We start from the raw sequence: 57,671 nt of genomic DNA on the forward strand, positions 1-57,671 counted from the left end.
ACACGAAGGCGTTGACCATGGTCGGCATGCTGGTCGGCTCCCCGGACTACATGGCCCCCGAGCGCATCTCGGGCCACCCGCAGGGCCCGCCCTCCGACGTGTGGTCCCTGGGCGCGACCCTCTGCGCCGCCCTGGCCGGCCACTCGCCCTTCTCCCGGCACACCACCCTGGCGACTTTGCACGCGGTCCTCTACGAGGAGCCCCGACTCCCTTCCAACGCCGGCCCGTTGTACGACATCCTCACCGCTCTCCTGGCAAAGGAACCCACCGCCCGCCCCACCCTCACCGACCTGGAATCCACCCTTGCGCGCATAGCCTTCCCGCCGCTCGCACCGACGCCGGCGGAGGACGTGGAGGTGGAGGCGGAGGTGGTAGTGGAGGAGGAGGCGGAGGTGGTAGTGGAGGAGGAGGGAGTAGAGGAGGGAGCGGAGACCGGCGATGCCGACAGCGGGGAGGAGGGCGCGGGGATCGCGGGGATCGCGGGGGCTGACGGGATCGAGGAGGCCAGGGGGGCGTCAGGGGGTCGAGGGCCGGAACCGCGCTCGGACGTGGGGGAGTTGCCACTGCGGGAATCGCCGACTCGCGCACTCCTGAACCCCATCAAGGCGCCCTACTCGCCCCATCCGCCCCGCTCGCCCGACGAACCCCCTGTGGCCGCCGGTGCTTCCGCCGGTGCTTCCGCAGGTGCCTCCATCGGTGCCTCCGCCGAGGCCTCCAGCGAAGCGGCCTCGGAGATGCGCTCGGAGTCGGGCTCCGAACCTCCGTCCCCCAGCCCGCCGGGAACCCCGCCCTCGCGCTCCGGCATCTCGCTCGCCCGCTCCCAAGCGGTGACGGAACGCAACCCGGCCCCGCACGCGGCCTCGCACCAGGCCTCGCACTCGTCGCCGACCCGTCGAGCGGGCCTGCCACCCGGTGGTGAGCTGCCCGGTCCGGCTGTCCCGGCCACTTCCGCCGAACGCCGTACGAGGGGCTGGGCGAGGGGCTGGACGGGGCGCCGGACCGGCGTGGTCGCCACCGTCGGTGTCGTCGTCGTGGCCACGGTCCTCGCGATCGTGCTGGCATCGGCCCCCGGCTCGCACGACGGCGACGACCAGGCAGACGGCTCCTCGCCCAATCCGTCCGCGGTCGCCGGTTCGAGCTCCGGTACTGGCACCGGCACCGGTTCTGGATCCGATTCCGGCTCCGGTCCTACTCCCTCGGTGTCGCCCACGGTCGAGGGGACGTTCAGGCCCCCGAGCCTGCCCCCGGGCACGCACCAGGAGGCCGGAGGCTTCGCGTGGGCGACGCCCAAGGGCTGGCGGCGGGACGTGAAGACGGGAGCGGAGGTGCACTACACGTCACCCGACGGCAGCCAGGAGCTCGTCGCCAAGTCCTCCCTGGCACGGGGCGACCTGATGGACACCTGGCGGACCTCCGAACGGAACGCCCACCAGGGCCGGGACTACAGCAAGATCCGCCTTGAGGAGACGACGTTCCGAGGCCGGCCTGCGGTCGTCTGGGAGTACACCTTCACACTCCAGGGCACCCCCTGGCACGCCCGGCTCCTGGGCTTCAACGAGAGCGGGAAGTCGTACCAGATCAACACCTGGTACCAGCCCGCGGCCGAGGCGGCGGCCCTGAAGACGTACGAGAAGGTCAAGGACAGCTTCACCGTGATGTGACGTGACGAAGGCGATGACGACGAGAAGGGGCCCGCCGAAGCGGACCCCTTCCATCGGCCTCCGAGCGGAGCTACTCGACTTCGCGCCCGGCCGTGCCGGCGCCGGCGCCGGCGCCAGTGACCGAGGCAGAGTCAGAGGCGGGGGCGGGGGCAGTAGCCCCGGCCCCGGCCTTGGCCTTGGCCATGGCCTTGACCCGGCCCTCCTTCAGGAAGGCGACGGCGACCACGAGGGCGGCGACGAGCAGCGACAGCAGCACGGTCGTCCGCCCGCTGCTCTCCCCCTCGGTGTCGGTCAGCATGTAACCGAGCACGAAGACGATCAGCGCGGCCGTCGCCCAGGTCAGATACGGGTACAGCCACATCTTCACGACCAGCTTCTCCGGCGACTCGGCCTGGATGATCTTCCGCATCCGCAGCTGCGAGAAGCAGATCACGAGCCAGACGAACAGGGCCACGGCGCCGCTGGAGTTCACGAGGAAGAGGAAGACGGAGTCCGGGAACTTGTAGTTGAAGAAGACGGCGACGAACCCGAACGTCACCGAGGCGACGATCGCGGCGAGAGGAACACCACGGCTCGTCGTCCGGGCGAAGATCTTCGGCGCGTCACCCCGCTCGCCGAGCGAGAAGGCCATGCGGGAGGCCGTGTAGAGGCCGGAGTTGAGACAGGACAGCACCGACGTCAGCACGATGAAGTTCATGATCTGACCGGCGTGCGCGATCCCGAGGGAGTCGAGGGCGGCCACGTAGGAGCCCTGCTCCTTGATGGCCGCGTCGTCCCAGGGCAGCAGCGTGACGACGACGAAGATCGAACCGAGGTAGAAGACGCCGATACGCCAGATGATGCTGTTCGTGGACTTCGTCACGGCACGCTGCGGGTTCTCGGACTCGCCGGCCGCGAGGGTGGCGATCTCACTGCCCATGAAGGAGAAGACGACGAGCAGCACACCGGTGAGGATGGCGCCGGGTCCGTTGGGCAGGAAGCCGCCGTGTTCGGTGAGGTTGCCGAGTCCCGCCTTGTCGCTGTCGACACCGGGCAGCACGCCGAAAACGGCGAGCCCGCCGACGACGATGAAGGCGCCGATCGCGACGACCTTGATCCCGGCGAACCAGAACTCGAACTCGCCGTAGGACCCGACGGAGACGAGGTTGGTGGCGGTCAGCACCACCATCACGATGAGCGCCCATCCCCACTGCGGTACGCCGGGCATCCATCCTTCGAGGATCTTGGCCCCCGCGGTGGCCTCCACCGCGAGCACGACGACCCAGAAGAACCAGTAGAGCCAGCCGATGGAGAAACCGGCCCAGCGGCCGAGCGCCCGGTCGGCGTGGGCGGAGAACGAACCGGAGGTCGGATTGGCCGCGGACATCTCGCCGAGCATCCGCATCACCAGCACCACGAGCGTGCCGACGAGAGCGTAGGACAGCAGAATGCCCGGCCCGGCGGTGGCGATACCGGTACTGGAACCGACGAACAATCCGGCTCCGATGACCCCGCCGATAGCGATCATCGACAGATGCCGGTTCTTGAGCCCTGCCTGAAGTCCGGATCCGGATCCGGTTCCGGGTTCTCCGGAACCTCCGGGGCCGCGGTCGGCCTTGGTGAGGGTCGGCTGCGAAGTCATGAGGATGGTTTTCCTTTGCGCCGCGTGAGGGGAATCAGGTGCGTCGTGCGTGGGGGGCGTACGAGCCGGTCCAGTGAATCCGAGGTGAATGAATTCGGGAACCTATGATTCCAGATCGTTACTTGAGGTTTTCCTGAGCTTCGATGGGGTTACTCGCAGTTTTCGGACGCGGCACCCGGCGCTGCTACCCCGCAACACTCGTGTCACACTCATCCCATGCGCGTGTATCTCGGCTCGGACCATGCCGGCTTCGAACTCAAGAACCACCTCGTCGAATGGCTCAAGGCGGCGGGTCACGACCCGGTCGACTGCGGGCCCCACATCTACGACGCCCAGGACGACTACCCGCCGTTCTGCCTCCGCGCCGCGGAGCGGACGGCCGCGGACCCCGAGTCCCTCGGCATCGTGATCGGCGGCTCCGGCAACGGCGAGCAGATCGCGGCGAACAAGGTGAAGGGCGTTCGTGCCGCCCTGGCCTGGAGCGAGGAGACCGCGTCCCTCGGCCGCCAGCACAACAACGCCAACGTCGTCGCGGTCGGCTCCCGCATGCACACCCAGGACGAGGCGACGAAGTTCGTCGAGACCTTCCTCGCCACCCCGTTCTCCGAGGACGAACGCCACATCCGCCGCATCGACATGCTGTCGTCGTACGAGACCACAGGCGACCTCCCGGCAATCCCGCCCCACCACCCCCAGCAGTAGACCGCGGACGAACCCTCACTCGGCGACGAAGCCTCGGCGAGGCTCACCGGGGTCGGGGAGGCGAGGCTCCGCCGGGGGGCGGAGAGCAAAGCCGCGCCGGGGTGGAGAGACGAAGCCCCACCGGGGGCGGAGAGGCAAAGCGCCGCCGGGGCGCAGGGGTAAAGCCCTGCCCGGGGTGCAGGGGTAAAGCCCTGCCCGGGGTGCAGGGGTAAAGCCCTGCCCGGGGTGCAGGGGGCGGAGCCCCCGCGGGGTCCGGGGCGGAGCCCCGGACCTCCACCTCTCACCCGACCGAGTCGGGTGGGTGGGTGGGCGAGGGGTCGGGGCGCAGCCCCGCGTGGGTGACCTGTCACCTGACCGAGTCGAGTGGGTGGGTGGGCGAGCGAGGGGTCGGGGCGCAGCCCCGGCGTGGGTGACCTGTCAACTGACCGAGTCGGGTGGGCGGGTGGGAAAGAGAAGGAGACCCCGGTGCCGGAAGGGCACACGATTCACCGACTGGCGCAGGACTACGCCCGCTTCACCCACCACCCCCTCCAAATAACCAGCCCCCAGGGCAAGTTCACCGACGCCGCCGCCCTCCTCACCGGCACCCCCCTCACCCACACCGAGGCCCACGGCAAACACCTCTTCCTCGGCTTCACCGGCGACCGGTGGATCCACATCCACCTGGGCCTCTTCGGCAAGGTCACCTTCGGCCCGGCCCCCGCGCCACCGCCCACGGACACTGTCCGTCTCCGCCTCGCCGACCCCACCTCCTATGTGGACCTCCGAGGCCCCACCACCTGCGCCCTGATCACGGGCGACGAGAAGCAGGCGATACACGCCCGCCTCGGCGCCGACCCCCTCCGCGCCGACGCCGACCCCCAGGCCGCGTACACCCGCGTCTCCCGCAGCCGTACGACGATCGCCGCCCTCCTCATGGACCAGAAGATCATCGCCGGCGTCGGCAACGTCTACCGGGCCGAGGTCCTCTTCCGGCACCGCATCGACCCGTACCGCGCGGGCAGGGACATCACCCCCACCGAGTGGGACGCGATCTGGGCCGACCTGGTCGTCCTGATGCGCGAGGGCGTCCGCAACAACCGCATCGACACGGTCCGCCCGCAGCACACCCCGGAAGCGATGGGCCGCCCGCCGCGCGTCGACGACCACGGCGGCGAGGTGTACGTCTACCGCCGTACCCACCAGCCCTGCCACCTCTGCGGCGACGCCGTCCGCACCGCCGACCTCGCCGCCCGCAACCTCTTCTGGTGCCCGACCTGCCAGAAGAACTGACCGCGCGGCCCCGTCAGAAGCGGACCGTCAGAAGCGGACCGTCAGAACCCGTGCGGCAGCCAAGGGGCGGCGGTCGCCCCGAACCCGACAGAGGCCTCCGTCAGCGCGCCCTGCCGCAGCTCCCGCACCCGCCCGGCCCCCGCCAGCGAGGCCAGGCTGACACCCCCGAGATACGCCGCCCCCAACTCCCTTACGGACAGCGCGAGATCGGCGGCGTCGGAGGTGCGCCCGCACACCGCGCCCTTGGCATCCCCCGACAGCCGCCAACGCCCGGAGTTCCAGGGGCAGAAGGCGTCCTCGACGTCCAACACCACGTCCACCGGCGCCTGATACGTCCGCGCTTCGAGCGCCGCGCCCACGTCCACCGGCCGCACGTACAACGAGTCCCGCACCCGCAGCTCGCACCGCCGGATGTCGGAGACGAGATGCTGCCACGCCTCGTCCATCGGCCGCCCCCGCACCTTCAGCGAGGTCGTGAGGTCGATCCCGAACAGGAACCGCCACAGCGCCGCCTCCGACACCGGATCGACCCCCACCAGGTCCTGGAGCCGTACCTGCCCGTTGTGCCCGCTGTCCCGCCACTCGGACCGCACCCGGTAGCGGACGTACCCGGTGACCTCCCCGTCCCGCGCGGCGAGCACGCACTGGAGCGGCGACGCCCCGCCCCGCTCGCTCTCCGGATCGAGCAGCCCCAGCCGCTCCCAGCCGGGCCGGCGCGCGAGCATCCCGGCCCGGGCGGGCACGGTCCGCGCGTACACCGCCTCGCACACCTCGAGCTCCGCGCCGGGGTCGACGTACCGCAGCCGTACGTCGTCCGTGCCGGCCGGGACGGACAGCCGTACCCGACTGGTGTCGATCTCGGCGTGCAGTCCGAAGGTCGCGGCGGCGTACCCGAACCGTCCGTAGATGTCCGGTTCGGAGGCGGTGAGGATCGCGAGCGGCTCGCCCCACGCCCGCACATCGTCCAGCTGTCGCCGCATCATCGACGTCAGCACCCCGCGCCGCCGGTGGGTCGCGCTCACGCCGACCATCGTCACGCCCGCCGCGGGCACCGAGGCCCCGCCCGGTACCGTCAGCCGGAAGTCGTACGCTCCCGCCGTGGCGACGCACCGGTCGCCGTCCCACACGCCCAGGGAGCGCTCGTACGAGGTGAGCGCCCTGAAAAGCTCCCGTTCCTCGGTCGATTCCCCGATCCCGCCGAAGGCACGCAGGAGGGTGTCGTACCACTCGTCCCATTCGTCCCGGCGCAGCACTCGTGGTTCCTGCGACTCCCGCATCTCCCGCACCTTCCGCTTTTCCCGGCGCTCGGCCGCGGAAGAGGTCGCACGGCCCGTCGCCTCACTCGTCATGGACTCATGCCTAGCAGTCCAATGCGGGACGAGCCAGCCAATTTCTCCCTCCTCGGGGCGCGAGCGCTTTCCGTGAAGTTCACTGTGAAGTTGAGCCTCGGAGGGGGGACAAGTGGGACCTCCCGTGCCAAGCGGCGGGTTCGATGGATAGGGTCCCGAACTAATGGCAGTAGGACGGCAGCGGCGCGCGGAAGCCGAGACGTTGACGGCCCGGTTGAAGCACTTGATGCACCGGGTCCGCACCGGCCTGCGCAGAAGCGCCGTGGACTACTTCCGCGGCGACGGTTCGGACTGGATCGCGCTGGCGTTCCTGCTGCTCACGGTTCCGCTGATCGCCGTCACCACACTCGCCAACTCGGTCTGGTGCTCACCGGCCGCCCTGGTCCTGCCGATCGTCGCCGGCGGACTGCTGCTGCGCCCGTCGAGCCTGCTCGGCCTGTACGCCGCGGCTGCCACGGCCCTCATCGTGGAGTCGGTGCAACTGGGCCCGTACACGGAGGGCCCGTCCAGAGTCACCCCCGGCGTGGTCCTGGTCGTCGCAGCATGCGGTTTCTTCGGACTGCTCATCGCCCAGTTCCGCAGCCGGGTCGGCGTGCCCTGGCGGCGCGGCGGCACCATGCTCTTCGACCTGCGCGAACGCATCCGGGTGCAGAGCAAGCTGCCGAGCCTGCCGCACGGCTGGCACCGCGAGATGGCGCTGCGGCCGGCGGGGGGCCAGTCGTTCTCCGGTGACTTCGTCGTCGCCGCGCGGACGAACGGCGGCCGCACCATGGAGGTCGTCCTCACGGACGTCTCCGGCAAGGGCATGGACGCCGGTTCGCGAGCGCTGCTGCTGTCGGGCGCCTTCGGCGGCCTGCTCGGCTCGCTGCCGCCGCACGCCTTCCTCCCGGCCGCCAACGGCTATCTGCTCCGCCAGGACTGGGACGAGGGCTTCGCGACCTCCATCCACCTGGTCCTCGACCTCGACTCCGGCGACTACGAGCTCTACTCGGCCGGCCATCCGCCGGGCCTCCAGCTCAGCGCGGGCAGTGGCCGCTGGGAGGAGAAGGCCGCCGAGGGCCCCCTCCTCGGGGTGTACGACGGCGCCCAGTTCGATCCCGTGAAGGGTTCGCTGCGCCCCGGCGATGTGCTGATGCTCTTCACCGACGGCCTGGTGGAGACCTCCGACCGGGACATCGTCGAGGGCATCGACCGTCTCACCGGCGAGGCCGACCGGTACGTGGCCGGCGGCTTCCAGGGCGCCGCCTGGCACCTGATCGAGGCGGTGGCGAAGGACGTCAACGACGACCGCGCCCTGCTGCTGGTCTGCCGCGAGGGCCCGACGTCCCAGTCGGCCCCCCTGTCCTGAGCTCTCCCGAACCCTCCTGAGCTCTACCGAACCGTCCTGAGCTCCGCCGGGGCTCCCGACACCCCCGAGGGGGCCATCCACGATGCTCACCCTGCCCGAGGTCGAGAGCCTCGCCCGCGCCGCCCACCAGGGACAGACCGACAAGGCGGGCCGGCCCTACGCCGAGCACCTCCAGGCGGTCGCCGAGGGCGTACGCGCGCGGGGCGGCGACGTCGATCAGATCGCGGCCGCCTGGCTGCACGACGCCGTCGAGGACGACGCCCTGTCCGAGACCTGGCTGGCCGAGGCGGCGCTGAGCGACCGTACGAAGGCCGTCGTCCTGGCGGTCACCAAACGGGCGGGGGAGACGCAGGAGGCGTACGCGGGGCGCATCCTGGCCACGCCGGGCGCGTTGCTGGTGAAGGAGGCGGACCTGGCGCACAACGCGGACCCGGCGCGGCTCGCGGTCCTGGACGCACCGACCCGGGCGCGGCTGACCGAGAAGTACGCACGGATGCGCGCGCTCCTCGGTCTCACGGCCCGGCGGGACGAGGGCGTCTAGCCCGCGACGTCCGCCGGCTGCTCCTGCTGTCCCCGGACGCCGGGCTTCTGCCGCTGCTCGGCCTTCTCGCTCTTGCCTTCGGCCTTCTCGCGCTCGCGGGCAAGTTCGGCGGGGTCCCGCTTGAAGGCCCAGTCCATCTTCGGTTCCATCACGCACCGCAGCACCCGCCGCACGGGCGCGGTGCACAACAGGGTGACGGCCGCGGCCGCGGCGACCGTGGCGGCGATCTCCCCGAGCGGGCGGTGCAGCGCGGGGTGATCGAACCAGCCGCGGTAGTCGGCGGTCTTGAGCAGCAGGCCGTGCGTCAGATAGCCGTAGAGCGTGCCCGCGCCGAGCGCCGTGAACCACATCGTGCGCCCCGGCACCCAGGAGAGGAAGCAGGCGGTCAGCAGCAGGGAGCAGCCGAACAGGGCGAGCTGCATGACGGGACCGACCCACCACGGGACGCCCAGCTCCTGTGCGGAGTTGCGGTGGTAGAGCCATCCGCTGTTCATCCGCGGCACCGCCCACCAGGCGAAGGCCAGTGCGAAGGCGAACACCGGCACCGCCGCGATCCGGAACGAGCGCCGGCGCACCAGTGCGAAGTGCTCCGGCTTCAGGATCAGTCCCAGCACGAAGAACGGCAGGAACTGAAGGACGCGCGGGAGGTCCAGGTCACCACCGATGTTCGGGGTGGCGGACGCCAGCATGGCGATGCCCAGCGCGAGGGGCAGCGGATACCGGACCAGCTTCCAGAGGGGCGTGGTCAGCCGCCAGATGAACAGTGCGCACAGGAACCAGGTCAGGTAGTAGGGGTCGAGCAGACTGATGTCCTGGGGGGAGCCGTCGACGTACGTCTTCAGGAGCGGGTAGGCGGTCTCGAAGACGATGTACGGCACGACGATGCCCGTCACCAGCCGCTTGAGCTTGCCGGGGCTGCCGTCGAAACTGCGGGAGAAGAAGCCGGAGATGACGATGAAGGCCGGCATGTGGAAGGTGTACACCAGCACATACGCCGCCGTGAGCACCCGGCTGTCGCCCTTCAGCGGCTCCCAGGTGTGTCCCATGGCCACCAGCACGATCGCCAGGTACTTCGCGTTGTCGAAGAACGCGTCGCGCTTCGCGGCGGGCCGCGGGGACGGCCGTCCGACGGATCTGTCCCTCGACTGGTCGTGCTGGTCGAGCTGGTCGTGCTGATCGTTCTGGTTCTGGGGCGAGCGGGGGCTCGGAACGAGAGACGAGGCGGCGTGGAACATTTGAGGCACCCTAGCGTCGCGCGCGCGTATTCGTAAAACGCCCCAGGTCATTCCTTGTTATTGCCCTGAGGATTGCCTGCCGCATTGGCCCCGGGGGGTGGTGGCCGGGTGGTGGCCACAGTGCGCATCCGGCCTTGATGTCACGATTCATCCCGACTAAAAGGTGCATAACGCCGGTTGTGCACCTGTAGTTGATCGGGCTGCGGCCATAATTCGAATTACCTGCGCAGGCGTTGTGTGGACACGGCAACGAACTGCCCCAATTCCCTGTGCGGGTACGCCCTCGAATTGCTGTGCGCCGCACCCCCGGCCGGACGCGTCCGCGCGATGATGTGTCACGGGCCGCATAGGGAGGCCCCGTTGGTGGCACGATGGTCTCGGGAGTGCGGACCGACCGAGGGTGTGTGATCAGTTGTGGCCATTTCACTGTCAGTGGTGCTGCTGTTGGCGATCATCCTGGTGGTGCTCATCCGGGGAGGGTCGATCAAGGCGGGGCCGGCGATAGTCGCGATCCTGTTCGGCTTCTTTCTCGCCTCGACCGGCATGGCCCCGTCGATCAACCGCTTCCTCGACTCCCTCGCGGACACCATCAACTCGATCAGCTTCTGAGGCCCGCCCCCGCGTGTCCGGGCGGGCGCCCGAACACGACGAGGGCCGGGTCGGAGAAGTGATCTCCGACCCGGCCCGGGCCGTACAGAGCGGGCGACGGGAATCGAACCCGCGTAGCTAGTTTGGAAGACTAGTGCTCTACCATTGAGCTACGCCCGCACATGACGCGCCGCAGGTCAGCGACCGCGGCACTGCAGGCATCGTAGCGGGTCGGCACCCTGCCGCGCACACCCCGTTTCCCGGGCCCGCCGCGGCGCGCCCCGAGGCTGGGTAAAAGCGGCGGTCAGGCGGCCTGCGGGCATGTACCCTACGTGTCGCACCAGACGGGGTGTGGCGCAGCTTGGTAGCGCGTCCGCTTTGGGAGCGGAAGGCCGTGGGTTCAAATCCCGCCACCCCGACCAACGACCGGCCGTGAGCGGCCACCGAACCGGCCGGTACGGCCATCACCGGCCACCGACCCGGCCATCGGCGGCCACCGAACGGCCATCACCGGCCATCACCGGCCGTCAGCGGCCATCTGCGCGGTCACCTCGCTTGATCGCCTTTGGGGCGTGTCGTCGCTGCCGTTACTATGCAAGCTGCACGCCCGTATGCCTCATCCTCTGGTAGGTCCTCCGGGCGGCGAATCCGCGGGAGCCGGTCTGGCTCCTGCAGAAACCAAGAAGTCAGCCCCCAAGGAGACCGAACCGTGAAGAGCGCCGTGGAGACCCTGAACCCGACTCGGGTTCGGCTCAGCATCGAGGTGCCCTTCGAGGAGCTCAAGGACAGCCTCGACGCGGCGTACAAGAAGATCAACCAGCAGGTCACGGTGAAGGGCTTCCGCAAGGGCAAGATCCCCGCCCGGGTGATCGACCAGCGCTTCGGCCGTGGCGCCGTGCTGGAGGAGGCCGTCAACGACGCGCTGCCGAAGTTCTACACGGAGGCGGTCAACGAGGCCGAGATCGACGTCCTCGGCCAGCCCGAGGTCGACATCACGGAGCTGAAGGACGGCGAGACGCTGAACTTCACCGCCGAGGTCGACATCCGTCCTTCCCTCGAGCTCCCCGAGGACTTCTCCTCCATCGAGGTCGAGGTCGACGCCGTCGAGGTGTCCGAGGAGGACATCGACAAGGCGGTCGAGCAGCTCCGTGAGCGCTTCGCCTCGACCTCCCCGGTCGAGCGTGCCGCCGAGGACGGCGATGTCGTGACCGTCGACCTGGAGGCCAAGGTCGACGGCGAGATCCTCGAGGACGGCGTCGCCAGCGGCGTCTCCTACACCATCGGCTCCGGCGAGCTGCTGGAAGGCATCGACGAGGCCGTGAAGGGCCTGGAGGCCGGTGGCGAGGCCACCTTCACCTCCGAGCTCAAGGGCGGCTCGGCGGCCGGCAAGGAGGCCGAGGTCACCGTCAAGGTCACCCAGGTCGCCGCCCGCGAGCTCCCCGAGCTGGACGACGAGTTCGCGCAGCTCGCCTCCGAGTTCGACACCCTCGAGGAGCTCAAGGCGGACAGCCGCAAGCGCCTCGAGAACACGAAGCAGTACGACCAGGCCACGCAGGCCCAGGAGCGCGTCCTGGAGAAGCTGCTGGAGCTCGTCGAGGTGCCCGTCCCTGAGAAGCTGCTCGAGGACGAGGTCAACACCCGCAAGCACAACCTGGAGCACCACCAGCTCGGCCAGATGGGCCTGGACCTCGACAAGTACCTGGAGATCCAGGGCAAGACCGCCGAGGAGTTCGAGACCGAGACCCGTGAGGCCGCGGTCAAGGGCATCAAGACCCAGTTCGTGCTCGACGAGCTCGTCAAGCGCGAGAAGCTGAACGTCAACCAGGAGGAGCTCACCGAGCACCTCATGCGCCGTGCCGCCTCCTCCGGCATGTCCCCCGACCAGTTCGCCCAGGCGGTCGTCGAGGGCGGCCAGGTTCCGCTCCTGGTCGGCGAGGTCGCCCGCGGCAAGGCTCTGGCCACGGTCGTCGAGTCCGCCACGGTGAAGGACACCAACGGCGAGGTCATCGACCTGGACGACGAGGAAGAGGCCGAGGAGGACGCCGCCGAGGCGACGACCTCCGAGGAGAACACCGAGGCCTGAGCGGCCTCGCGTCACCTCTGACGCAGACATGAGGGGCCCCGGAGCGGTATGCGCTCCGGGGCCCCTCTGTCATGGGACGGCCGCGCAGGGCCGGCCGTGCGGGCATGGGCGCCATGGGCGGTCACGGAGCCGCCGGGGCCGCCACAGGCCACGACCGGCCCCAGGGCGGCCCGCCCGAGGCGGCAGACAGCCGGGGGGCGCGGGCCGGTGTGCGGGCCGGGTGTCGGCGTGCGGCTCCGGTGGGCCGCCATGGGCGCGACCGGTCGCGGGGCTGCCTGCGAGCCGGGGTCGGGGTGCGGCGGCGGCCCGGGCAACCCCGGTACGGCCTTCGCGGCGGCGTCGACGGCGGCCTGCAGGGCGGTCCGCCCGGGGGTGCGGGCCGGTGTGCGGGCCGGGTGTCGGGGTGCCGTTCCGCGCGGCGGCCCGGGTGGCGCCGGTGCGGCCTGCGTGGCGGCGAAGGCGCGGCCCCGCTGCGGGGCGCGACCGTCCGCGGACGGCCCGTGGCCGCCCATGGACGCGGGCCCTGCGTCTACGCCCCCGGCGAACACTCTCCTCTCCGGGATTCCCCGAAGGGACCCGCGCGTTAGGGTCCATGAGTACGAGGGCAGGGGACTCTCCGTTGCCCCCGGCAGTACACGTGAGACGGCCCGGCGCCGTCGTAAGACGAGCAGGTGGATACGTGACGAATCTGATGCCCACAGCCGCCGGCGACCCCATCGGTGGTGGCCTCGGCGACCAGGTCTACAACCGGCTGCTCGGCGAGCGGATCATCTTCCTCGGCCAGGCGGTCGACGACGACATCGCCAACAAGATCACCGCACAGCTGCTGCTCCTTGCCGCCGATCCGGACAAGGACATCTACCTGTACATCAACAGCCCCGGCGGCTCGATCACGGCCGGCATGGCGATCTACGACACGATGCAGTTCATCAAGAACGACGTGGTGACCATCGCCATGGGTCTCGCGGCCTCCATGGGGCAGTTCCTGCTCAGCGCGGGCACGCCCGGCAAGCGCTTCGCGCTGCCGAACGCCGAGATCCTGATCCACCAGCCCTCCGCGGGCCTGGCGGGCTCGGCCTCCGACATCAAGATCCACGCCGAGCGGCTGCTGCACACCAAGAAGCGCATGGCCGAGCTGACCTCCCAGCACACCGGCCAGACGGTCGAGCAGGTCACCCGCGACTCGGACCGCGACCGCTGGTTCGACGCGTTCGAGGCCAAGGAGTACGGCCTCATCGACGACGTCATCCCGACGGCGGCCGGCATGCCGGGCGGCGGCGGTACCGGGGCGGCCTGAGGACCACTGACGGCAGCAGGGCCACGCAGGGCGCTCCCCGGAGCCCCCTGAGTCCCTGAGCCCCTTCCGGAGTCTCCGGGAGCCCCCGGACCCCTGCGGAGTTCCGAAAGCCCTCAAGGGCCCCGGAGTTCCGAAAGCTCCCGGGAGCGCCCAGAGGCCCCCGGAGCGGGAGCTCCTCGGAGGTCCCTCGGGACTCCCGGACTTCCGGGGAAGCCTCACGGAGGCCCCCGCGGCTCCAGGAGTTCCGAGGAGGCCCCTGGGTGGCCCTCGGAGCCCCTCAGGGTCCCGCGAGGCCTTCCCGGGTCACCGAGGACCTCGGAAGCCGTCAGTGCCCCATCCAGCCCCTCCAGCCCACCGCCCCAGTCCTCTTTCCAGGAGACACCGTGAACGACTTCCCCGGCAGCGGCATCTACGCCCGCACCGAGGCCGAATACACCGGCCCTCGCGCCGAATCCCGCTACGTCATCCCGCGCTTCGTCGAGCGCACCTCGCAGGGCGTCCGTGAGTACGACCCGTACGCGAAGCTCTTCGAGGAGCGCGTGATCTTCCTCGGCGTGCAGATCGACGACGCCTCCGCCAACGACGTCATGGCGCAGCTGCTGTGCCTGGAGTCGATGGACCCGGACCGGGACATCTCGGTCTACATCAACAGCCCGGGCGGCTCCTTCACGGCGCTGACCGCGATCTACGACACGATGCAGTTCGTGAAGCCCGACATCCAGACGGTCTGCATGGGTCAGGCGGCCTCCGCCGCCGCGATCCTGCTGGCCGCCGGTACGCCGGGCAAGCGCATGGCCCTGCCGAACGCGCGCGTGCTGATCCACCAGCCGTACAGCGAGACGGGCCGCGGTCAGGTCTCCGACCTGGAGATCGCCGCCAACGAGATCCTCCGGATGCGCGCGCAGCTGGAGGACATGCTGGCCAAGCACTCGACCACGCCGATCGAGAAGATCCGCGAGGACATCGAGCGCGACAAGATCCTCACGGCCGAGGACGCGCTGGCGTACGGCCTGATCGACCAGATCATCTCCACCCGCAAGCTGAACAACAACTCGCTCGTTTGACGCACGGGGTCGTCCCGTTCGGGCCCCCCTCGGGGCGGTGTGACACGGTCCACGTCACAGTGAACCGTGCCAAGGGGGGCCCGAACGGGGGGCCAGGCAAGGTACCGTCGGAATAAGGCAGCACCAGGAGCCGCTGGATTCGTAAGCGTCCAGTCGTCTCCCAGGCGAAGGGGAAGCACACCGTGGCACGCATCGGTGACGGCGGCGATCTGCTCAAGTGCTCGTTCTGCGGCAAGAGCCAGAAGCAGGTCAAGAAGCTCATCGCAGGGCCCGGTGTGTACATCTGCGACGAGTGCATCGATCTCTGCAACGAGATCATCGAGGAAGAGCTCGCGGAGACGAGCGAGGTCCGCTGGGAGGAACTCCCGAAGCCGCGCGAGATCTACGAGTTCCTCGAGGGCTACGTGGTGGGCCAGGAGCCCGCCAAGAAGGCCCTGTCGGTAGCGGTGTACAACCACTACAAGCGCGTCCAGGCAGGTGAGAACGGCGGCGGCCAAAGCCGCGAGGACGCCATCGAGTTGGCGAAGTCCAACATCCTCCTGCTCGGCCCCACCGGCTCGGGCAAGACGCTCCTGGCACAGACCCTGGCGCGCATGCTGAACGTCCCGTTCGCGATCGCCGACGCCACGGCGCTGACCGAGGCGGGCTACGTCGGCGAGGACGTCGAGAACATCCTGCTGAAGCTGATCCAGGCCGCGGACTACGACGTCAAGAAGGCCGAGACCGGGATCATCTACATCGATGAGATCGACAAGGTCGCGCGGAAGAGCGAGAACCCCTCCATCACCCGTGACGTGTCGGGCGAGGGCGTGCAGCAGGCCCTGCTGAAGATCCTGGAGGGCACCACCGCCTCGGTCCCGCCGCAGGGCGGCCGCAAGCACCCGCACCAGGAGTTCATCCAGATCGACACGACGAACGTGCTGTTCATCGTGGGCGGTGCCTTCTCGGGCCTGGAGAAGATCATCGAGACCCGGGCCGGCGCCAAGGGCATCGGGTTCGGCGCGACGATCCGCTCCAAGCGCGAGCTGGAGTCCAAGGACCAGTTCGAGGCCGTCATGCCGGAGGACCTGGTCAAGTTCGGCATGATCCCGGAGTTCATCGGCCGTCTCCCGGTCATCACCTCGGTCCACAACCTGGACCGCGAGGCGCTCCTCCAGATCCTGATCGAGCCGCGCAACGCGCTGGTGAAGCAGTACCAGCGGCTCTTCGAACTCGACGGTGTGGAGCTGGACTTCGAGCGGGAGGCCCTGGAGGCCATCGCCGACCAGGCCATCCTCCGCCAGACCGGCGCCCGCGGCCTGCGCGCGATCATGGAGGAAGTCCTCCAGGCGGTCATGTACGAGGTCCCCTCCCGCAAGGACGTGGCCCGCGTGGTCATCACGGCGGACGTGGTCCTCTCCAACGTCAACCCGACCCTGATCCCGCGCGACGCACGCGGCGGCCGCGGCCCGGGCGAGCAGAAGACCGCCTGATCCGCACCCGTACGACGAAGGGGCCCCGGTCGACCGACCGGGGCCCCTTCGTCGTTGCGTCAGCGGTCCAGGGCGTCAGGCCTTGACGCGCACCTCGTCACGCACCTTCGTGGTGATGTCGATCGCCGCGTCCTTGGTGATGCTCTTCGTGTTGTCGCCCGGGGACACCATGGCGATCGTGCTGTAGTCGGACCAGACGCAGAACCAGTCGGTCGACTCCTTCTTGGTCAGCGAGTTGGTGCTCTTCGCCGACTGGCACTTCATGAGCGCGCCGTCGATGTCGGCCTCCTCGGGCTGGCCGATCAGCTCGGTCTTGCCCTCGGTGCTGCTCGACGAACTGGAGGAGTTGCTGTCCTCGAGTTCCTTCTGGATGGCGACGAAGTACTTGTCCAGGGCCGCCTCGGGGTCCGCGATCTCGCCGTATCCGCCCACCAGCGTGATGCCCTTGGCGGTGAGCAGTTCCGCCTCGCTGGGCAGGTCGGAGGAGTCGGGGTTCTGCGGGTCGTAGTCGCCGAAGTCCGCCGTCGACCACTGCCCGACGACGGCCTTGCCGCCCTTGACGCCGCTGGCCGTCAGATACTTGGTGGTGTCCGAGTCGCTGCTCTCGCCGCCCTTGCCGACCTGCTTGTACTCGGTGATCACGGTCGCCGGGGTGTTCAGCGTGTGTGCGCCGTCGTCCTCGAGGCCGCCACCGCCTCCGCCGATCACGAAGTACGCGCCCACGCCGATCGCGGCGACGACCGCGATCGCGCCGATGATGATGCCCGCCTTCTTGCCGCCGCCGCTCGGGGCCGGGGGCTGCGGGAAGCCGTACTGCGGCTGCTGGCCGTAGGGGGGCTGGCCATAGGGCGGAGGCTGCTGGCCGTAGGGCGGGTTCTGCGGGGGGACGCCCTGCGGGGGCTGCTGCGGGTAGCCGTAGCCGGGCTGCGGGGCGGGGGGCTGCTGGGGGTAGCCGTAGCCGGGCTGGGGCGCCTGCGGCGGCTGGCCGTACGGGCCTTGCTGGCCGTACGGTCCGGGCTGCTGGGGCGGCCCGCCGTACGGGCCCGGCTGGTTGTGACTCATTTCTGGGTTCCCCTCCAGATGCTTATGTGATTTTCACATCCTGGCTCAAAGCCAACACCTGCACGGCAGCGGGGCCCCTACCGTTACAGAGCAAACACGTTTCGGGACGGCGCCGTGACACCCCTAAACTGGCCCCGTGACCGAGAACGCTCAGCAGCAGCCATCAGCGCCCCACACCGAACTGCCGACCCAGTACGCGCCGGCCGACGTAGAGGGGCCGCTGTACGAGCGCTGGGTGGAGCGGGGCTACTTCGAGGCCGACGCGAAGAGCGAGAAGCCTCCGTACACCGTCGTCATCCCCCCGCCGAACGTCACGGGCAGCCTGCACCTCGGGCACGCCTTCGAGCACACGCTCATCGACGCCCTCACCCGCCGCAAGCGCATGCAGGGCTTCGAGACGCTGTGGCAGCCCGGCATGGACCACGCCGGCATCGCCACGCAGAACGTCGTCGAGCGGGAGCTGGGCAAGGAGGGCAAGTCCCGGCACGACCTCGGCCGGGAGGCGTTCGTCGAGCGCGTCTGGCAGTGGAAGGGCGAGTCCGGCGGCCAGATCAGCGGCCAGATGCGCCGCCTGGGAGACGGCGTCGCGTGGTCGCGCGAGCGCTTCACCATGGACGAGGGTCTCTCGCAGGCCGTCCAGACCATCTTCAAGCGGCTCTACGACGACGAGCTCATCTACCGCGCCGAGCGCATCATCAACTGGTGTCCGCGCTGCCTCACCGCGATCTCCGACATCGAGGTCGAGTACCAGGACGACGACGGCGAGCTCGTCTCCATGAAGTACGGCGAGGGGGACGACACCATCGTCGTCGCCACGACCCGCGCCGAGACGATGCTCGGCGACACGGCCGTCGCCGTCCACCCCGACGACGAGCGCTACCGGCACCTGGTCGGCAAGCAGATCCGCCTGCCGCTGACCGACCGGTCCATCCCGGTCGTCGCCGACACGCACGTCGACCCGGCGTTCGGCACGGGCGCGGTCAAGGTGACCCCGGCCCACGACCCGAACGACTTCGAGATCGGCCAGCGCCACGACCTGCCGTCCCTGACCATCATGGACGAGCACGCCGTCATCACGGCCCACGGCCCCTTCCAGGGTCTGGACCGGCTCGAGGCCCGCTCCGCCATCGTCGCCGCCCTGCGCGCCGAGGGCCGGATCGTCGCCGAGAAGCGGCCGTACGCCCACTCCGTCGGCCACTGCTCGCGCTGCAAGACCACCATCGAGCCGCGCCTGTCCATGCAGTGGTGGGTCAAGGTCGGCCCGCTGGCGAAGGCCGCCGGTGACGCCGTCCGTGACGGCCGCGTCAAGATCCACCCCCAGGAGATGGAGAAGCGCTACTTCGACTGGGTCGACAACCTCCACGACTGGTGCATCTCGCGGCAGTTGTGGTGGGGTCACCGCATCCCGGTCTGGTACGGGCCGAACGGCGAGGTCGTCTGCGTCGGACCCGACGACGAGGCGCCGACCGGCGAGGGCTGGCGTCAGGACACCGACGTCCTCGACACCTGGTTCTCCTCCGGCCTGTGGCCGTTCTCCACGCTCGGCTGGCCCGAACAGACCGAGTCGCTCGCGAAGTTCTACCCGAACTCCGTCCTGGTCACCGGCTACGACATCCTCTTCTTCTGGGTCGCCCGGATGATGATGTTCGGCCTGTACGCGATGGACGGCACCCCGCCGTTCCACACCATCGCCCTGCACGGCATGGTCCGCGACCAGTTCGGCAAGAAGATGTCGAAGTCCTTCGGGAACGCGGTCAACCCGCTGGACTGGATGGACAAGTACGGCAGCGACGCGCTCCGGTTCACGCTCGCCCGTGGCGCCAACCCCGGCGTCGACGTCCCGATCGGCGAGGACTGGGTCCAGGGATCGCGCAACTTCGCCAACAAGATCTGGAACGCGACGCGCTTCGCGCTGATGAACGGCGCCACGGTCGACGGCCCGCTGCCGGACGCCTCGCAGATGTCGGCGACCGACCGCTGGATCCTCTCGCGCCTCAACTCGGTCGTCGCCGAAGTCGACGCGCTCTACGAGGACTTCCAGTTCGCGAAGCTCTCCGACGCGCTGTTCCACTTCGCCTGGGACGAGGTCTTCGACTGGTACGTCGAGCTGTCCAAGACGACGTTCATGGCCGGGGGTGAGCCCGCGAAGGTCTCCGGCCGCGTCCTCGGCGAGGTCCTCGACGTCACCCTCAAGCTGCTGCACCCGGTGGTCCCGTTCGTCACCGAGACGCTGTGGACCACGCTCACCGGTGGCGAGTCCGTCGTCATCGCCGAGTGGCCCGAGGACAGTGGCTTCCGGGACGCGGCCGCCGAGCAGGAGATCCGGAGCCTCCAGTCCGTGATCACCGAGGTCCGCCGCTTCCGCGCCGACCAGGGCCTCCAGCCCGGCCAGCGGGTCCCGGCCCGGCTGACGCTCGACGGCACGGCGCTGGCGCCCCACGAGACCGCCATCCGCCAGCTCCTCCGCCTCCAGCCGGAGGGCGACGCCTTCTCGGCGACGGCGACTCTGCCGGTCGCGGGCGCCACGGTCGCGCTGGACCTGTCCGGCACGATCGACGTGGTCGCGGAGCGCAAGCGCCTGGCCAAGGACCTGGCGGCCGCCGAGAAGGAGAAGGCCCAGGCCAACGCCAAGCTCGGCAACGAGGCGTTCCTGGCGAAGGCCCCGGACAACGTGGTCGAGAAGATCCGCGCCCGCCTCGCCAAGGCGGACGAGGACATCGCCCGCATCCAGACCCAGCTGGAGCGCCTGCCGCAGGCGTAGGCACCGTGGGGCGCCCTGACGACGCCCGACGACGAAGGCCCCCGGGACCATTACGGTTCCGGGGGCCTTCGCCTACGTCTGTCACCGGCCGTCCGTAGACTGGCCCCGTGAGCGAGCTCCCCCCGAACGGCAACCAAGACGACCTGCCCGACCCCCTCGATCCCTTCGACGAGATCATCGCGGAGGAGACCGACCGCGACCCCGATCTCGCGGTCATCGAAGCCGGCAGCCGCACCCTGCGCACCCAGGGCGGCGCGCCGCAGGCCGATGTGCCCACGCGCCCCGAGGACCCCGAGGTCGACAAGGCCCTGCGCGAGGTCGAGGCGGAGCTGGCCACCCGCTGGGGCGAGACCAAGCTGGAGCCCTCGGTCGACCGCATCGCCGCGCTGATGGACGTGCTGGGGGACCCGCAGCGGTCGTACCCCTCGATCCACATCACCGGGACCAACGGCAAGACCTCCACCGCCCGCATGGTCGAGGCCCTGCTGGGCGCCTTCGACCTGCGCACGGGCCGGTACACCTCCCCGCACGTCCAGTCGATCACCGAGCGGATCAGCCTGGACGGCGCGCCGATCTCCGCCGAGCGGTTCATCGAGACGTACGACGACATCAAGGCGTACGTCGAGATGGTCGACGGCATGCAGGAGTACCGGCTGTCCTTCTTCGAGGTGCTCACCGGCATGGCGTACGCCGCCTTCTCGGACGCGCCGGTCGACGTCGCCGTCGTGGAGGTGGGGATGGGCGGCTCGTGGGACGCGACCAACGTGATCGACGGTGACGTCGCCGTCGTGACGCCCATCGACCTGGACCACACCGACCGGCTCGGGGAGACGACCGGCGAGATCGCCGCCGAGAAGGGCGGGATCATCAAGCAGGACGCCACCGTCATCCTGGCCCAGCAGCCGGTCGACGCGGCCCAGGTGCTGCTGAAGAAGGCCGTCGAGGTCGACGCGACCGTGGCCCGGGAAGGGCTGGAGTTCGGGGTCGTCGCCCGCCAGGTCGCCGTCGGCGGACAGATGGTGACGCTGCGCGGCCTGGGCGGTGAGTACCCCGAGGTGTACCTGCCCCTGCACGGCCCCTACCAGGCGCACAACGCGGCCGTCGCGCTCGCCGCCGTCGAGGCGTTCTTCGGCGTCGGCTCCCAGCGTCCCGAGCCGCTCGACATCGACACGGTCCGCAAGGCCTTCGCGGCCGTCTCCTCGCCGGGCCGCCTCGAGGTCGTACGGCGCTCCCCGACCGTGGTCCTCGACGCCGCCCACAATCCGGCCGGCGCGCGGGCCACCGCCGAGGCCGTCGGCGAGGCCTTCGACTTCAGCCGGCTGATCGGTGTGGTCGGGGCCAGCGGCGACAAGAACGTGCGGGGGCTCCTGGAGGCCTTCGAGCCGATCTTCGCGGAGGTCGTCGTCACGCAGAACTCCAGCCATCGCGCGATGGACGCCGACGAACTGGCCGCGATCGCCGTCGAGGTGTTCGGCGACGACCGCGTCCAGGTCGAGCCGAGGCTGCCCGACGCTCTGGAGGCGGCGGTCACGCTCGCCGAGGAGGAGGGCGAGTTCGCGGGCGGCGCGGTGCTGGTCACCGGTTCCGTCATCACGGTCGGCGAGGCCCGGCTGCTTCTCGGAAAGGGCTGAGATCCCACCATGCGTACGCTCTGCTCCTCGACCCTGATCGGCGAGTTCTTCGTCATCGGCTTCGCCGGTCTGGTCGCCATGAAGGACGCCGACCTGTCCACCGGCACGGTGTGGACGGTTTGCGGCATCGCCATGTTCTTCAGCGTGCTGCTGTGCGGCATGGTCACCCGGCCCGGGGGCGTCGCCCTCGGCTGGGCGCTCCAGATCGCCCTCGTCGCGTCCGGCTTCTTCGTCCCGATCATGTTCTTCCTGGGGGTGCTGTTCGGGGCCCTGTGGTGGGCGTCCGTGCACTTCGGGCGGAAGGTCGACGAGGCGAAGGCACGATTCGCCGCGCAGGCCGCCGCGGCCTCTGCGGATACCGCTGACGCTGCGTAACAGGTGCCAGGACACGCCCTGTAACCTCATCCCACCGCACACACCGGCATGAGAAACACACCGGCCGTAGAAGGAGTCACCTCGTGAGCCAGCGCACCCTCGTCCTGCTCAAGCCCGACGCCGTCCGTCGTGGCCTGACCGGCGAGATCATCAGCCGTATCGAGCGCAAGGCCGGCTGGCAGATCACCGCGCTGGAACTGCGGACCCTGGACCAGGACACGCTGGAGCAGCACTACGGCGAGCACAAGGGCAAGCCCTTCTACGAGCCGCTGGTGGAGTTCATGGCCTCCGGTCCGGTCGTCGCGCTGATCGTCGAGGGCGACCGGGTCATCGAGGGCGTGCGCGCGCTCGCGGGTCCGACCGACCCGATCGCCGCGGCCCCCGGCTCCATCCGCGGCGACTACGGTGTGATCGTCCGCGAGAACCTGATCCACGCCTCCGACTCCGAGGAGTCCGCCGAGCGCGAGGTGAAGATCTTCTTCCCCGGCCGAGCCTGATCCGACGGCGTCCGGAGCGGCTGAAGCGGGCGATCGAGGGAACGTGAGCCCCCGAACGCCCGTCTCCAGAAGCGAACCCTCACAGCATCTGCAAACAATGGCGGAGACCGCTCCGCAGTGTTCGTGCAGGCGCGTTTACGATGGAAGCCTTCACGTCACAGCACCCACCTCGCCGACCTGATAAGCCCTCAAAGCTCATGGAAGGCCAGTCGAATCCTGATGGGGAACTCAATGTCGTTCATCGGCCGTGACATGGCTGTCGACCTCGGGACCGCCAACACGCTGGTGTACGTCAGGGGTCGCGGGATCGTACTCAACGAGCCGTCCGTCGTCGCGATCAACACCAACACCGGTGGCATCCTCGCGGTCGGCGCCGAAGCGAAGAAGATGATCGGGCGCACGCCCGGCAACATCGTTGCCGTGCGTCCGCTGAAGGACGGCGTGATCGCCGACTTCGAGATCACCGAGCGGATGCTCCGCTACTTCATCCTGAAGATCCACAAGCGGCGGTATCTGGCTCGTCCGCGGGTCGTCGTCTGTGTGCCCTCGGGCATCACGGGCGTCGAGCGCCGCGCCGTCATCGAGGCGTCGACCCAGGCCGGCGCCCGTCAGGTGCACATCATCGAGGAGCCCATGGCCGCGGCCATCGGCTCCGGCCTGCCGGTCCACGAGGCCACGGGCAACATGGTGGTGGACATCGGCGGCGGCACCACGGAGGTCGCGGTCATCTCGCTCGGCGGCATCGTCACCGCCCAGTCCATCCGCGTCGCGGGCGATGAACTGGACAACGCGATCATCCAGCACATCAAGAAGGAGTACAGCCTCCTCCTCGGTGAGCGGACGGCCGAACAGATCAAGATCACGATCGGTTCCGCCTACGACCTCGACGACGACCAGCACACCGAAATCCGCGGCCGGGACCTCGTGTCCGGGCTGCCCAAGACCGTAGTCATCTCGGCCGCCGAGGTGCGCAAGGCGATCGAGGAACCCGTCAACGCGATCGTCGACGCCGTGAAGACCACCCTCGACAAGTGCCCGCCGGAGCTGTCCGGCGACATCATGGACCGAGGAATCGTTCTGACCGGCGGCGGAGCCCTGCTGCGCGGTCTGGACGAGCGGCTGCGCCGGGAGACCGGCATGCCCATCCACATCGCCGAGGACCCGCTGGACAGCGTGGCGCTCGGCTCCGGGAAGTGCGTCGAGGAGTTCGAGGCGCTCCAGCAGGTCCTGGACGCCGCGCCCCGCAGATGACGTAACGCTTCGATTCCGCCGTACGGGATGATCTCCTCTCGTGCGGCGGATCGTTGATATTGAGGCATAAGCTCCCACAAAGCGCCCTTGGCCATCTTGGCCCGGGGCTACCCCAATTCCAGATCCTGCTTCCTGATTCCTGTACTTGGTTTTTTCTCGAGGAAGGGCACGGCCGCCGCACGTGAGGGACACACGAGAGAGCCGGCTGCTCCTGGTGCTGCTGATCGCCGTAGCGTTCGCGCTGATCACGGTGGACATCCGGGGTGGGGAGGATTCCCCGGTCGACGGTGCCCGGCAGGCCGCGGCCGCGGCCTTCGGTCCGATCGAGAACGGCGTGTCGTCGGCGGTGGATCCCGTCGGCAACGCCGTCTCCGCCGTCCGGGATTCCGGTGAACGCCATGACCGGCTCACCGACCTGGAGAAGGAGAACGCGGCTCTCAAGGCGAAGCTCGGCAGCGACGACCGCAACCGCAGCCGGCTGGCGCAGCTCGACAAGATGCTGAAGATCGCCGGCACGGGCCAGTACGGCATCAAGGGTGCCGAGGTCATCGCGATAGGAGCGGCCCAGGGCTTCTCCTGGACCATCACCATCGACGTCGGCGCGAACGACGGCGTCAAGCGCGACATGACGGTCCTCAACGGGGACGGCCTGGTCGGGCGGGTCACCACCGTCGGGCCCAACACCGCGACCGTCCTCCTGGCCAGCGACCCCGACTTCACCGTCGGCACCCGGATGGAGGCGTCCGACGAGCTCGGCTTCGCCTCCGGACAGGGCGACCGGCCGCTGCGCGTCGAACTCCTCAACGGCAAGGCCGAGGTGAAGAAGGGCGACCGGCTGGTCACCTTCGGCTCGCAGGCCGACAAGCCCTTCGTGCCCGGCGTCCCCGTCGGCGTCGTCTCCCGCGTCGACCCCTCCGGCGGCGACCTCACCCGCACCCTCTACGTCACGCCGTACGTCAGCTTCACCAAGCTCGACATCGTGGGCGTGGTCGTCGAGGCCCCGAAGAAGGATCCGCGCGACACCGTGCTCCCCTCGAAGCCCAAACCGGTCCCCACGCCGACGGTGACCGTGACGGTCACTCCGAACGCGAACGCACCCGTAGACGGCCAGCAGCAGTAGGAGCTGACAACCCCATGCGCGTCAACCGGATCCTGCTCTCCGTCCCGCTGGTCGTCGTCGCCCTGGTGATCCAGGTGAGCGTCCTCGCCCGCCTCCACCTCCCCGGCGCCGTCCCCGACCTCCTCCTGCTCACCGTGCTGGGCCTCGCCATGGTCTACGGCCATGTCGGCGGCGCCCTCATCGGCTTCGGCGCCGGTCTGCTCGCCGACCTCGCGCCGCCCGCCGACCACGCCGCCGGGCGCTACGCCCTCGTGCTGTGCGTGATCGGCTACCTCGCCGGGCTCATCAAGCCCGAGAGCGGGCAGATCAAGTCGGCCACCGGCCCGATGGTCGTGGTCGTCGGCGCCGCGATCGGCTCCACCCTGCTGTACGCCGGGGTGGGCGCCCTCGTCGGCGACACGGCCGCCCGCCATGTCGGCCTCACCGGGCTGCTGTTCACGGCCGGCCTGTACGACCTGCTGCTGGCCCCGTTCGTCGTCCCCGCGGTCATGTTCCTGGCGCGGCGCGCCGACAACGATCCCCTCGCGGAGACCAACTCCGCCGCCAAGAGCCCGGACATCTCGTCCGGCTGGCTCTCCTCCGGGACGGGTCTCAGGATCGGCGGGCAGCGCAACGGACTGAAGCTGAAGGCGGCCCGCTCACGCGGGGCGCGCGCCGGCCGGATCAAGGGGGTCAAGCGGCTGTGAGCGCGGGCGCCGGCGCGCGGAGCGCGCCAGGGGATGGATCACCCGAACGGGGAGGTTCTGCCGGAACGAGGCCTCACAGGCCGGTCGTTCATCATTCGTCCGCGCACACACGATCGCGTACCGAATCCGCGTACGGAGAGGGGGAGGCACCGCAGTGACCAACATTCCCGAGACCGGTCGGACCCCACGGGTCCAGATCAGGCTCGTCGTGATCCAGATCCTCGTCCTCTCCCTGCTCGGCACCCTCGGCGGCCGTCTGTGGTACCTCCAGATCCGGGAGGGCGCGGAGTACGCCAAGGAGGCCTCCGGCAACCACGTCCAGCAGGTCGTCGAGCCCGCCGTGCGCGGCTCGATCCTGGACGCGCGCGGAGTGGCCCTCGCCGACAACGAGACGCGGCTCGTGGTCTCCGCCTCCCGCACCGACCTGCTGAAGCAGAAGGACGACGGCAAGGCGGTCCTGGCCAAGCTCGCGGGTGTCCTCGGCATGAGCGCCGAGGAGGTCGAGCAGAAGGTCCGGCTCTGCGACGCGAAGACGCCCCAGCCCTGCTGGAACGGCTCGCCCTACCAGCCGATCCCGATCACCGACGAGGCCACCGCCAAGCAGGCCCTCCAGATCCGCGAGCGCGCCGAGGACTTCCCCGGCATCACCGCCGAGCCCGAGGCCGTACGCCGTTACGCGGCCCCCGGGAACGCCAACACCGCCCAGGTCCTCGGTTACCTCTCCCCGGTGACGGACGACGAGATCACCAAGGCCCAGGACACCGACTCGCCGTATCTGCGCTCCGACCAGGTCGGCCGCAGCGGCCTGGAGCGCCAGTACGACAAGGAACTGCGCGGCAAGGCCGGCGTCACCCGCTACGAGGTGGACAACCTCGGCCGTGTCATCGGCCAGGCCGAGGCGGATGCGGCCCAGCCCGGCTCCAACCTCGTCACCAGCATCGACGCCCGCGTCCAGCGGGTCGCCGAGTACGAGCTGAACAACGCGATGAAGATCGCCCGCACCCAGTTCGACAAGATCACCGGCGAGAACTACAAGGCCGACTCCGGAGCGGTCGTGGTGATGGAGGCCAAGACCGGCCGTGTCGTCGCCATGGCGTCCGCGCCTGCCTACGACCCCAACGTCTGGGTCGGCGGCATCTCCGCCAAGGACTACAAGAAGCTCACCGGGAAGAACTCCGACTACCCGCTGCTGAACCGGGCCATACAGGGTCAGTCCGCGCCCGGTTCGACCTTCAAGGTGGTCTCCACGGCCGCCGCGGTCGAGGCGGGCTACGAGTGGGACGGCGGCTACCCGTGCACCAGCTCGTACTCGGTGGGCGGCCAGGTCTTCAAGAACTTCGAGGGCGAGAGCTTCGGCCCCATCTCGCTCGGCCGGGCCCTGGAGGTCTCCTGCGACACCGTCTTCTACGGTCTCGCGGACCGGGAGTGGAAGAAGGACGGCGGCATCAACCCGGCCAAGGGTGAGCCCAAGGACTACTTCTACAAGGCCGCCCACCAGTTCGGTCTCGGCAAGGAGACCGGCATCGACCTGCCCAACGAGGTCACCGGCCGGGTCCCGGACCGTCAGTGGAAGGAGTCCTACTGGAAGGCCAACAAGGACTCCTGGTGCAAGTACGGCAAGAAGGACGGCAGTTACGTCGAGAAGATCGCGTACGAGAACTGCCTCGAGGGCAACAAGATGCGCGAGGGCGACTCGATCAACTACTCCATCGGTCAGGGCGACACCCTCGTCACCCCGATCCAGGAGGCCGTGATCTACGGGGCGCTCGCCAACGGCGGCACGATGTACACCCCGACCATCGGCAAGGCGATCGTCAGCGCCGACGGCAAGACCGTCCAGGAGATCAAGCCCAAGGTCCAGGGCAAGCTGCCGGTCGACAAGGCGACGATCAAGGGCATGGACGCCGCGCTGGAGGGCGTGGTCACGCGCGGTACCGCCGCCTGGAAGTTCGGCGGCTGGCCGCAGGAGGAGATCCCGCTGCACGCCAAGACCGGTACCGCGGAGGTCTACGGCAAGCAGACGACGTCCTGGCTCGCCACGTACAGCAAGGACTACACGGTCGTGATGACGATCGCGCAGGCCGGTACCGGTTCGGGCGCCTCCGGTGAGGCCGTGCGGCACATCTACAACGCGATGTACGGCGTCGCCGACGACGGCAAGGTCGACAAGAAGAACGCCCTGCTGCCCACCCCGCAGACCAGCCTGCCGAAGGTCCAGGCGGACGGCACGATCAAGGCCCCGAAGGTCTCCAAGGACCCGGCGAAGGAGCAGCGCGTCAGCCAGGAGGGCGCGCCGGAGCCGGACGAGACGCAGCCGGGGGCCACCGTGCAGCAGAACACGAGCACCAACCGCGACACCCGCAGGCGACGGCGGAAGAGGGGAAGCCGGAGGATGTGCACATGACCGGCGCGAACGGTTTCTCCGTCTCCGGATACGGGCCCGAGCGGGCCGGCTGGACCCGGGTCTTCGCCCGTGACTCGCTGGCCCGGCGGCTGGACTGGCCGATACTGATGTCGGCGATCGCCCTGTCGCTGATCGGCTCGCTCCTGGTCTACTCGGCGACCCGCAACCGCACCGAGATCAACCAGGGCGACCCGTACTACTTCCTCGTCCGGCACCTGATGAACACCGGCATCGGCATGTGCCTGATGATCGGCACGATCTGGCTCGGCCACCGCACCCTGCGCAACGCGGTGCCGGTCCTCTACGGCCTCTCGCTCATGGGGATCCTGGCGGTGCTGACGCCGCTGGGCTCGACGGTCAACGGCGCGCACTCCTGGATCGTGGTCGGCGGCGGTTTCTCGCTCCAGCCCTCGGAGTTCGTGAAGATCACGATCATCCTGGGCATGGCGATGCTGCTCGCGGCCCGGGTCGACGCCGGCGACAAGCTCTACCCCGACCACCGCACGGTGCTCCAGGCCCTCGGGCTCGCGGCCGTCCCCATGCTGATCGTGATGCTGATGCCCGACCTCGGGTCGGTCATGGTCATGGTGATGATCGTGCTGGGCGTGCTGCTGGCCTCCGGCGCCTCCAACCGCTGGGTCTTCGGACTGCTCGGCGCGGGCGCGGCCGGCGCGATCGCCGTCTGGCAGCTGCACATCCTGGACGACTACCAGATCGCCCGCTTCGCCGCCTTCGCCAACCCCAGCCTCGATCCCGCGGGCGTCGGCTACAACACCAACCAGGCCCGGATCGCGATCGGCTCCGGCGGCCTCACCGGCGCCGGGCTGTTCCACGGCTCACAGACGACAGGCCAGTTCGTCCCGGAACAGCAGACGGACTTCGTCTTCACCGTCGCGGGCGAGGAACTGGGCTTCATGGGCGCGGGGCTGATCATCGTCCTGCTCGGGGTGATCCTCTGGCGTGCCAGCCGCATAGCGCGTGAGACCACGGAGCTGTACGGCACGATCGTCGCCGCGGGCATCGTGGCCTGGTTCGCCTTCCAGTCCTTCGAGAACATCGGGATGACCCTGGGGATCATGCCGGTGACGGGTCTGCCGCTGCCGTTCGTCTCCTATGGCGGCACGTCGATGTTCGCGGTCTGGGTGGCGTTGGGGTTGCTCCAGTCCATCCGGGTGCAGCGGCCCATGTCGGCGTGAGAGGCACGAGACAGCGTCAGACCTTCTGTTTTCCCCTGGTCGGGTCGTGATTCGGGTCCGGTGCACACTGCCGTTCGGGCCCGACTCCGACTAGGTTCGATTCATGACGGAGACGAAACGCGAGATCGAGCGCAAGTACGAATCCGATGAGAGCGGGCTGCCCGACCTGACCGGTGTCGCCGGGGTCGCGTCCGTCCTCGACAAGGGCGTCACCGAGCTGGACGCGACCTATTACGACACCTCCGACCTGCGCCTGGCCTCGGCCTCGATCACCCTGCGCCGCCGCACCGGGGGTTCCGACGCCGGCTGGCATCTGAAACTGCCGGTGGGACCCGGCGTCCGGGACGAGATCCGGGCCCCGCTCTCCGACGCCGTACCCGACGAGCTCGCCGGGCTGGTCCGCTCCCGCATCCGTGAGGGACAGCTCGTGCCCGTGGTGCGGCTGCGCTCCAGCCGGGACATCCGTGAACTCGTCGACGCGCAGGGCCGGCTGCTCGCCGAGGCGAGCGTGGACGCCGTACGCGCGGACCGGCAGTTCGGCGGCGAGGGCAGCGCCCAGTGGACCGAGATCGAGGTGGAGCTCGCCGACGGCGGCGATCCGGTCCTGCTCGACAAGGTGGAGAAGCGGCTGCGCAAGGCGGGCGTACGGCCGTCGAAGTCGGCGTCGAAGCTGGCGCGGGCGCTGGCGGAGACGAAGGGCGGGCATCCGCGGCCGAAGGCCAAGGGTCCCGCCGAGCCCGTCACCGCCGGCGACCACGTCCTGGCGTACATCCGTGCCCAGCGGGACGCGATCGTCGAGCTGGACCCGGCCGTGCGCCGGGACGCCGAGGAGTCGATCCACGACATGCGGGTCGCCACCCGCCGGCTGCGCAGCACGTTCCGCTCCTTCCGCAAGGTCCTCGACCGGGAGGTCACCGACCCGATCGCCGCCGAACTGAAATGGCTGGCCGGGGAGCTGGGCGTGGGCCGCGACCACGAGGTGCTGGCCGAACGGCTGGACGCGGCCCTCGACGAACTGCCGTCCACCCTGGTCTCCGGCCCGATCCACGAACGGCTGCGCACCTGGGCCAAGGCCGGGGAGCACGGGTCCCGCCGCCGGCTGCTCGGCGTGCTCGACTCCCAGCGCTATCTGACGCTCCTCGACAGCCTGGACGCCGTGGTCACCGACCCGCCGACGCTCAAGGCGGCCGGCAGCAAGCCGGACAAGGTGCTCGCCAAGGCCGTACGCAAGGACTTCGGGAAGGTGTCCGCGCTGGTCGAGGAGGCCATGGAGCAGGAACCGGGTACCGACCGCGACCTCGCGCTGCACGAGGCCCGCAAGAAGGCCAAGCGGACGCGGTACGCGGCCGAGACGGCCGGCCCGGCCCTCGGCGGCCCGGCCAAGACGCTGGTCAAGTCCATGAAGTCGCTGCAGAGTCTGCTCGGCGACCACCAGGACAGCGTCATGGCCCGCACCACCCTGCGGGAGCTGTCCGCCGTGGCGCACGCGGCGGGGGAGAGCGCCTTCACGTACGGCGTGCTGTACGCCCGTGAGGAGCGGCGCGCGGAGCGGGTCGAGGAGGCCATGCCGGCGGAGTGGAAGAAGACCAGCGGCTCGATGGAGGTCTAGCGCCGTGGGCTTCGCGGACGGGGGAGTCCGCCGAGCGGGTTACGCTTGATGGTCACCCCTGTCCCCGTCAGCTCACGAAGGTAATGCCGCGATGTCTGTCGAGTCGGTCTTCCCGCAGCTAGAAGCCTTGCTCCCGCATGTGCAGAAGCCGATCCAGTACGTGGGCGGCGAGCTCAACTCCACCGTCAAGCCCTGGGAGTCCTGCGACGTCCGCTGGGCGCTCATGTACCCAGACGCCTACGAGGTCGGGCTGCCCAACCAGGGCGTCATGATCCTCTACGAGGTGCTGAACGAGCAGGAGGGGGTCCTGGCCGAGCGCACGTACAGCGTGTGGCCGGACCTGGAGGCGCTGATGCGGGAGCACGCGGTCCCGCAGTTCACCGTGGACGGCCACCGTCCGGTGAAGGCCTTCGACGTGTTCGGACTGTCCTTCTCCACGGAGCTGGGCTACACGAACATGCTCACGGCGCTGGACCTCGCGGGTATCCCGCTGGAGTCCAAGGACCGCGGCCTCGACGACCCGATCGTGCTGGCGGGCGGTCACGCGGCCTTCAACCCCGAGCCGATCGCCGACTTCATCGACGCGGCGGTCATCGGCGACGGCGAGCAGGCCGTGCTGGACATGACGAAGATCATCCGCGAGTGGAAGGCGGAGGGCCGGCCGGGCGGCCGCGAAGAGGTCCTCTTCCGTCTCGCGAAGACGGGCGCGGTGTACATCCCGCGGTTCTACGACGTGGAGTACCTGTCCGACGGCCGGATCGCCCGTGTGGTGCCGAACAAGTCGGGCGTTCCGTGGCGCGTGTCGAAGCACACGGTCATGGACCTGGACGAGTGGCCCTACCCCAAGCAGCCGCTGGTCCCGCTCGCCGAGACGGTGCACGAGCGCATGTCGGTGGAGATCTTCCGCGGCTGCACCCGCGGCTGCCGCTTCTGCCAGGCCGGCATGATCACGCGCCCGGTGCGCGAGCGGTCGATCACCGGTATCGGCGACATGGTCGAGAAGGGCCTGAAGGCGACCGGCTTCGAGGAGGTCGGCCTGCTCTCGCTGTCGAGCGCCGACCACAGCGAGATCGGCGAGGTCGCGAAGGGCCTCGCGGACCGCTACGAAGAGGACAAGATCGGCCTGTCCCTCCCCTCCACCCGCGTGGACGCCTTCAACGTCGACCTGGCGAACGAGCTGACCCGCAACGGCCGCCGGTCCGGCCTGACCTTCGCCCCCGAGGGCGGCTCGGAGCGCATGCGCAAGGTCATCAACAAGATGGTCTCCGAAGAGGACCTGATCCGGACGGTCTCCACCGCGTACGGCAACGGCTGGCGTCAGGTGAAGCTGTACTTCATGTGCGGTCTGCCGACGGAGACGGACGAGGACGTCCTCCAGATCGCCGACATGGCGATGAAGGTGATCGCCGAGGGCCGCAAGGTCTCCGGCCAGAACGACATCCGCTGCACGGTCTCGATCGGCGGGTTCGTGCCGAAGCCGCACACCCCGTTCCAGTGGGCGCCGCAGCTCTCCGCCGAGGAGACCGACGCGCGACTGCAGAAGCTCCGGGACAAGATCCGGGGCGACAAGAAGTACGGCCGCTCGATCGGCTTCCGCTACCACGACGGCAAGCCGGGCATCGTCGAGGGTCTCCTCTCGCGCGGCGACCGCCGTATCGGCGCCGTCATCCGCGCCGTCTACGAGGACGGCGGCCGCTTCGACGGCTGGCGCGAGCACTTCTCCTACGACCGCTGGATGGCCTGCGCGGACAAGACGCTGCCCGCCTTCGGCGTGGACGTCGACTGGTACACGACACGGGAGAAGTCCTACGAGGAGGTCCTGCCCTGGGACCACCTGGACTCGGGCCTCGACAAGGACTGGCTCTGGGAGGACTGGCAGGACGCCCTCGACGAGACGGAGGTCGAGGACTGCCGCTGGACGCCCTGCTTCGACTGCGGGGTGTGCCCGGCGATGGACACCCACATCCAGATCGGCCCGACCGGCAAGAAGCTGCTGCCGTTGACGGTGAAGCAGCCGGCGGGGAGCACGGCGCACAGCCACTGAGGCTGCGCGGCGGCCCTGCGGGGTATCGCGACCATGCCCGGAGGTCGGTCGGCGGACCTCCGGGCATCGCTTCTAGCGTGGTGCCGCGTCCGTCACGAGCCGCCGTTGACGGCGCCCACCAGCGGCTGGAGGGTCACCTTGGTCCAGGGGTTGGGCAGACCGTTGGCGTCGTTGCAGTTCAGAGAGGCCGGGTTGGTGATGCCGACCGCGACGCAGGTGGTCTCCCAGACCTGGCCGGTGGTGGTCATGACATCGAACTTGACGGGGTTCCCGGCGTTGGCGTTGTGCCCGTTGACGGCGGCGCCGCAGACGAAGCCCACATCGCGTCCGTCGGGGTCCAGGCCGCCCGCGGGGTAGTTCGGGTGGGTGCTGAGGTCCGTCCACAGGAACGGGCGGGGCGTGACGCCGCGGAGGTCGTGGATGCCCGCGTACGTCACTCCGCCGGTCAGCGCGACCCTCAGCTCGAAGGCGTTGGCGTCCTGCGAGGCGTCGATGTCGGAACAGGGGCCGGTCGCCCCGGTGGCTCCGGTCGCACCTGTCGGACCGGTGGCGCCGTCGACGCCGTTCGTACCCGTGGCGCCGGTCGCTCCCGTGGCTCCGGTGACGCCGTTCGTACCCGTGGCGCCGGTCGCTCCCGTGGCTCCGGTGACGCCGTCGATGCCGTCCGTACCGGTCGCGCCCGTGGCGCCCGTCGCGCCGTCGATGCCGTCGGAGCCGGTGGCTCCCGTGGCTCCGGTGACGCCGTCGATGCCGTCCGTACCGGTCGCGCCCGTGGCTCCGGTCGCGCCGTCGATCCCGTCGATCCCGTCCGCACCGTCCGCACCGGTCGCGCCCGTGGCGCCCGTCGGTCCTGTGGGGCCGGTCGCGCCGGTGACTCCGTGGTCGCCCTTGGGGCCCTTCGGCCCCTTGGGGCCGGTCGGACCCGTCGGGCCCTTGCACTTGTCCTTGCCGCCGGCCTCGACCGCCCGCGGCTTGTGGTGATCCGGCTTGTGGTGCCCCGGCTTGCACTTGCCACCAGGCGAGGGGAGCTCCGCCTGTACTCGGTCGGTGACGCTGCGGGCCGCCGCCGCGGCCGGGCTGATCACGCCGGCCGCCAGGATCACGGCGAGCGAGGCCACCATGCCGGCCCGCTTGCATCGGTGTCGGGCCACCGGCCCGAGGAGTGAGTACGGTCCGAACTCTGGGCGCATTCAAGTGCTCCTTGCGTCGAGCGGCCGGGGCGCTCCCCGAACCTGAGGGTGAGCTTGACCTGAGCGAACCGGTTCCCGCGAGGCACGAGGTCCAAAAGATATTTTTTATCGACGTATCGGACTAATACGTGCGTACTGATGGGGTACTCCCCGCGTGGAGCGGGCGGCCGGGAGGCGGGCCTGTGTCACCTTGACGCCCGTGACGAACCAGACCCTGTGCCTGTGCATGATCGTCAAGGACGAGTCGCGCGTGATCGAACGCTGCCTGGAGTCCGTACGGCCCCTCATCGACTACTGGGTGATCTCCGACACCGGTTCGACCGACGGCACTCAGGACCTGATCCGCAAGGTGCTCGACGGCATTCCGGGCGAGCTCCACGAGGAGCCCTGGGTCGACTTCGGGCACAACCGGACGCTGAACATCCAGCACGCCCGCGGCAAGGCCGACTACCTGCTCACTCTCGACGCCGACCACGTCATGCGCCAGGACGCCCCGCTGCCCCGGCTGACGGCGGGCTCGTACATGCTGCGGTACGACACCCCGGGCACCCAGCACCGCTTCAAGCACCTCATGCGGGGCGACCTGGCCTGGCGCTACGAGGGCGTCACCCACGAGTACCCGTGCACCGACGGCCCCGACCGCCAGGAGAACCTGGAGGCGCTCGTCATCGAGGACCACGCGGACGGCGGCTGCCGCAGCGACAAGTTCGAGCGCGACGCGCGCCTGCTGCGGGGCGAGTTGGAGCGCGACCCCACCAACGCGCGCACGGTCTTCTACCTCGCCAACACCGAACGCGACCTGGGCCACGTGGACGAGGCGATCGCCCTGTACGAGCGGCGTGCCGAGCTCGGCGGCTGGGGCGAGGAGGTCTACTGCTCGCTGCTGGAGGCCGGGGTCCTGCGGGCGGACAAGGCGGACGACTGGCCCGGGGCCATGAACGCGTTCTCCCGCGCCTGGGAGTCCCGCCCGGCCCGCCTCGAAGCCGTCTACGAACTGGCCTCACGGCTGCGGCTCCAGAGCCGCTACCACACCGCGTACGCCCTGCTCGGCGCGGTCGTCGGCCGGAGTGAGCCCGACGACCTGCTGTTCACCAGGTCCTGGGTGTACCGGTGGGGTCTGCTCTTCGAGTTCTCCATCTGCGCCTACTGGGTCGGCGACCACCAGACCGCCGTCCGGGCGTGCGACACCCTGCTGGCGATGCCGGACCTGCCCGACGCCGTCCGCCAACAGACGCAGACCAACCGCGAGTTCTCCGCGCCCCACGTCCAGGCCGTCCCCAGGCCGGCCGGCCCGGAACGCCGTCCGAAGGCGTCCCGGGCGGGGAAGGCGGCGCGGCCCCGGAAGAAGTGACCCGCGATGCCTGACGCACCCTCAACAGCGCATCCACCGGGGTGGTTGTAGCGTCTACGTCGTTATGGACCTGGAGAAACCGCGCGCCGGACAGCCCGCCGGACAGCCCGCCGGACAGCCCGCGCAGCCGCCCGTGCGGGCGCCCGAGGGGTGCCTCGTGGTGGCGATCCGGCTGCCCGTGCGGATCGTCGTGCTCGTGCTGGTCGTGCCGGTGCGCATGGTGTGGGACGCGCTCGTCGTGGTGGGGCGGCTCCTGCGGGACGCGGTCCTCCGGCCGCTGGGACGGGCCCTGCTGTGGCTCGGGAAGGCGCTGTTCGTCTGGCCGTTGATCGGGCTGTGGCGCTATGCCGTCGTCCCGGTGGGCAGGGCGCTCGGGTGGCTCGTCAAGGTGCTGCTCGTGGTGCCGGTGGTGTGGTCCTACCGGTACGTCCTGACTCCGGTCGGGCACGGCATCGCGTGGCTGGCGCGCGGGATCGGGGCCGGGCTGGCGTGGGTGTACGCGCGCGTGCTGACGCCGCTCGGGCTTGCGGGCCGGTGGCTGCTGCGGGGGATCGGGGCCGTTCTCGCGGCTGTCGGCGTCGGCGCGTACACCGTCGTGGCATGGCTGGTGCGCCACCTCGTCGTCGTTCCGGCCGGCTGGGTCCACCGGTGGATCCTCGCGCCGGTCGGGCGGGCGATCGCCTGGTGCGCACGAGGGGTGTGGCGGCTCGCGGCGCTGCTCGTCACCGGGATCGGCCTGGTCCTGTACTGGACCGCCCGGATCCTGGTCGTGCTGCCGGTCCTCGCCCTGTGGCGCTGGGTGCTCGCCCCCGTCGGCCGCTTCCTGGCGGTCGTCGCGCGGGAGGTGGGGGAGGCCCTAGGGCACGCCTGGCGGATCGCCGGACGGATCTCGCGGGCCGTCGGACGGTTCCTCGGGACCCTCTTCCGGTGGATCTTCGTGGAGCCCGTGCGCTGGGCGTACCGGACCGTCCTCACGCCGGTCGGGCATGTCGTCCGGGACGCCGTGCTGCGTCCCGCCGCCCGCGCCGCGCGCAGCGTGGGCCGGGCCACCCGGCAGACCCTGGCCGCCGCCCGGGAGACCGCCCGGCAGGCCCGCGCGGACGTGCGCCGGATGCTCTTCGGGGCGTCGCGGGAGCGGGAGGCGGTCGGCCGGCGGGAACCATCGGGGGCCGAGACACGTACTCTTGGTAGGAGTACGACCGCTCTCACGAAGGACTGAACGACACTGGGCAAGCGACAGCCCGAAGGCCCGCCGCCCGCACCCGCGGTGCAGCGCATCCGACTGCGCTACACCAAGCGCGGCCGCCTCCGGTTCACCAGCCACCGTGACTTCCAGCGCGCCTTCGAGCGTGCGTTGCGCCGTGCCGAGGTGCCGATGGCGTACTCGGCGGGGTTCACGCCGCATCCGAAGGTGTCGTACGCCAATGCCGCACCCACCGGCACGGGCAGTGAGGCGGAGTATCTGGAGATCGCGCTCACCGCGGCGCGTGATCCGGAGAAGCTGAGAATCCTCCTCGACGAGTCGCTGCCCACCGGGCTCGACGTCGTCGACGCGGTCGAGGCCCGGACCTCGGGTCTTGCCGACCGGCTGACGGCCTCCGTATGGGAGCTGCGGCTGGACGGGGTGGACCCGGCCGACGCCGATCGCGCGGTGGAGGCCTTCAACCGGGCCGACGCCGTCGAGGTCCAGCGGATGGCCAAGAACGGCGTCCGAACCTTCGACGCCCGCGCCGCCGTCGTACAACTTGAGACGTACAGTGAACCTGCTGATAGGCCGACGGACCAGCCCTGTGCGATACTGCGGCTGGTTGTTCGGCACGTGACGCCTGCCGTACGACCCGACGACGTCCTGTCCGGTCTTCGCGCCGTGGCCGACCTGGCGCCGCCGGTCCCCGCTGCGGTGACCAGGCTGGCGCAGGGGCTGCTCGATGAAGAGACCGGCACGGTGACCGACCCGCTCGCGCCCGACCGCGAGGCAGCTCAGGCCCCCACAACGGCCGAACCCGCTGCCGCCGCGAAGGCGCCCGCGTAGGGAAGGTTCCGCGAAGGAACGTACGTCGTAGCGCCGCCCTGGTACTCGGGAGCCACCTGGGTCGGGCGGCGAACCGACCAGAAGACTTTCGCCAGGCCGTACGCATTCGGCATACGGAACCGGCGAGACAGGACACAGAGAGCTCCCGTGCGGCGCCCGCGCCCCGGACGGCGGCACCGCGCATCGCGCGAGCCGCGGACGTCAACGGCGATCGATCCCTCGTGATCGACGCCGGACCAGGCGCGGCGCCCGGGAGCCTGACGGGAGAAACGCCCGCATGCTCGAGCCAACCGAATCCGCAGAGTCCGCCACGGACTCCGACAACACCCCCAGCGACACCCTGCCGCCGCGTCGTCGGCGCCGTGCCGCTTCCCGGCCGGCGGGTCCGCCGGTCGCCGCCGCCGACACCTCGGCCGAGATCACCACGCCGGCCATACCGGCCGTGGAGTCCGCCGAGCAGTTGGCGGAGGAGGACCTCGAAGACGAGGTCACCGAGGCCGCTCAGGCCGACGGCACCGCCGACACCAAGGCCGAAGCCGCCGAGGCCGCGCCGCGTACCCGGCGCCGGGCCACCCGCCGTGCCTCCGCGCCCGCCGGGGCTCCGGCCGCCGCCGAGGCCGCCGAGACCGTTCTGCCCGTGGCCGCCGAGGTGAGCGCGCCCGCCGTGGAGGACGCCCCCGCCGAGGAGGCCGCCGCCGAGGACGCCGCTCCCCGCCGCAGCCGTCGCCGCGCCACGCGTCGCGTCGCGACGCCCTCCGAAGCCGCGGCCGAGGTCGTCGAGCCCGCCGTCGAGCCCGAGCCTGTCGCGCAGGTGGCGGACGAGGCGCCCGCCGAGGCCGCCCCCGTACGCGGCGCCGTGCCACCCGCCGGGCGACCGCGCCCGCCGGTGCGCCGGAGGCCGAGACGCCCGCCGTCGCCGCCGAGGCAGAGGCTCCGGCCGTCGCCGCCGAGCCCGAGGCGCCTGCCGTGACCGACGAGGCGCCCGCCGAGCCCGCTCCCCGGACCCGCCGTCGCGCCACCCGTCGGGTGACCGCGCCCGCCGAGGCCGAGGTTGCCGAGCCGGTCGTCGCCGCCGTCGCCCCCGTCGAAGAGGCGAAGGCTCCCGAGGCGCCTGCCGCCCCGGCCGAGGCCACGCCCGCCGCCGAGACCGCTCAGGCCGCCCAGTCCGCTCAGGCCGACGAGGACGCCGGTTCCCGTCGTGGGCGCCGTCGTGTGGTCCGCCGGGCCGCCGGAGGCTTCTCCGCGCCCTCGCAGGAGAGCGCGGAGGCCGACGCGCCGCGTCGTCCGGCGCGGCCCGCGGTCGCCGTGTTCCAGGCGCCCGTGTTCGCCGAGCCGCAGTTCCAGACACCGCAGCGGGCCGCGGCCGAGGCCGCCGCCGCCGAGACCGAGGTGCCGGAGGCCGAGGAGCCCGAAGAGGCCGAGGTCACTCAGGAGGCTCCGGAGGAGCCGACCGGGTCGCGTCGTCGCCGTCGTCGCCGCGCCGCCGGTTTCGGCGACGAGGCCGAGACCGGCCGGACCGCCGCGGCCGCCGCGCCCGTCGCGGCTCCCGCCGCGGACGAGTCGGAGACCGAGCCGGACGAGGCCGACGAGGCCGAGGACGTCGTCGACAGTGACGACGACACCGAGGAGACCGGGTCGCGCCGCCGTCGCCGTCGTGGTGGCCGTCGCCGCCGTCGTGGCGATGCCGCCGACGGCGAGGGCGACTCCGGCGAGGCCGAGTCCGACGACTTCGCCGCCGAGCAGGCCGCGCAGGACGCCGAGGACACCGCCGAGCAGGAGGACGAGGACGCGGAGGACGCCGAGGAGGACGCCGGTGGCTCCACCGCCGGCAGCCGTCGTCGCCGTCGCCGGCGTCGTCGTGCCGGTGACTCCTCTTCCGACGCCGAGCAGAGCGACGGGGACCCGGAGCGCACGGTCGTCAAGGTCCGTGAGCCGCGCAAGCCCTCCGAGCCGTCCGACGAGGTGCAGTCCATCAAGGGCTCGACCCGTCTCGAGGCCAAGAAGCAGCGCCGCCGGGAAGGCCGTGAGCAGGGCCGCCGACGGGTGCCGATCATCACCGAGGCCGAGTTCCTGGCCCGCCGCGAGGCCGTCGAGCGGGTGATGGTCGTCCGCCAGAGCGGCGAGCGCACCCAGATCGGCGTCCTGGAAGACAACGTGCTCGTCGAGCACTACGTCAACAAGGAGCAGGCCACCTCCTACGTCGGCAACGTGTACCTGGGCAAGGTCCAGAACGTGCTGCCGTCGATGGAGGCCGCCTTCATCGACATCGGCAAGGGGCGCAACGCCGTCCTGTACGCCGGTGAGGTCAACTTCGAGGCGCTCGGCATGGCCAACGGGCCGCGTCGCATCGAGGCCGCCCTCAAGTCGGGTCAGTCGGTCCTCGTCCAGGTGACGAAGGACCCGATCGGTCACAAGGGCGCCCGGCTGACCAGCCAGGTCTCGCTCCCGGGCCGCTACCTCGTGTACGTGCCCGAGGGCTCGATGACCGGCATCAGCCGCAAGCTGCCCGACACCGAGCGGGCCCGGCTGAAGACGATCCTCAAGAAGATCGTCCCCGAGGACGCGGGCGTCATCGTGCGCACCGCCGCCGAGGGCGCGAGCGAGGACGAGCTGCGCCGTGATGTCGAGCGGCTGCAGGGGCAGTGGGAGGACATCCAGAAGAAGGCGAAGAACGGCGGCAACGCGCCGACGCTGCTGTACGGCGAGCCGGACATGACCGTCCGGGTCGTGCGCGACATCTTCAACGAGGACTTCTCCAAGGTCATCGTCAGCGGTGACGAGGCCTGGTCGACCATCCACGGGTACGTCTCGCACGTCGCGCCCGACCTGGCCGACCGCCTGAACAGGTGGACCTCCGAGGTCGACGTCTTCGCCACGTACCGGATCGACGAGCAGCTCGCCAAGGCGCTGGACCGCAAGGTCTGGCTGCCCAGCGGCGGTTCGCTGGTGATCGACCGGACCGAGGCGATGGTCGTCGTCGACGTCAACACCGGCAAGTTCACCGGTCAGGGCGGCAACCTCGAGGAGACGGTCACCAGGAACAACCTGGAGGCGGCCGAGGAGATCGTGCGCCAGCTGCGGCTGCGCGACCTCGGCGGCATCATCGTGATCGACTTCATCGACATGGTGCTGGAGTCCAACCGGGACCTGGTGCTGCGGCGCCTGCTGGAGTGCCTGGGCCGCGACCGTACGAAGCACCAGGTCGCGGAAGTGACCTCGCTGGGGCTCGTGCAGATGACCCGTAAGCGGGTCGGCCAGGGACTGCTGGAGTCGTTCTCCGAGACCTGTGTGCACTGCAACGGGCGCGGGGTCATCGTCCACATGGAGCAGCCGACCGCGGTCGGTGGCGGCGGCAAGCGCAAGAAGCGCGGCCGCGGTGGCGACGGGCAGGGTCACGACCACGAGCACGACACGGTGACGGTCGACGTCGCCGAGTCGCTCGCGGGCGCCGGCCAGGAGACGGAGAGCGAGGCCGAGGTCGCCGCGGAGGTGGCAGAGCCGGTCGCGCTCGCGGCCCCCGAGTTCGCGCCGGACGAGGAGCTGTACAGCAGCATCGCCGAGGCGGAAGCCTCTGCCACGCGTGGCCGGGGTCGCCGTCGGGCGAGCCGCCGGGCGTCCGCTCCGGCGGGTGCGCCGAGGGGCGGCGCGTCGCGCAGGGCGGGCGGCTTCGAGGAGAGCGCCACGGAGGAGCCCGTCGAGGCTGCCGTCGAGGCGCCCACCGCGCAGGAGGTCACCGCCGAGGCGGAGGCCGAGCGTCCGGTGCAGCCGGCCGAGGCCGTCACCGCGCAGGCCGAGCCGGTCGCGGTCGAGGACCCGGTCGTCGTGGCCGCGGCCGCCGAGGCCCCCGTCGACGAGGCCGCGCCCAAGGGCCGTACCCGTCGTCGCGCCACCCGCAAGGTGTCCGCGCCGGCCGGTTCGCCCGCCGGGGCGGAGGCCGCCGTGCTGACGGTCGCCGAGCCGGCGGTCGCGCCGGCCCCGGCCGCCGAGGCCGCTGCGGTGGAGCAGGCCGAGGCGGAGCAGGTCGCCGAGCCCGTCGTCGAGAGCGCGGCTCCGGCCCGCCCGCGGCGCCGTGCCGTGCGCAAGGCCACCGCGCCGACCGCGTCCGAGGAGACGGCCGTCGTGGTCGTGCCTTCGGTCGCGGAGACCCCGGTCGAGGAGACCGAGGTGCCCGCCGAGGAGGCGGAGGCCGCTCCGGCTAAGAAGGCGGCCGCGCGCAAGACGGCGAAGAAGGCCACGGCGAAGAAGGCCGCCACCAAGAAGACGGCGGCGGTGAAGAAGACGGCCGCGAAGAAGACCGTCGCGAAGAAGACGACGGCGAAGAAGGCCGCGAAGGCGGTGTCGAAGACCACGGCGGCGGCCCAGCAGGGCCAGCCGACGGTCTCGGCCTCGACGGAGGAGTGACTCCGGTCCTTCCGGTTCCTTTCGGTTCCTTCTGGTTCCTTACGACTCCGTCCGACTCCGTCCGACTCCTCGTGATTCTGACTGAGTTCGGCTGAGCGTCACGCGGGCACCCGGTATCCTCCGGGTGCCCGCGTCGCATTGCGTTCAGCAGCGAGTTACCCTATGTCTCGCTTGTGACGGAGCGCACGCTCTCCGTGAGTTTCACTGTGGTAACCCTGGGGAAAATCGCTGTCCGCGTGCTGGTAACGTGCACTGTGGTCCCGGTGGCCAAAGATATGCACACCGTGACCCCGGCCGATGAGCACATCCGGTCTTCCAACCGGACACGGCTGACTTCCCGCAAGGAGCCCTCAGGGGGGCGGGGTCCTGTGTACAACCCGTCCGCCCCGCTCACCGGCATCGGCGGACAACACCAGGGATGCGGCCGTGCTGAGCATCGACACGGTCTCTTCCCGACCATGCAAGACGTGGTGCGGCTTAGAGGTCGCCGTAGAGGAGGGGATGTCGATGACCGACGCCCATGAGTTCGTACCGGCCGCCAAGCCCGTGATCGGCGAGGAGGAGATCGAGGCCGCGGTGCGCGTACTGCGCAGCGGCATGGTCGTCCAGGGGCCCGAAGTGGCCGCCTTCGAGGAGGAGTTCTCGGAGCTCGTCGACGGGCGTCACTGCGTCGCGGTCAACTCCGGCACCTCCGCGCTGCACCTGTCGCTCCTCGCCCTCGGCCTCGGCCCGGGCGACGAGGTCATCGTGCCGTCGTTCTCCTTCGCCGCCTCCGCCAACGCGGTACGGCTGGTCGGCGCCGACGTGGTCTTCGCCGACATCGACCCGGAGACGTACTGCCTCGACCCGGCCGCCGTCGAGGCCGCCCTGTCGCCGCGCACCGCCGCGATCATGCCGGTGCACCTGTACGGTCACCCGGCCGCCATGGACAAGATCATGGCGATCGCCGAGCAGCACGGACTCGCCGTGATCGAGGACGCCTGCCAGGCCCACGCGGCCGCGCTGAACGGCACCCCGGTCGGCGCCTTCGGTGCCGCGGGCACCTTCAGCTTCTACCCGACGAAGAACATGCACAGCCTCGAGGGCGGCATGATCTCCACCGGTGACGCGGAGACCGCCCGCACCCTGCGCCTGCTGCGCAACCAGGGCATGGAGAAGCGCTACGCCAACGAGATCGTCGGCGCCAACGTGCGCATGACGGACGTCTCCGCCGCCATCGGCCGCGTCCAGCGCGGCAAGCTGAACGGCTGGACCGAGCAGCGCATCGCCAACGCCGCGTACCTCACCGAGCACATCACCGCACCGAACGTGATCACGCCGAAGGTCGCCGAGGGCGCCCGGCACATCTACCACCAGTACACGGTGCGCGTCCTGGGCGACCGCGACGCCGCCATGGCCAAGCTGACCGAGGCCGGCATCGGCAACGCCGTGTACTACCCGACTCCCATCCACCGGCTGAAGCCGTACTGGGAGCCGGACCAGAAGGCGGGCCGTGACTGGGACCTGCCCGAAACGGACCGCGCGGCCGCCCAGGTAGTGTCCCTGCCCGTGCACCCGGCCCTGTCCGCCCAGGACCTGGAGCGCATCGCCACCGCCGTCAATGCTCTGGGGGAGCAACTGTGAGTACCGGGAAGTCGCTGCGAGCGGGACTCGTCGGCCTCGGTTCCATGGGGCGTCACCACGCCCGCGTCCTGTCGGGTCTGGAGGGCGTCGACCTCGTCGGCGTCGTCGACCCGATGGGCGACAAGTTCGGTGCCGCCCAGGGCGCGCCGATCCTGAACACCGTCGAGGAGCTCATCGCGCTCGGCGTGGACTACGCCGTCGTGGCCTGCCCCACCGCCCTGCACGAGCCGGTCGGTCTGGCGCTCGCCGAGGCCGGTGTGTGCGCGCTGGTCGAGAAGCCGGTCGCCGACACCGTCGAGGGCGCCCGTCGTCTCGTCGAGGCCTTCGAGTCGCGCGGCCTGGTGGCCGGCGTGGGTCACATCGAGCGCTGCAACCCGGCGCTGATGTCGCTGCGCGCCCGCCTGGAGGCCGGTGAGCTCGGTGACGTCTACCAGGTCGTCACCCGCCGCCAGGGCCCCTTCCCGCACCGCATCGCGGACGTCGGCGTCGTCAAGGACCTCGCCACCCACGACATCGACCTCACCGGCTGGGTGACCGGACGCCAGTACGTGTCCATCGCCGCGCACACCGTCTCCAAGAGCGGCCGTGAGCACGAGGACATGGTCTCCGCGGTGGGGCGTCTCGACGACGGCACCATGGTCAACCACCTGGTGAACTGGCTGAGCCCGCTCAAGGAGCGGTTCACCTCGGTCACCGGTGACCGCGGCTGCTTCATCGCCGACACCCTCACCGCCGACCTGACGTTCCACTCCAACGCCGCCGTGACCACCGAGTGGGAGGCCCTGCGGGCGTTCCGCGGGGTGTCCGAGGGCGACATGATCCGGTACGCCATCCCGAAGCGCGAGCCGCTCCAGGTCGAGCACGAGCTGTTCCGGGACGCGGTACTCGGCAAGCCCGCCGACATCTGCACCCTGCGCCAGGGCATGCGTACCGTCGAGGTGGCGGCCGCGGTCCTCGAGTCGGCGAACACCGACCGCAGTGTGTCCCTTCTGCCGGAGGATCTGGCCGCAGATGGCAGCTGAGCATCACACATCGGGGGAACGGTGCGTGCTCGGCAGGACTCCTATGTTCTGTGAGACTTTCCCCGCAGGACCCAGCCGGCCGTCGGCTGTCGGAGACCAGGAGTCGGAGCATGTCTGCTGCGCCTGACGTCAGCGTCATCGTTGCCGTCTACAACACGATGCCCTACCTGACGGAGTGCCTGAACTCCCTCGTCGGGCAGAGCATCGGCCGTGAGCGCCTGGAGATCGTCGCCGTGGACGACGGCTCCACCGACGACAGCGGCCCCGAGCTGGACCGGTTCGCGGCGCTGTACCCGGACACCGTCAAGGTGCTCCACCAGCCGAACTCCGGCGGCCCGGCCGCGCCCAGCAACCGGGCGCTGGACGTGGCCACCGGCCGTTACGTGTACTTCATCGGCTCCGACGACTACCTCGGCGAGGAAGCGCTGGAGCGGATGGTGGACTGCGCCGACCAGCACGGCTCCGACGTCGTGGTCGGCAAGATGGTCGGCACCAACGGCCGTTACGTGCACCAGGCGCTGTACAAGCAGAACGACCCGGACGTCAGCCTGTACCACTCCGCGCTGCCCTTCACGCTGGCCAACACCAAGCTGTTCCGCCGGGACCTGGTCGAGAAGTACAAGCTGCGTTTCCCCGAGCACCTGCCCGTGGGCAGCGACCAGCCGTTCACCATCGAGGCGTGCGTGCGCGCGAAGAAGATCTCGGTGGTGGCCGACTACACCTGCTACTACGCGGTCAAGCGCGGCGACGCCAGCAACATCACCTACCGGGCCGACCACCTGGCGCGGCTGCGGGCCGCCGCCGAGATCATGGACTTCACGGCCGGTCTCGTCGAGGCGGGTCCCGAGCGGGACGCGCTGCTGCGCCGGCACTTCACCTGGGAGCTCGCCAAGCTCGTCCAGGACGACTTCCCGGGCCTGGACCGTGAACTCCAGCGGCAGATCTGCGCGGGCATCGCGCGGCTCGCCGACGTCTACTTCACCGACGGCATCCGTGACGCGATGGACGTCAAGCGCCGGGTGCGCATCGCCCTGGCCCGGGCCGGCGCGATCGACGAGCTCGCCGAGGCGATCAGCTCGGAGAAAGAGCACGGGGCGCCGCCGTTCGTCCTCGAGGGCGAGCGCGCCTACGCCCGGTACGCCGGTTTCCGCGACCCGCGCATCGGTCTGGCCGACCGGGTCTACGAGCTGGTCGGGGAGTCGGTGCCGGGCCGTCTCGCCCAGGGCACCGAGCTGCTGGCCTCCGCCTGGGAGCAGCAGGGCGAGGCGCTCACGTACACGCTGTCCGTGCGGGTGCCGGTGCTCGGCGACGTCGACGGCGCGGTGCTGCGGCTCGCCGACAAGGCCATGCCCAAGTCGGCCGACAAGCCCGGCGCGCGCCGGCTGAAGGCGGGCCACGTGCTGCCGGCGCCGGTGGGCGAGGTCACCCTCGAACCTTCCGAGGACGGCGCGGCCACCGTGCTGCACGCCCGGGTCCCGCTGGCGTACGTCACCGCGAAGCGGGGCGTGCGGGTATACCTGGACGTGGCCGGTTCGACGTACGAGATTCCCGTACGGGGCAAGGACCTGCCCATGCCGCTGGCGCGCCAGTGGGGCCGGGAGGGGGACCCCTACCGGGCGTCGGCCGTGGTGAACGACAAGGGGCGTGTCGTGATCGACACGGCCCAGATGTACCCGCCGAAGATCACGGTGCTCCGCCGGGGGCTCGAGAGACTCGTGCGGAAACTGAAGTCCGGGGCCGGCCGCCTGAAGCGGGCGGTCGGCGCCAAGAAGTCCAAGCCGAACGGCTCCAAGAAGCCGACCGGTTCCAAAAGGAAGTAGCGACCCTCCATGAACATCTGTGTAGTAGCACTCGGCAAGATCGGCCTGCCGCTGGCCGTGCAGTTCGCCTCCAAGGGCCACCGGGTCATCGGCGCGGACGTCAACGAGAAGGTCGTCGAGCTGGTCAACGCCGGCGTCGAGCCGTTCCCCGGCGAGCACGACCTCGACGTCAAGCTGAAGCAGGCCGTCGACGCCGGGCTGCTGAGCGCGACCACGGACACCGCGTCCGCCGTCGCCGAGTCCGAGGCCGTCGTCGTGGTCGTCCCGCTGTTCGTGGACGCCGAGGGCACCCCGGACTTCGGCTGGATGGACTCCGCGACGAAGGCGATCGCCCAGGGCCTCAAGCCCGGCACGCTCGTCAGCTACGAGACCACGCTGCCGGTCGGCACCACCCGCACCCGCTGGGCGCCGATGCTGGCCGAGGGCTCGGGGCTGACCGCGGGCGAGGACTTCCACCTGGTGTTCTCCCCGGAGCGCGTGCTGACCGGCCGGGTCTTCGCCGACCTGCGCCGCTACCCCAAGCTGGTCGGTGGCATCGACGAGGCGTCGAGCGCCCGTGGTGTGGAGTTCTACGAGCAGGTCCTGGACTTCGACGAGCGCGCCGACCTGCCCCGGCCGAACGGCGTGTGGGACCTGGGCACCGCCGAGGCCTCCGAGCTGGCCAAGCTCGCCGAGACGACCTACCGGGACGTCAACATCGGCCTGGCGAACCAGTTCGCGCGCTTCGCCGACAGCAACGGCATCGACGTCAAGAAGGTCATCGAGGCCTGCAACTCGCAGCCCTACAGCCACATCCACCAGCCGGGCATCGCCGTCGGCGGTCACTGCATCCCGATCTACCCGCGGATGTACCTGTGGAACGACCCGGCCGCGACCGTCGTGCGCTCCGCCCGTGAGGCGAACGCCGCGATGCCCGAGTACGCCGTCGACCTGCTGGCCGCCGCCTACGGCGACCTGACCGGTGTGAACGTGCTGGTGCTGGGCGCCGCCTACCGCGGTGGCGTGAAGGAGACCGCCTTCTCCGGCGTGTTCCCGACCGTCGAGGCTCTCAAGGCGCGGGGCGCGGTGCCGTTCGTCTCGGACCCGATGTACACGGACGAGGAGCTCGCCGCCCACGGTCTCACCCCGCACGCGGGCGAGAAGGTCACCGCGGCGATCCTCCAGGCCGACCACGCCGAGTACCGCACGCTGACCCCGGCCGACCTGCCGGACGTCACGGTCCTGGTCGACGGTCGCCGTACGACGGACCCGGAGGCCTGGAAGGGCGTCCGCCGCGTCGTCATCGGCGGCTGACGCTCGTACGCGAACAACCTCGTGGCCCCGTCCCGTGTCTGGGGCGGGGCCCTGGTGCAGGAAGGTTTTCCCATGTCCTGGCTGATCACGGGCGGCGCCGGTTTCATCGGCTCGCATGTCGTGAAGGCGATGACGGACGCCGGTGAGCCGGTCGTCGTCCTCGACGACCTGAGCACGGGCCGGGCCGAGCGGCTCCCGGACGGTGTGGTGCTGGAGGTCGGCACGGTGCTCGACGGCGACACCGTCGAGCGGGTGCTGCGCGAGCACGGCATCACCGGCATCGTGCACATCGCGGGCAAGAAGCAGGTGGGCGAGTCCGTGGACCGGCCGCTGTACTACTACCGCGAGAACGTCGAGGGCATGCGGGTCCTGCTGGACGCGGCCGTCGCCGCGGGAGTCGCCCGGTTCCTGTTCTCCTCGTCCGCCGCCGTGTACGGCATGCCCGACGTCGACCTCGTCACCGAGAAGACGCCGTGCGCGCCGATCAACCCCTACGGCGAGACCAAGCTCGCCGGCGAGTGGCTGGTCGGGGCGGTCGGTGCCCGGCACGGGATGGCGACCGCCTCGCTGCGCTACTTCAACGTGGCTGGCGCGGCCACGCCCGAGCTGGGCGACGACGGCGTCTACAACCTCGTTCCGATGGTCTTCGAGCGGCTCGAGGCGGGTGAGGCGCCGCGGATCTTCGGTGACGACTATCCGACGCCCGACGGGACCTGCGTCCGCGACTACATCCACGTCGAGGACATCGCCGCCGCGCATGTCGCCGCCGCCCGACGGCTGGCCGCCGATCCCGAGGCCCGGCTGGTCCTCAACATCGGCCGTGGCGAGGGTGTCTCGGTCGCCGAGATGATCGGCGTCATCCAGGACGTCACCAGACGCGCGGAGGCCGGGCCCGACGTGTCCGCCCGTCGTCCGGGCGACCCGGCCCGGGTCGTGGCCTCCGCCGACCTCATCCACCAGGAGCTCGGCTGGAGCGCGGAGCGCGGCGTGCGGGAGATGGTGGAGTCGGCGTGGGCGGGGTGGCGGCTGCGGCACCCGTGAGCGCACGAGCAGGCGCATGAGTGAGGGCCCCCGGGATCATCCCGGGGGCCCTCACTCATGCGGCGAAGACGGCGAAGAGCCGGTCAGCCCTCTTCGAGGAGCAGCTTCTCGAAGTGCTTCTGCACCACGGGCCAGTCCCACACGGTCAGCGCGTGCTCGGTGGCGAGCTTGCCCGCCGCGCGCCAGGACTCCTCCGTGGCCGTGATCTTCAGGATCCGCTCGGCCGCCTCGGCGGGGGAGGCCACGACCCAGCCCTCGGGGTAGAGGGTGCGGGCGCTGTTGGGCTTGCCCGCGTAGAACGGCCAGTCGCGGGCGACGGGCACGGCACCGCTGGCCGCGCCCTCCATCAGACCGACGTGGCAGCCCTCGCGCACGGAGGAGCTGATGATCGTGCCGATCTCGACGAGCTTCGACGGGACGTCGTCCGTCGGGCCGAGCCGGACCACCGCGCCGGACTCCTCCAGCGGGGCCAGCAGTTCCTCGAACTCGGCCAGGTAGTCCTTGGTGGCCTGGCTGGTCTTCGGGTCCATGTCGCCGCCGACCAGGAGCAGCCGGTAGCGCTCGTCGTGCCTGCGGACCCGCTCCAGGACGTCCAGGGCCCACTTCGGGTCCTTGGCGACCTGGCTGATGCCGACCAGACCGAGGTTGAAGCGGGCCTCGGCCGGCTTCGTGCGGTTGAAGCCCGACAGGTCCATGGCGTTGTCGATGAGGTGGAACCGCGGGGCCTGCTCGCCGCGCAGCGTCGGCACCAGCGAGGCGGTGAGGTCCTTCACGTGCGGGGCGACGAAGACGAGGTCGTCGATCCGGGAGAAGTCCGTCATGTGCGGCCAGCGGGTGAACGCCTCGTAGCTGTGCAGGCGCACGACGATCCGGGTGTCGCCCGGGTCGATCGTGGTGAGCATGCCGGCCGGACCGGCCGCCCACTCCAGGAACACGGTGTCGGCCCAGTCGAGGTGCGGGCGCATCAGGCGCTCCACCTCTTCCTGGTAGTCGCTCGTGTCGCCCGCCAGCCGGTCCTTGAGCATGCGCGGGGCGGCCCAGGAGATCCGCTTCAGGTGCTTGTTCGCGGCCAGGTCGAGGTAGCGCAGCTCGACGTCCGGGTGGTCGGCGAAGTGCTCCTTGACCAGGTGCAGGAAGTTGTCGTTGGCGCTCGTCGTCACCAGCAGCCGCAGCGGGCGGTCGGTGGGGGCGGGTGCGGCGGGCACCTTGCGGCCGCGGGGGCGGCTCAGTGCCTGGAACGCCTTGGAGCGGTGCAGCGGGGCGACGAAGCCCTCGGCGTCCTTCGCCAGCGGCGAGGACAACTGGTCGATGTGCAGCACCCGGTGGAAGTGCAGGAACAGGGTGCGGTTGAGCGCCTCGGCCGCCTCGTCGGTCTTGCCCCTGGCGAAGAGCGCGTCGGCGTTCGCGAGCTGGGCCGCTACCGCCTTGCCCAGGAAGCGGGGGCTGATGCCCTTCTTCAGCTCCTGCATGACGCCCTCGTTGTAGAGGTCCGCCCGCAGCTGGAGGTCCGGGATCTTCGAGGCGGCGTCCGCGAGGGTGAGCGCGGCACCGCTGGTGCGGCCCGCCCACTGCATGCCCTCGGCGACGTACCGCGAGGTCGCGGCGCGCACCTTTATGGGCATCCCGGGCGCGGTCACGGCCGAGCGCCACAGGCGGGCGCCGACGCCGGAACGCATCACGGGCCGCGGGGTCACGGTGCGGACCAGCTGCGCGGGCAGCCGGTCGACCGAGCGCTTCACATCACGGGCGACGGCGCTCAGCGGTGGCAGGACGGTGGAGTGGCGGGCCGTGGTGCCGCCCTGCGCCTTGAGTTCCTCGACGGCCTTCAGCGCGGGCGCCAGCCCGAACCTGGCCGCGGCGGTGCGGTTGTACTCGGCGAGCCGCCACACCGTGTACACGGCGGCCACGTCCAGGGCGACGAGCACGTCGGCCTTGCGGCCGTGGGAGCGCAGCCACGAGTCGCTGCGCACCTGCGTCCAGTTGCGCAGGCCGCGCGGGGCCTTGCCGAGCCGACGGCGCACGGCCTGGCTGCGGTGCTTGAGGGTGCGCGGCAGCTGGTGCGCACCGGCCAGCTCGACCTGGGCGAGTTCCTCCGGGACGCCCTCGGCCTCCAGGTGGAACATGCCCGCCAGGTGCACGCGCGCGCCCTGGGCGTTGAACTTGCGCACCGTGTCCGCGAGCACGCCGAAATTCGGCCGGACGGACGCCACGAGCAGGACTTCGGTCACTTGGCGAGCTCCTCGACAAGGTTCTTGACGGCGACGGACATCAGCGCCTCACGAGTGAACTGGTCGGCGTGGGCCATCGCGTCGGCGTGCTCCTCGTCGGTGGTCTCCACCGCCATGTGGGCGGCCTTGATGAAGGACTCGGTCAGGCCCGCCTCGTCGATGCCGGGGGCGCCGGTCCACAGCGGGTGGCCCCTCAGCACGTTCGAGGCGTCGTGCTCGACGGCGTGCGCCGACACGATCGGCAGACCCGTCGCCATGTACTCGTACACCTTGCCGGAGGTCACGAACCGGCCGCCGATGAGGATCAGCACCATGGCGTCCCAGCTGGCGTAGATCGAGGAGACCTCGGCCTTGGCCGCGGGACCGCCGAAGACGACGCCGTCGGCCTCGGCCTCCTTGAAGACCTCGGCGTGTCGGTTCGCACCGCGGGTGGCGCCGTTGCCGAGATGGCCGCGCAGCTCGAAGCGCGCGTTCGCCAGCAGCGGCTCCTTGGCGCGGGCGGCGCGCCAGGCGTTCAGCACCGTCTCCAGGTGCGGAACGGTGAAGTTGACCGTGCCGAGGTAGCCGAAGACGAGACCCGACTCGGCGTCGGGGTTGTGCGCCCGGCCCGGCGAGCTGTCCGCGTCGTAGCCGTTGCGGACGACGTGCACGCGGTCGGCGAAGTCGGGGTAGCGCCGCCGGTAGTGCTCGGCGATGGGGTCGTTGACGACCCACAGCGACACCGCGTGGTCCAGGATCTTCTGTTCCCAGACGCCCTCGGCGGAGTCGCGGGCGAAGGCCTCGACGCCGTCGATGACGTCGATGGACCAGCCGTCGCGGAAGTCCACCGCGTACGGCACCTTCGCTTCCTCCCACAGCTTCCAGGCCGCGGCGAGGTTCACGTACGGCACGCAGCTGGCGAGCAGCAGGTCCGCCGGGTTCTCCCGGTGGATGCGCAGCACGGCCTGCTCGAGGTCGTCGCGCCACTCACCGAAGTTCGGCTCCGGGAAGTTCTCGGTCTGGCGCTTGCGGAGCTTGGCGACCCAGCCGTTGGGGTCGAGGGCACGCGCCTCGTCGAAGAGGCGGATGTCCGTCTCGAGATCCTCGCGCGCCAGCGGCAGTTCGACGATCTTCACCCGGGGGTCGACCTGGTCCAGCAGGGAGAGGTCGATGCCCGAGTCGAGTTCCCAGGACTCCCGGGCGATGTTGACGACCGTGACGTCCCAGCCGACCTTCACGAACTGGTTGGCGGTCTCGCGCATCCGGTACGTGGAGCTCTTGGCGGCCGGGGGGAACCCGATGGCGAGATAGATGACGTGCGGTCGCTTGCCTTCCGCAGGCGGCCCGGACGGGGGAGACGATGACATAGCGGTTGACGCTAGCACGCTGACATGCACGGACTGTGGGTCACATGTGGCCGTCCGCAGGCGGACGGCCACGCTCCCCTGTTCCGTATCTCATGTCAGGCGGGCCGGCTGCCCCCCTTCCATTCCTCCATGAGACGGACGACGTTGTGCGCCGCGCGGCCGTCGCCGTACGGGATGCCGGGGTCGTCGGTCGGCACGGTGCGGGTCACGGTCTCGGCCCATTCCTGGGGCGACAGCGTGTGCGGGTCGGGTACAAGGACGTTCCAGCCCGTGTTGACGGTTTCCACCCACTCGGTCTCCGGGCGGATCGTGGTGCAGATGCGCTCCAGCAGGAACGCCTCCTTCTGGAGACCGCCGGAGTCCGTCACCACGCCCACGGAGGCCAGCACGGCGGCGACCAGGCTCGCGTACGGCAGCGGGCGGCCGACGTGCAGGTTGCCCTGGGCCAGGTCGATGCCGTGCTCGTGGGCGCGGGCGACGAGCCGCGGGTGGGCGGCGAGCGCCACCGGCACCGGCAGCTTGGCGAGCGAGTCGACGATCGCGGCGAGCCGCTCGGGGTCGTCGGTGTTGTCCGGGCGGTGCAGGGTCGCCAGCAGGAAGGGCTGCGTCGGGTCGATGCCCTCGGGCAGCTCCGGCGCCGGGAACTCACCGGCGCGGACCTGGTCGCGGATGCGCAGGCAGATGTCGACCATCACGTCGCCGGCCAGTCGGGCGCGGTCGGCGAGGCCCTCGTTCGCGAGGTGGCGCATGGCCTCCTCGGTGGGCGCGAGGAGCAGGTCGGCGCTGTGGTCGGTGAGGACGCGGTTGTGCTCCTCCGGCATCCGCCGGTTGAAGGAGCGCAGGCCCGCCTCCAGGTGCGCCACGGGCAGGTGCATCTTCACGGCCGACAGCGCGCCGGCGATGGTGGAGTTCGTGTCGCCGTAGACGAGCACCCAGTCGGGCTGCTCACGGTCGAGGACCGGGTCGAGCGCGGAGAGGACGGCGCCGGTCTGCACGCCGTGGCTGCCGGAGCCGACCCCGAGGTGGACATCGGGATCCGGGATGCCGAGTCCGGAGAAGAAGACGTCCGAGAGGTCGGCGTCGTAGTGCTGCCCGGTGTGCACGATGACGTGCTCGTGCTCGGTTTCGGCGAAGGCGGCCGCGATGGGTGCGAGCTTCACCAACTGGGGACGGGCGCCGACGATGCTGATGACTTTCACAGAGCACTCTTCTTCTGGGGCGGGCAGGTGGGGGGCGAGCAAAGGAAATGGTAGGCAAAGGGTTGGACGCGCCGGATCCGCAGTGGGTTGCCCTGTCGGGGGAGCGGGTCCTGTCGTGTCCTGTCCATGTCCGTCCAAGCCGTGGTCAGAACACGGCTTTCGGGCTTCGGCCCACTCGCATAACGATTTCGTGAACCTTGCGTTCACGGGTACGTAAATCGGGTCAACGCGGACGGGCCGCCTACGCGGTGCGCTCGACCAGCGTGCCGTCCTTCTCGTCGTAGCGGGAGCCGGTCTCCGGGCACTCCCACACCCCGGGCTCCCCGTCCCGCTCCACCAGCCGGACGCCGGCCCGGCCGACCCAGCCGACCCGGCGGGCCGGGACGCCCACGACCAGCGCGAAGTCCGGCACGTCCTTGGTGACGACGGCGCCCGCGGCGACCATCGCCCAGCGGCCGATCGTGAGGGGCGCGACACACACCGCGCGCGCCCCGATGGACGCCCCGTCGGCGATGCGCACGCCGACGGCCTCCCAGTCGCCGCCGCGCTTCTGCTTGCCCTCGGGGTCCACGGAGCGCGGGTTGTGGTCGTTGGTGAGGACGACGGCGGGGCCGATGAAGACGCCGTCGCCGAGCTCGGCCGGCTCGTAGACCAGCGCGTAGTTCTGGAGCTTGCAGTTGTCGCCCATGCGGACACCGGAACCGACGTACGCCCCACGGCCGACCACGCAGCCCTCGCCGAGCCGCGCGCCCTCCCGGATCTGGGCGAGGTCCCACACACTGCTCCCGGCGCCGATCTCGGCACCCGCGTCGACCTGGGCGCTGGGCTGGACCCTGTAGTTCACTTCTCCGCCTTCCGGTGTCTGGCTACGCCCGGCGAGCATACGGGCAGGGGTGGCGCCCCCGACGGGGACGGCCCCTGCCCGCACCGGCGTGTGCGGGCGGTGCTGCGTCGGCGGTGAGGGTTGCTGCCGGGCGGACGGCCCGGTTTGACCCCTCAAGCCGGGGCCCGTAGCCTTGACCCTCGGCGTGTCGGCTGACATGTCACATCCCCGTAAACCCTCTTCCTCCCGGGTGCCGGTTACCTCGGTGGTCGGGAGAGGCCGTCCGTGTTCGATCCCGGGTGGCTGGACTGCGGGGATGCCGTCCCAGAGCGAGAGAGTGAGATCCGCGTGTACGCCATCGTGCGCAGCGGTGGTCGCCAGCACAAGGTTGCTGTCGGCGACATCGTTGAGGTTGACAAGATTTCCACTGCCAAGGTTGGCGACACGGTCGAGCTCTCGACCCTGCTCGTTGTCGACGGCGACGCTGTGACCAGCGACCCGTGGGTGCTGGCCGGCATCAAGGTCCAGGCCGAGGTCGTGGACCACCACAAGGGCGTCAAGATCGACATCCTTCGCTACAAGAACAAGACCGGCTACCGCCGTCGTCAGGGCCACCGCCAGCAGTACACGGCGATCAAGGTCACTGAGATCCCCGCGGCTGCGAAGTAAGGGACTGAGGAGACATGGCACACAAGAAGGGCGCATCGTCCACCCGGAACGGTCGCGACTCCAATGCCCAGCGGCTCGGCGTGAAGCGCTTCGGCGGTCAGGTCGTCAACGCGGGTGAGATCCTGGTCCGCCAGCGCGGCACGCACTTCCACCCCGGTGCGGGCGTCGGCCGTGGCGGCGACGACACGCTGTTCGCGCTGAACGCCGGTGCGGTGGAGTTCGGTACCCACCGTGGCCGCAAGGTCGTGAACATCGTTCCGGTCGCCTGATCGGAAGCTTTCGCGAGGCGGACCTCACTTCCCGTGTGGGAAGGCGGGTCCGCCTTTCGCGTGTTAGGCAGTAAGAAACCCGTACGTTTTCGCAGTGCTGGAGGCACCTACCATGACCACCTTCGTGGACCGCGTCGAACTCCATGTCGCCGCGGGTAACGGAGGCCACGGCTGTGCCTCCGTCCACCGTGAGAAGTTCAAGCCGCTCGGTGGCCCCGACGGGGGCAACGGCGGCCGTGGCGGCGATGTGATCCTGGTCGTCGACCAGTCGGTCACCACGCTCCTCGACTACCACCACAAGCCCCACCGCAGCGCCACCAACGGCAAGCCCGGCGAGGGCGGCAACCGCTCCGGCAAGGACGGCCAGGACCTGATCCTGCCGGTCCCGGACGGCACCGTGATCCAGGACAAGGCCGGCAACGTGCTGGCGGACCTGGTCGGCCACGGCACCTCGTTCGTCGCCGCCCAGGGCGGCCGCGGCGGTCTCGGCAACGCGGCGCTGGCCTCGGCCCGCCGCAAGGCGCCCGGCTTCGCGCTGCTCGGCGAGCCCGGCGACCTCCAGGACATCGTCCTGGAGCTGAAGACGGTCGCGGACGTGGCCCTCGTCGGCTACCCGAGCGCGGGCAAGTCGTCGCTGATCTCCGTCCTGTCCGCCGCCAAGCCGAAGATCGCGGACTACCCGTTCACGACCCTGGTCCCGAACCTGGGCGTGGTGACGGCCGGCTCCACCGTCTACACGATCGCCGACGTGCCGGGCCTGATCCCGGGCGCCAGCCAGGGCAAGGGCCTGGGTCTGGAGTTCCTGCGCCACGTAGAGCGGTGCAGCGTCCTCGTGCACGTGCTGGACACGGCGACCCTGGAGTCCGAGCGCGACCCGCTCTCCGACCTCGACATGATCGAGGAGGAGCTCAAGCAGTACGGCGGCCTCGGCAACCGGCCGCGGCTCGTGGTGCTGAACAAGATCGACGTACCGGACGGCAAGGACCTCGCCGAGATGGTCCGCCCGGATCTGGAGGCGCGCGGCTACCGCGTCTTCGAGGTGTCCGCGGTCGCCCACATGGGCCTCAAGGAGCTGTCCTTCGCCGTCGCCGAGATGGTGGGCGCCGCGCGCGCGGCCAGGCCGAAGGAGGAGGCGACCCGGATCGTCATCCGTCCCAAGGCGGTCGACGACACCGGCTTCACCGTCACGCTGGAGGAGGACGGCCTGTTCCGCGTGCGGGGCGAGAAGCCCGAACGCTGGGTGCGGCAGACCGACTTCAACAACGACGAGGCCGTCGGCTACCTCGCCGACCGGCTCAACCGCCTCGGTGTGGAGGCCGCGTTGATGAAGGCGGGCGCCCGTGGTGGCGACGGCGTCGCCATCGGCCCCGAGGACAACGCGGTCGTCTTCGACTGGGAGCCGTCCGTGACCGCCGGCGCCGAGATGCTCGGCCGACGGGGCGAGGACCACCGCTTCGAGGAGCCGCGTCCCGCCACCCAGCGCCGCCGGGACAAGCAGGCCGAACGCGACGAGGCGACCCAGGAGTTCGAGGGCTTCGAGCCCTTCTAACCTCTCCGGGCTTCCAGCCTCTCCGGGCCTTCCGGCCCCGTTTTGCGGACCCGTGGTGGTCGGCCGTCCGTCGGCCGGCCGCCACGGGTTTCTCGTTGTCCCCCCACTTGTCATGCACGCGAATTCCTGAGTTCAGCAGGCTGACCCGCCTCGCATGACAGCCTCGCTGTGTCCAAGGGGCCGAGGGTCCCCGGGGCCCGGTCTCCCGAAGACCTGGTGCCCAAGAGACGGGCGAGGCAAGGGAGTTCAACGGATGGCCGCCGACCGTCGCCGTTTCCTGACCGCGGGCGCCGCCGTGGTCGGTGCCGCCGCCTCCGCCCAGCTGTGGCTGCCCGCCACCGCCCGCGCGGCCGAAGCACCGCTGCCCGCCGGGCTGTTCAGCCTGGGCGTCGCCTCCGGAGACCCCCTGCCCGACGGCATCGTCCTGTGGACCCGGCTCGCCCCGGACCCGCTGAACGGCGGCGGCATGCCCGACCGGACCGTCCCCGTGCAGTGGGAGATATCACCCGACCCGCGCTTCGCCGCCTCCGTCCGCAAGGGCACCGCCCAGGCCCTGTCCGCGTACGGGCACAGCGTTCACGTCGATGTGCGAGGGCTCCGTCCGGGCAGCGTGTACTGGTACCGCTTCCGGGCCGGCGGCCAGCTCTCGCCCGTGGGCCGCACCCGCACCGCGCCCGGCCTCCTCGGCTCCGGCGGCCCGCTGCGCATCGCGCTCGCCTCCTGCCAGAACTGGCAGCACGGCTACTTCACGCCGTACGCCGACATGCTCGCGCAGGACCCGGACCTCGTCCTCTTCGTCGGCGACTACATCTACGAGTCGGGCCCCTCGGCCACGGCCGTACGGCGGCACGAGGGGAGCGGCGAGCCGTACTCGCTCACGCAGTACCGCAACCGGTACGCCCAGTACCGCTCCGACCCCGACCTGAAGCGCATGCACGCGCACGCG

The 57,671-nt window shown here is 70.5% G+C and carries 42 protein-coding genes, 2 tRNA genes and 1 pseudogene (2 of these 45 running past the window's edge); 35 read left to right on the forward strand and 10 right to left on the reverse strand.

Annotation, left to right across the window (positions count from 1 at the left end; genetic code table 11):
- Positions 1 to 1,661: the 3' portion of a serine/threonine-protein kinase gene (locus OG933_RS28420; RefSeq protein ID WP_405629467.1), read on the forward strand. 508 nt of this gene lie to the left of the window's left edge; 1,661 of the gene's 2,169 nt are visible here — the last part of the coding sequence; its start codon lies off the left edge, out of view; the stop codon is at positions 1,659 to 1,661.
- Positions 1,662 to 1,731: 70 nt separating this feature from the next.
- Here OG933_RS28420 and OG933_RS28425 read toward each other — a convergent pair whose 3' ends face one another.
- Positions 1,732 to 3,282 (reverse strand): amino acid permease, encoded by a 1,551-nt coding sequence (locus tag OG933_RS28425; RefSeq protein ID WP_405629470.1) that lies wholly within the window; start codon positions 3,280 to 3,282, stop codon positions 1,732 to 1,734.
- A 216-nt stretch (positions 3,283 to 3,498) separates the two neighbouring features.
- Here OG933_RS28425 and OG933_RS28430 point away from each other — a divergent pair, with 216 nt between their 5' ends.
- Together OG933_RS28430 and OG933_RS28435 are read left to right on the forward strand one after the other, a co-directional pair.
- Complete coding sequence (locus OG933_RS28430) at positions 3,499 to 3,984, forward strand: ribose-5-phosphate isomerase (protein ID WP_142264317.1); 486 nt, start codon at positions 3,499 to 3,501, stop codon at positions 3,982 to 3,984.
- Positions 3,985 to 4,449: 465 nt separating this feature from the next.
- Positions 4,450 to 5,256: an Fpg/Nei family DNA glycosylase gene (locus tag OG933_RS28435; protein ID WP_405629474.1), complete on the forward strand. Its 807-nt coding sequence runs from the start codon at positions 4,450 to 4,452 to the stop codon at positions 5,254 to 5,256.
- A gap of 41 nt (positions 5,257 to 5,297) precedes the next feature.
- Here the strand turns inward: OG933_RS28435 and OG933_RS28440 are convergent, their stop codons facing one another.
- Entirely contained in the window at positions 5,298 to 6,533 is a 1,236-nt protein-coding gene (locus OG933_RS28440) for a GNAT family N-acetyltransferase (protein WP_405633546.1), read from the reverse strand.
- Positions 6,534 to 6,768: 235 nt separating this feature from the next.
- On the opposite strand from OG933_RS28440, the gene OG933_RS28445 reads away from it, so the two are divergent.
- Both OG933_RS28445 and OG933_RS28450 read left to right on the forward strand, forming a co-directional pair.
- Positions 6,769 to 7,953: a PP2C family protein-serine/threonine phosphatase gene (locus OG933_RS28445; RefSeq protein WP_037734715.1), complete on the forward strand. Its 1,185-nt coding sequence runs from the start codon at positions 6,769 to 6,771 to the stop codon at positions 7,951 to 7,953.
- Positions 7,954 to 8,035: 82 nt separating this feature from the next.
- Positions 8,036 to 8,494, forward strand: coding sequence for an HD domain-containing protein (locus OG933_RS28450; protein WP_405629479.1), 459 nt, complete (start codon positions 8,036 to 8,038; stop codon positions 8,492 to 8,494).
- Here the strand turns inward: OG933_RS28450 and OG933_RS28455 are convergent.
- Positions 8,491 to 9,729 (reverse strand): acyltransferase family protein, encoded by a 1,239-nt coding sequence (locus OG933_RS28455; protein WP_405629482.1) that lies wholly within the window; start codon positions 9,727 to 9,729, stop codon positions 8,491 to 8,493. The two genes, OG933_RS28450 and OG933_RS28455, sit on opposite strands and share 4 nt — an antisense overlap.
- Positions 9,730 to 10,143: 414 nt before the next feature.
- Between OG933_RS28455 and OG933_RS28460 the strand changes: the two genes are divergently transcribed.
- Positions 10,144 to 10,338, forward strand: a complete 195-nt coding sequence (locus OG933_RS28460; RefSeq protein ID WP_030779494.1) for a hypothetical protein — start codon at positions 10,144 to 10,146, stop codon at positions 10,336 to 10,338.
- A gap of 88 nt (positions 10,339 to 10,426) precedes the next feature.
- Here OG933_RS28460 and OG933_RS28465 read toward each other — a convergent pair.
- Positions 10,427 to 10,497 (reverse strand) — tRNA-Gly (locus tag OG933_RS28465).
- Between the two features lie 165 nt (positions 10,498 to 10,662).
- On the opposite strand from OG933_RS28465, the gene OG933_RS28470 reads away from it, so the two are divergent.
- From OG933_RS28470 to clpX, 5 genes are all read left to right on the forward strand, one after another.
- Positions 10,663 to 10,739, forward strand: a tRNA-Pro gene (locus OG933_RS28470).
- A gap of 287 nt (positions 10,740 to 11,026) precedes the next feature.
- On the forward strand, positions 11,027 to 12,400 hold the full coding sequence (gene tig / locus OG933_RS28475) for a trigger factor (RefSeq protein ID WP_362524813.1): 1,374 nt from the start codon (positions 11,027 to 11,029) through the stop codon (positions 12,398 to 12,400).
- Positions 12,401 to 13,091: 691 nt separating this feature from the next.
- Positions 13,092 to 13,697: an ATP-dependent Clp protease proteolytic subunit gene (locus OG933_RS28480; protein WP_028806515.1), complete on the forward strand. Its 606-nt coding sequence runs from the start codon at positions 13,092 to 13,094 to the stop codon at positions 13,695 to 13,697.
- Positions 13,698 to 14,080: 383 nt separating this feature from the next.
- Complete coding sequence (locus OG933_RS28485) at positions 14,081 to 14,761, forward strand: ATP-dependent Clp protease proteolytic subunit (RefSeq protein WP_020127827.1); 681 nt, start codon at positions 14,081 to 14,083, stop codon at positions 14,759 to 14,761.
- 182 nt (positions 14,762 to 14,943) lie between these two features.
- Positions 14,944 to 16,233, forward strand: a complete 1,290-nt coding sequence (gene clpX / locus OG933_RS28490) for an ATP-dependent Clp protease ATP-binding subunit ClpX (RefSeq protein ID WP_020127826.1) — start codon at positions 14,944 to 14,946, stop codon at positions 16,231 to 16,233.
- 75 nt (positions 16,234 to 16,308) lie between these two features.
- Here the strand turns inward: clpX and OG933_RS28495 are convergent, their stop codons facing one another.
- Positions 16,309 to 17,295 (reverse strand): hypothetical protein, encoded by a 987-nt coding sequence (locus OG933_RS28495; protein ID WP_362524811.1) that lies wholly within the window; start codon positions 17,293 to 17,295, stop codon positions 16,309 to 16,311.
- A 136-nt stretch (positions 17,296 to 17,431) separates the two neighbouring features.
- On the opposite strand from OG933_RS28495, the gene OG933_RS28500 reads away from it, so the two are divergent.
- The 11 genes from OG933_RS28500 to OG933_RS28550 all read left to right on the forward strand — a co-directional run bounded on the left by OG933_RS28500 (position 17,432) and on the right by OG933_RS28550 (position 32,869).
- Complete coding sequence (locus OG933_RS28500) at positions 17,432 to 20,056, forward strand: valine--tRNA ligase (RefSeq protein ID WP_362524809.1); 2,625 nt, start codon at positions 17,432 to 17,434, stop codon at positions 20,054 to 20,056.
- 107 nt (positions 20,057 to 20,163) lie between these two features.
- Positions 20,164 to 21,687 (forward strand): folylpolyglutamate synthase/dihydrofolate synthase family protein, encoded by a 1,524-nt coding sequence (locus tag OG933_RS28505; RefSeq protein ID WP_362524807.1) that lies wholly within the window; start codon positions 20,164 to 20,166, stop codon positions 21,685 to 21,687.
- Positions 21,688 to 21,696: 9 nt separating this feature from the next.
- Positions 21,697 to 22,062, forward strand: coding sequence for a DUF4233 domain-containing protein (locus tag OG933_RS28510; RefSeq protein WP_020127822.1), 366 nt, complete (start codon positions 21,697 to 21,699; stop codon positions 22,060 to 22,062).
- An 83-nt stretch (positions 22,063 to 22,145) separates the two neighbouring features.
- Positions 22,146 to 22,559 carry a nucleoside-diphosphate kinase gene (gene ndk / locus OG933_RS28515; RefSeq protein WP_054244926.1) on the forward strand — a complete coding sequence of 138 codons (414 nt, stop codon included), beginning with the start codon at positions 22,146 to 22,148 and terminating at the stop codon, positions 22,557 to 22,559.
- 231 nt (positions 22,560 to 22,790) lie between these two features.
- On the forward strand, positions 22,791 to 23,810 hold the full coding sequence (locus tag OG933_RS28520; protein WP_020127820.1) for a rod shape-determining protein: 1,020 nt from the start codon (positions 22,791 to 22,793) through the stop codon (positions 23,808 to 23,810).
- 181 nt (positions 23,811 to 23,991) lie between these two features.
- Positions 23,992 to 24,930, forward strand: a complete 939-nt coding sequence (gene mreC / locus OG933_RS28525) for a rod shape-determining protein MreC (RefSeq protein ID WP_020127819.1) — start codon at positions 23,992 to 23,994, stop codon at positions 24,928 to 24,930.
- 14 nt (positions 24,931 to 24,944) lie between these two features.
- Positions 24,945 to 25,616, forward strand: a complete 672-nt coding sequence (gene mreD, locus OG933_RS28530; protein ID WP_020127818.1) for a rod shape-determining protein MreD — start codon at positions 24,945 to 24,947, stop codon at positions 25,614 to 25,616.
- Between the two features lie 154 nt (positions 25,617 to 25,770).
- Entirely contained in the window at positions 25,771 to 28,020 is a 2,250-nt protein-coding gene (gene mrdA, locus OG933_RS28535) for a penicillin-binding protein 2 (RefSeq protein WP_362524803.1), read from the forward strand.
- Positions 28,017 to 29,216 carry a rod shape-determining protein RodA gene (rodA, locus tag OG933_RS28540; protein WP_142264308.1) on the forward strand — a complete coding sequence of 400 codons (1,200 nt, stop codon included), beginning with the start codon at positions 28,017 to 28,019 and terminating at the stop codon, positions 29,214 to 29,216. The genes mrdA and rodA overlap by 4 nt, the downstream gene beginning before the upstream one ends.
- Positions 29,217 to 29,319: 103 nt before the next feature.
- Positions 29,320 to 30,825 (forward strand): CHAD domain-containing protein, encoded by a 1,506-nt coding sequence (locus OG933_RS28545; RefSeq protein WP_405629493.1) that lies wholly within the window; start codon positions 29,320 to 29,322, stop codon positions 30,823 to 30,825.
- Positions 30,826 to 30,916: 91 nt separating this feature from the next.
- A complete protein-coding gene (locus OG933_RS28550; RefSeq protein WP_362524799.1) occupies positions 30,917 to 32,869 on the forward strand; it encodes a TIGR03960 family B12-binding radical SAM protein in 1,953 nt (650 codons plus the stop codon).
- Between the two features lie 92 nt (positions 32,870 to 32,961).
- Here the strand turns inward: OG933_RS28550 and OG933_RS28555 are convergent, their stop codons facing one another.
- Positions 32,962 to 34,059, reverse strand: coding sequence for a hypothetical protein (locus OG933_RS28555; RefSeq protein ID WP_405629496.1), 1,098 nt, complete (start codon positions 34,057 to 34,059; stop codon positions 32,962 to 32,964).
- A gap of 199 nt (positions 34,060 to 34,258) precedes the next feature.
- On the opposite strand from OG933_RS28555, the gene OG933_RS28560 reads away from it, so the two are divergent.
- From OG933_RS28560 to galE, 9 genes and pseudogenes are all read left to right on the forward strand, one after another.
- A complete protein-coding gene (locus OG933_RS28560; protein WP_405629498.1) occupies positions 34,259 to 35,410 on the forward strand; it encodes a glycosyltransferase in 1,152 nt (383 codons plus the stop codon).
- A gap of 64 nt (positions 35,411 to 35,474) precedes the next feature.
- Entirely contained in the window at positions 35,475 to 36,629 is a 1,155-nt protein-coding gene (locus OG933_RS28565) for a hypothetical protein (RefSeq protein WP_405629500.1), read from the forward strand.
- A 48-nt stretch (positions 36,630 to 36,677) separates the two neighbouring features.
- Positions 36,678 to 37,442 carry a TIGR03936 family radical SAM-associated protein gene (locus OG933_RS28570; protein ID WP_362524789.1) on the forward strand — a complete coding sequence of 255 codons (765 nt, stop codon included), beginning with the start codon at positions 36,678 to 36,680 and terminating at the stop codon, positions 37,440 to 37,442.
- Positions 37,443 to 37,719: 277 nt separating this feature from the next.
- Positions 37,720 to 41,843 (forward strand): annotated as a pseudogene (locus OG933_RS28575) (ribonuclease E/G).
- Positions 41,844 to 42,350: 507 nt separating this feature from the next.
- Positions 42,351 to 43,466, forward strand: a complete 1,116-nt coding sequence (locus tag OG933_RS28580; RefSeq protein WP_405629502.1) for a DegT/DnrJ/EryC1/StrS family aminotransferase — start codon at positions 42,351 to 42,353, stop codon at positions 43,464 to 43,466.
- Entirely contained in the window at positions 43,463 to 44,488 is a 1,026-nt protein-coding gene (locus OG933_RS28585) for a Gfo/Idh/MocA family oxidoreductase (RefSeq protein ID WP_362264474.1), read from the forward strand. Before OG933_RS28580 ends, OG933_RS28585 begins: the two co-directional genes overlap by 4 nt.
- Before the next feature lie 110 nt (positions 44,489 to 44,598).
- The gene (locus OG933_RS28590; RefSeq protein WP_405629504.1) at positions 44,599 to 46,308 is read left to right on the forward strand and encodes a glycosyltransferase family 2 protein; all 1,710 of its coding nucleotides are present in this window, start codon (positions 44,599 to 44,601) and stop codon (positions 46,306 to 46,308) included.
- 9 nt (positions 46,309 to 46,317) lie between these two features.
- Positions 46,318 to 47,601, forward strand: coding sequence for a nucleotide sugar dehydrogenase (locus tag OG933_RS28595; RefSeq protein WP_142264300.1), 1,284 nt, complete (start codon positions 46,318 to 46,320; stop codon positions 47,599 to 47,601).
- Positions 47,602 to 47,673: 72 nt separating this feature from the next.
- On the forward strand, positions 47,674 to 48,642 hold the full coding sequence (galE, locus tag OG933_RS28600; protein WP_405629507.1) for a UDP-glucose 4-epimerase GalE: 969 nt from the start codon (positions 47,674 to 47,676) through the stop codon (positions 48,640 to 48,642).
- A gap of 83 nt (positions 48,643 to 48,725) precedes the next feature.
- Here galE and OG933_RS28605 read toward each other — a convergent pair whose 3' ends face one another.
- From OG933_RS28605 to OG933_RS28620, 4 genes are all read right to left on the reverse strand, one after another.
- Positions 48,726 to 50,870 (reverse strand): glycosyltransferase, encoded by a 2,145-nt coding sequence (locus OG933_RS28605; RefSeq protein WP_405629509.1) that lies wholly within the window; start codon positions 50,868 to 50,870, stop codon positions 48,726 to 48,728.
- Entirely contained in the window at positions 50,867 to 52,111 is a 1,245-nt protein-coding gene (locus tag OG933_RS28610) for a glycosyltransferase (RefSeq protein WP_020127803.1), read from the reverse strand. The genes OG933_RS28605 and OG933_RS28610 overlap by 4 nt, the downstream gene beginning before the upstream one ends.
- Positions 52,112 to 52,311: 200 nt before the next feature.
- Positions 52,312 to 53,415 carry a non-hydrolyzing UDP-N-acetylglucosamine 2-epimerase gene (wecB, locus tag OG933_RS28615; RefSeq protein WP_054244908.1) on the reverse strand — a complete coding sequence of 368 codons (1,104 nt, stop codon included), beginning with the start codon at positions 53,413 to 53,415 and terminating at the stop codon, positions 52,312 to 52,314.
- Positions 53,416 to 53,656: 241 nt separating this feature from the next.
- Entirely contained in the window at positions 53,657 to 54,259 is a 603-nt protein-coding gene (locus OG933_RS28620; RefSeq protein ID WP_054244907.1) for an acyltransferase, read from the reverse strand.
- A gap of 327 nt (positions 54,260 to 54,586) precedes the next feature.
- Between OG933_RS28620 and rplU the strand changes: the two genes are divergently transcribed.
- From rplU to OG933_RS28640, 4 genes are all read left to right on the forward strand, one after another.
- Positions 54,587 to 54,907 (forward strand): 50S ribosomal protein L21, encoded by a 321-nt coding sequence (rplU, locus tag OG933_RS28625; protein ID WP_007381993.1) that lies wholly within the window; start codon positions 54,587 to 54,589, stop codon positions 54,905 to 54,907.
- 14 nt (positions 54,908 to 54,921) lie between these two features.
- Positions 54,922 to 55,176, forward strand: coding sequence for a 50S ribosomal protein L27 (gene rpmA, locus OG933_RS28630; protein ID WP_007381992.1), 255 nt, complete (start codon positions 54,922 to 54,924; stop codon positions 55,174 to 55,176).
- A gap of 112 nt (positions 55,177 to 55,288) precedes the next feature.
- Positions 55,289 to 56,725 (forward strand): GTPase ObgE, encoded by a 1,437-nt coding sequence (obgE, locus tag OG933_RS28635; protein WP_054244906.1) that lies wholly within the window; start codon positions 55,289 to 55,291, stop codon positions 56,723 to 56,725.
- Between the two features lie 253 nt (positions 56,726 to 56,978).
- On the forward strand, positions 56,979 to 57,671 hold the beginning of the coding sequence (locus OG933_RS28640; protein WP_405629515.1) for an alkaline phosphatase D family protein. The gene runs 846 nt beyond the window's last position; the window shows 693 of its 1,539 coding nt (coding positions 1-693); it begins with the start codon at positions 56,979 to 56,981; the stop codon falls past the right edge of the window.

It is taken from the genome of Streptomyces sp. NBC_00016, assembly GCF_045040885.1.
In the GTDB taxonomy this organism is placed as follows: Bacteria; Actinomycetota; Actinomycetes; order Streptomycetales; family Streptomycetaceae; genus Streptomyces; species Streptomyces coriariae.

Bases quoted from the DNA above. Each gene is read 5' to 3' on its own strand.
- OG933_RS28425 (WP_405629470.1), bottom strand. From the start codon at position 3,282: ATGACTTCGCAGCCGACCCTCACCAAGGCCGACCGCGGCCCCGGAGGT.
- OG933_RS28430 (WP_142264317.1), top strand. From the start codon at position 3,499: ATGCGCGTGTATCTCGGCTCGGACCATGCCGGCTTCGAACTCAAGAAC.
- OG933_RS28440 (WP_405633546.1), bottom strand. From the start codon at position 6,533: ATGCGGGAGTCGCAGGAACCACGAGTGCTGCGCCGGGACGAATGGGAC.
- OG933_RS28445 (WP_037734715.1), top strand. From the start codon at position 6,769: ATGGCAGTAGGACGGCAGCGGCGCGCGGAAGCCGAGACGTTGACGGCC.
- OG933_RS28450 (WP_405629479.1), top strand. From the start codon at position 8,036: ATGCTCACCCTGCCCGAGGTCGAGAGCCTCGCCCGCGCCGCCCACCAG.
- OG933_RS28455 (WP_405629482.1), bottom strand. From the start codon at position 9,729: ATGTTCCACGCCGCCTCGTCTCTCGTTCCGAGCCCCCGCTCGCCCCAG.
- OG933_RS28480 (WP_028806515.1), top strand. From the start codon at position 13,092: ATGCCCACAGCCGCCGGCGACCCCATCGGTGGTGGCCTCGGCGACCAG.
- OG933_RS28495 (WP_362524811.1), bottom strand. From the start codon at position 17,295: ATGAGTCACAACCAGCCGGGCCCGTACGGCGGGCCGCCCCAGCAGCCC.
- OG933_RS28510 (WP_020127822.1), top strand. From the start codon at position 21,697: ATGCGTACGCTCTGCTCCTCGACCCTGATCGGCGAGTTCTTCGTCATC.
- OG933_RS28520 (WP_020127820.1), top strand. From the start codon at position 22,791: ATGTCGTTCATCGGCCGTGACATGGCTGTCGACCTCGGGACCGCCAAC.
- mreD (WP_020127818.1), top strand. From the start codon at position 24,945: ATGCGCGTCAACCGGATCCTGCTCTCCGTCCCGCTGGTCGTCGTCGCC.
- rodA (WP_142264308.1), top strand. From the start codon at position 28,017: ATGACCGGCGCGAACGGTTTCTCCGTCTCCGGATACGGGCCCGAGCGG.
- OG933_RS28545 (WP_405629493.1), top strand. From the start codon at position 29,320: ATGACGGAGACGAAACGCGAGATCGAGCGCAAGTACGAATCCGATGAG.
- OG933_RS28550 (WP_362524799.1), top strand. From the start codon at position 30,917: ATGTCTGTCGAGTCGGTCTTCCCGCAGCTAGAAGCCTTGCTCCCGCAT.
- OG933_RS28555 (WP_405629496.1), bottom strand. From the start codon at position 34,059: ATGCGCCCAGAGTTCGGACCGTACTCACTCCTCGGGCCGGTGGCCCGA.
- OG933_RS28565 (WP_405629500.1), top strand. From the start codon at position 35,475: ATGGACCTGGAGAAACCGCGCGCCGGACAGCCCGCCGGACAGCCCGCC.
- OG933_RS28580 (WP_405629502.1), top strand. From the start codon at position 42,351: ATGACCGACGCCCATGAGTTCGTACCGGCCGCCAAGCCCGTGATCGGC.
- OG933_RS28590 (WP_405629504.1), top strand. From the start codon at position 44,599: ATGTCTGCTGCGCCTGACGTCAGCGTCATCGTTGCCGTCTACAACACG.
- OG933_RS28595 (WP_142264300.1), top strand. From the start codon at position 46,318: ATGAACATCTGTGTAGTAGCACTCGGCAAGATCGGCCTGCCGCTGGCC.
- galE (WP_405629507.1), top strand. From the start codon at position 47,674: ATGTCCTGGCTGATCACGGGCGGCGCCGGTTTCATCGGCTCGCATGTC.
- OG933_RS28610 (WP_020127803.1), bottom strand. From the start codon at position 52,111: ATGCGCGAGACCGCCAACCAGTTCGTGAAGGTCGGCTGGGACGTCACG.
- rpmA (WP_007381992.1), top strand. From the start codon at position 54,922: ATGGCACACAAGAAGGGCGCATCGTCCACCCGGAACGGTCGCGACTCC.
- obgE (WP_054244906.1), top strand. From the start codon at position 55,289: ATGACCACCTTCGTGGACCGCGTCGAACTCCATGTCGCCGCGGGTAAC.